Origin of the sequence: Haliscomenobacter sp. (assembly GCF_033763495.1) — a bacterium.
Lineage (GTDB): Bacteria > Bacteroidota > Bacteroidia > Chitinophagales > Saprospiraceae > Haliscomenobacter.
Window position 1 is genome coordinate 1 of sequence record NZ_JANRKL010000056.1, and the last position, 50,617, is coordinate 50,617.

39 protein-coding genes are annotated in these 50,617 nt (G+C 46.7%); 18 read left to right on the plus strand and 21 right to left on the minus strand.

The window, feature by feature from the left end:
• Positions 1–241: hypothetical protein (locus tag SFV55_RS06465; RefSeq protein WP_320028659.1), on the plus strand; the 241-nt coding region annotated here is incomplete at its 5' end.
• Between the two features lie 170 nt (positions 242–411).
• On the plus strand, positions 412–2,658 hold the full coding sequence (locus SFV55_RS06470) for a DUF5723 family protein (RefSeq protein WP_320028660.1): 2,247 nt from the start codon (positions 412–414) through the stop codon (positions 2,656–2,658).
• Between the two features lie 73 nt (positions 2,659–2,731).
• Here SFV55_RS06470 and SFV55_RS06475 read toward each other — a convergent pair whose 3' ends face one another.
• The 3 genes from SFV55_RS06475 to SFV55_RS06485 all read right to left on the minus strand — a co-directional run bounded on the left by SFV55_RS06475 (position 2,732) and on the right by SFV55_RS06485 (position 6,056).
• Complete coding sequence (locus SFV55_RS06475; RefSeq protein ID WP_320028661.1) at positions 2,732–4,123, minus strand: hypothetical protein; 1,392 nt, start codon at positions 4,121–4,123, stop codon at positions 2,732–2,734.
• Positions 4,124–4,269: 146 nt separating this feature from the next.
• Positions 4,270–4,890: an HAD family phosphatase gene (locus tag SFV55_RS06480; protein WP_320028662.1), complete on the minus strand. Its 621-nt coding sequence runs from the start codon at positions 4,888–4,890 to the stop codon at positions 4,270–4,272.
• Positions 4,891–4,910: 20 nt separating this feature from the next.
• Positions 4,911–6,056, minus strand: a complete 1,146-nt coding sequence (locus SFV55_RS06485; RefSeq protein ID WP_320028663.1) for a DUF4105 domain-containing protein — start codon at positions 6,054–6,056, stop codon at positions 4,911–4,913.
• 243 nt (positions 6,057–6,299) lie between these two features.
• On the opposite strand from SFV55_RS06485, the gene SFV55_RS06490 reads away from it, so the two are divergent.
• From SFV55_RS06490 to SFV55_RS06500, 3 genes are all read left to right on the plus strand, one after another.
• Positions 6,300–7,214, plus strand: a complete 915-nt coding sequence (locus SFV55_RS06490) for a RimK family alpha-L-glutamate ligase (RefSeq protein ID WP_320028664.1) — start codon at positions 6,300–6,302, stop codon at positions 7,212–7,214.
• Positions 7,215–7,381: 167 nt separating this feature from the next.
• Positions 7,382–8,386: a succinylglutamate desuccinylase/aspartoacylase family protein gene (locus SFV55_RS06495; RefSeq protein WP_320028665.1), complete on the plus strand. Its 1,005-nt coding sequence runs from the start codon at positions 7,382–7,384 to the stop codon at positions 8,384–8,386.
• Positions 8,387–8,493: 107 nt separating this feature from the next.
• Positions 8,494–9,417, plus strand: a complete 924-nt coding sequence (locus SFV55_RS06500) for a hypothetical protein (RefSeq protein WP_320028666.1) — start codon at positions 8,494–8,496, stop codon at positions 9,415–9,417.
• Between the two features lie 187 nt (positions 9,418–9,604).
• Here SFV55_RS06500 and SFV55_RS06505 read toward each other — a convergent pair whose 3' ends face one another.
• The 4 genes from SFV55_RS06505 to SFV55_RS06520 all read right to left on the minus strand — a co-directional run bounded on the left by SFV55_RS06505 (position 9,605) and on the right by SFV55_RS06520 (position 13,832).
• Positions 9,605–10,384 (minus strand): hypothetical protein, encoded by a 780-nt coding sequence (locus SFV55_RS06505; protein ID WP_320028667.1) that lies wholly within the window; start codon positions 10,382–10,384, stop codon positions 9,605–9,607.
• A 69-nt stretch (positions 10,385–10,453) separates the two neighbouring features.
• Complete coding sequence (locus tag SFV55_RS06510; protein ID WP_320028668.1) at positions 10,454–10,969, minus strand: hypothetical protein; 516 nt, start codon at positions 10,967–10,969, stop codon at positions 10,454–10,456.
• 73 nt (positions 10,970–11,042) lie between these two features.
• The gene (locus tag SFV55_RS06515) at positions 11,043–12,659 is read right to left on the minus strand and encodes a PepSY-like domain-containing protein (RefSeq protein ID WP_320028669.1); all 1,617 of its coding nucleotides are present in this window, start codon (positions 12,657–12,659) and stop codon (positions 11,043–11,045) included.
• A gap of 84 nt (positions 12,660–12,743) precedes the next feature.
• On the minus strand, positions 12,744–13,832 hold the full coding sequence (locus SFV55_RS06520; protein ID WP_320028670.1) for a hypothetical protein: 1,089 nt from the start codon (positions 13,830–13,832) through the stop codon (positions 12,744–12,746).
• 214 nt (positions 13,833–14,046) lie between these two features.
• Here SFV55_RS06520 and SFV55_RS06525 point away from each other — a divergent pair, with 214 nt between their 5' ends.
• Positions 14,047–15,468: a hypothetical protein gene (locus SFV55_RS06525; protein ID WP_320028671.1), complete on the plus strand. Its 1,422-nt coding sequence runs from the start codon at positions 14,047–14,049 to the stop codon at positions 15,466–15,468.
• A 118-nt stretch (positions 15,469–15,586) separates the two neighbouring features.
• Positions 15,587–16,480, plus strand: coding sequence for a CorA family divalent cation transporter (locus SFV55_RS06530; RefSeq protein ID WP_320028672.1), 894 nt, complete (start codon positions 15,587–15,589; stop codon positions 16,478–16,480).
• Positions 16,481–16,565: 85 nt separating this feature from the next.
• On the opposite strand, the gene SFV55_RS06535 is transcribed toward SFV55_RS06530, so the two are convergent.
• From SFV55_RS06535 to SFV55_RS06545, 3 genes are all read right to left on the minus strand, one after another.
• Entirely contained in the window at positions 16,566–18,206 is a 1,641-nt protein-coding gene (locus tag SFV55_RS06535) for a RagB/SusD family nutrient uptake outer membrane protein (protein ID WP_320028673.1), read from the minus strand.
• A 79-nt stretch (positions 18,207–18,285) separates the two neighbouring features.
• Positions 18,286–18,909, minus strand: coding sequence for a response regulator transcription factor (locus tag SFV55_RS06540; protein ID WP_320028674.1), 624 nt, complete (start codon positions 18,907–18,909; stop codon positions 18,286–18,288).
• 146 nt (positions 18,910–19,055) lie between these two features.
• Positions 19,056–22,016, minus strand: coding sequence for a two-component regulator propeller domain-containing protein (locus tag SFV55_RS06545; protein WP_320028675.1), 2,961 nt, complete (start codon positions 22,014–22,016; stop codon positions 19,056–19,058).
• A gap of 318 nt (positions 22,017–22,334) precedes the next feature.
• Between SFV55_RS06545 and SFV55_RS06550 the strand changes: the two genes are divergently transcribed.
• The gene (locus tag SFV55_RS06550; protein ID WP_320028676.1) at positions 22,335–23,102 is read left to right on the plus strand and encodes an Rpn family recombination-promoting nuclease/putative transposase; all 768 of its coding nucleotides are present in this window, start codon (positions 22,335–22,337) and stop codon (positions 23,100–23,102) included.
• A gap of 107 nt (positions 23,103–23,209) precedes the next feature.
• Here the strand turns inward: SFV55_RS06550 and dnaE are convergent, their stop codons facing one another.
• Entirely contained in the window at positions 23,210–26,746 is a 3,537-nt protein-coding gene (gene dnaE, locus SFV55_RS06555; RefSeq protein WP_320028677.1) for a DNA polymerase III subunit alpha, read from the minus strand.
• Between the two features lie 496 nt (positions 26,747–27,242).
• On the opposite strand from dnaE, the gene SFV55_RS06560 reads away from it, so the two are divergent.
• The 3 genes from SFV55_RS06560 to SFV55_RS06570 are packed head-to-tail and all read left to right on the plus strand — an operon-like array spanning position 27,243 to position 31,378.
• The gene (locus tag SFV55_RS06560; RefSeq protein ID WP_320028678.1) at positions 27,243–27,788 is read left to right on the plus strand and encodes a heme NO-binding domain-containing protein; all 546 of its coding nucleotides are present in this window, start codon (positions 27,243–27,245) and stop codon (positions 27,786–27,788) included.
• Between the two features lie 13 nt (positions 27,789–27,801).
• A complete protein-coding gene (locus tag SFV55_RS06565; RefSeq protein WP_320028679.1) occupies positions 27,802–30,672 on the plus strand; it encodes a PAS domain S-box protein in 2,871 nt (956 codons plus the stop codon).
• Positions 30,673–30,682: 10 nt separating this feature from the next.
• Entirely contained in the window at positions 30,683–31,378 is a 696-nt protein-coding gene (locus SFV55_RS06570; RefSeq protein WP_320028680.1) for a LytTR family DNA-binding domain-containing protein, read from the plus strand.
• Here the strand turns inward: SFV55_RS06570 and SFV55_RS06575 are convergent.
• From SFV55_RS06575 to SFV55_RS06620, 10 genes are all read right to left on the minus strand, one after another.
• Complete coding sequence (locus SFV55_RS06575) at positions 31,373–32,269, minus strand: glycosyltransferase family 2 protein (RefSeq protein ID WP_320028681.1); 897 nt, start codon at positions 32,267–32,269, stop codon at positions 31,373–31,375. The genes SFV55_RS06570 and SFV55_RS06575 overlap by 6 nt on opposite strands.
• A 37-nt stretch (positions 32,270–32,306) precedes the next feature.
• Entirely contained in the window at positions 32,307–33,122 is an 816-nt protein-coding gene (locus tag SFV55_RS06580) for a class I SAM-dependent methyltransferase (RefSeq protein ID WP_320028682.1), read from the minus strand.
• Positions 33,103–34,398, minus strand: coding sequence for an oligosaccharide flippase family protein (locus SFV55_RS06585; protein ID WP_320028683.1), 1,296 nt, complete (start codon positions 34,396–34,398; stop codon positions 33,103–33,105). The genes SFV55_RS06580 and SFV55_RS06585 overlap by 20 nt, the downstream gene beginning before the upstream one ends.
• Positions 34,395–35,513, minus strand: coding sequence for a glycosyltransferase family 4 protein (locus SFV55_RS06590; RefSeq protein WP_320028684.1), 1,119 nt, complete (start codon positions 35,511–35,513; stop codon positions 34,395–34,397). The genes SFV55_RS06585 and SFV55_RS06590 overlap by 4 nt, the downstream gene beginning before the upstream one ends.
• Positions 35,503–35,628, minus strand: a complete 126-nt coding sequence (locus SFV55_RS06595; RefSeq protein ID WP_320028685.1) for a hypothetical protein — start codon at positions 35,626–35,628, stop codon at positions 35,503–35,505. Before SFV55_RS06595 ends, SFV55_RS06590 begins: the two co-directional genes overlap by 11 nt.
• 7 nt (positions 35,629–35,635) lie before the next feature.
• Positions 35,636–36,799, minus strand: a complete 1,164-nt coding sequence (locus SFV55_RS06600) for a glycosyltransferase family 2 protein (RefSeq protein WP_320028686.1) — start codon at positions 36,797–36,799, stop codon at positions 35,636–35,638.
• Positions 36,796–38,250 (minus strand): O-antigen ligase family protein, encoded by a 1,455-nt coding sequence (locus SFV55_RS06605; RefSeq protein ID WP_320028687.1) that lies wholly within the window; start codon positions 38,248–38,250, stop codon positions 36,796–36,798. The genes SFV55_RS06600 and SFV55_RS06605 overlap by 4 nt, the downstream gene beginning before the upstream one ends.
• Positions 38,251–38,382: 132 nt before the next feature.
• On the minus strand, positions 38,383–39,564 hold the full coding sequence (locus tag SFV55_RS06610; protein ID WP_320028688.1) for a glycosyltransferase: 1,182 nt from the start codon (positions 39,562–39,564) through the stop codon (positions 38,383–38,385).
• An 8-nt stretch (positions 39,565–39,572) separates the two neighbouring features.
• Positions 39,573–41,687 (minus strand): GumC family protein, encoded by a 2,115-nt coding sequence (locus SFV55_RS06615; RefSeq protein ID WP_320028689.1) that lies wholly within the window; start codon positions 41,685–41,687, stop codon positions 39,573–39,575.
• Positions 41,684–43,582 carry an acyltransferase family protein gene (locus tag SFV55_RS06620; RefSeq protein ID WP_320028690.1) on the minus strand — a complete coding sequence of 633 codons (1,899 nt, stop codon included), beginning with the start codon at positions 43,580–43,582 and terminating at the stop codon, positions 41,684–41,686. The genes SFV55_RS06615 and SFV55_RS06620 overlap by 4 nt, the downstream gene beginning before the upstream one ends.
• Before the next feature lie 257 nt (positions 43,583–43,839).
• Between SFV55_RS06620 and SFV55_RS06625 the strand changes: the two genes are divergently transcribed.
• The 7 genes from SFV55_RS06625 to fdhD all read left to right on the plus strand — a co-directional run bounded on the left by SFV55_RS06625 (position 43,840) and on the right by fdhD (position 50,611).
• Positions 43,840–44,214: a response regulator transcription factor gene (locus tag SFV55_RS06625; RefSeq protein ID WP_320028691.1), complete on the plus strand. Its 375-nt coding sequence runs from the start codon at positions 43,840–43,842 to the stop codon at positions 44,212–44,214.
• 142 nt (positions 44,215–44,356) lie between these two features.
• Entirely contained in the window at positions 44,357–45,124 is a 768-nt protein-coding gene (locus SFV55_RS06630) for a sugar transferase (RefSeq protein ID WP_320028692.1), read from the plus strand.
• 36 nt (positions 45,125–45,160) lie between these two features.
• A complete protein-coding gene (locus SFV55_RS06635) occupies positions 45,161–46,840 on the plus strand; it encodes an RICIN domain-containing protein (RefSeq protein ID WP_320028693.1) in 1,680 nt (559 codons plus the stop codon).
• A 214-nt stretch (positions 46,841–47,054) separates the two neighbouring features.
• Positions 47,055–48,395, plus strand: coding sequence for a carcinine hydrolase/isopenicillin-N N-acyltransferase family protein (locus SFV55_RS06640; protein ID WP_320028694.1), 1,341 nt, complete (start codon positions 47,055–47,057; stop codon positions 48,393–48,395).
• A 175-nt stretch (positions 48,396–48,570) separates the two neighbouring features.
• Positions 48,571–49,299 (plus strand): metallophosphoesterase, encoded by a 729-nt coding sequence (locus SFV55_RS06645; protein ID WP_320028695.1) that lies wholly within the window; start codon positions 48,571–48,573, stop codon positions 49,297–49,299.
• Between the two features lie 9 nt (positions 49,300–49,308).
• Positions 49,309–49,749, plus strand: coding sequence for a DUF4112 domain-containing protein (locus tag SFV55_RS06650; RefSeq protein WP_320028696.1), 441 nt, complete (start codon positions 49,309–49,311; stop codon positions 49,747–49,749).
• Positions 49,750–49,759: 10 nt separating this feature from the next.
• Positions 49,760–50,611, plus strand: a complete 852-nt coding sequence (fdhD, locus tag SFV55_RS06655; protein ID WP_320028697.1) for a formate dehydrogenase accessory sulfurtransferase FdhD — start codon at positions 49,760–49,762, stop codon at positions 50,609–50,611.
• Positions 50,612–50,617 lie beyond the last annotated feature (6 nt).

Here is a 50,617-nt window from a genome sequence, read left to right on the forward strand (position 1 = left end):
TAACGCAATAAAAATCGCTCAACACAACCAAAAAACAAAAAAAAAATACAAATTTTTGGTTTGTGGGTGGTGGCGCCCCCCCTCGCTACTTACAAACGTCTTTGTAAAAAACCGCGGGCGCCGCCTCAACCTCCCTCAACCAACTTATGAGTATTTTTTATTTCTTGTTTGGTTCTTTGCAGCCTTTTTTCTACCTTTAGCAAGTTTTTTTGATACAACTATTACCCAAACTTCTCATTGAAAATCAAAGCTCAACACTGGAGAGCACCCTTCACATCCTCACGACAAACAGCCTGGGCTTGAGCTCGGAACTGGAAAACAACTCGTTAAATACCAGCTTGCTGCGCAAAGCAAGGACAGCATTGTATTTTTTCAGCGGTAGCATGCCGCACTATTTATAAATGTACTACTATGAGAAAATTTACATCCCATGACTATGCTCTTCAACGCATGAGTCGCTTCTGCTTGTTGTGCTTAACGGTATTTGCGTTTGGATTGAGCCCCTTATTTGCTCAACGCAATTTGACCCTTTACAACTTGCCCGGTTTGCCGCAGTCCCAAATGATGAATGTTGGCCGGATGCCTGACTACAATTTCCACCTGAGTTTACCTCTGATCAGCAACCTCAACTTGGGGGCAAGCAGTAGTGGGTTTTCAGCCAATGACATCAAAAACATCAATTTTGATGACCAGGGCGAAAACCCCAATGGCTCCTTTTTTGAGACGAATTTTTCTGATTTCATCAACCAAATAGGGCCTTATAACACCCTTGGCTTCGATTTTAATACGACCATTCTGGATGCGGGATTCAGATTGGGAAAGGGGTACATTGGTATCCAGGGTACCGAAACCGTGCAGTCTTCTTTGGGATATTCAAAATCCTTGTTTACCACTTTTGACGAAATTCAGGGACTTACCCCTGAAGATTTTGAAAATGGCCCCCGTCGCTACAACGTGAATGGTACTTTTTTAAATTTTAACCATCATCGCACTTTGGGCGCCAGTTATACCCACGAAATTATCCCAGGCCGGCTAAGTGCGGGGCTGCGGGCCAAAATGGCGATTGGTGTTGGTCGGGCCTGGACCCGCAACGAGAATTTTAGCATCGTTGGCGATTATCAACAGGGCATTCTCGGCCTGGAAGGAAATGTCGGTTTACTGTTGGCTGGCTTACCTGCGGCCTTTGATTCTACCCAGGGCATTGGCACCTACCTTAAAGGGACAGGGAATCAAGGCTTGGCTCTTGATTTGGGCGCGCAGTTTCGGGTCAATGACAAAATTGAAGTGTTTGCGAGCCTGGTCAATTTGGGTCAAATCGTTTGGAAAAACAACCTTACTGAATACGGCTACAGCACCAAATACCTGGATTTTTATGCCAATCAGCCCGAACAAGCTGAAGAAGCATTGGAGCAGGTCATTGATTTTGTGACCACTCCCGAAAAGACCAAATACCTTGGGAAAATCAAGTCGCCTCTGCCCATGTATGTTTATGCCGGAGGAAATTACCACTTTAATAAAACCTTTACTGCTGGAGCCATGGTCAATTTGGAACGGCTGGACGGCTTTAATTATTGGAACTTTACACTCAATGGCCGGGCTAATGTAGGCCGGGTACTACAAGTTGGGGCAACCCTGGCTCAGGTACAGGGAATCGGCTTCCAGGTGGGTGCTGGCGCTGCCATCAACCTTGGCCCGCTACAAATTTATGCTGCTTCGGATAATGTTGCTTCTGTTGTCAATCTAGGCAATGCGCGCAATGCACAGCTCAATGTGGGCATCAATCTGGTTTTTGGTCGGGGCAAAACGAAAACCGATGTAGCCATGCAAGATAGCACCCTGAGTGATGATACCCTGATTGCCTCAGTGGATTCAAGTGAGCAAAAAAAGATGAAGGCCAGGCCAGAAAAAGTGAAAAAGGAAAAAACCACGGTGGCAAAAACCAAGGAGCGGCCTGAGCCCGCTTCCAAACCCGTCAAAACAACTCCGGCACCAGTCAGTACCCCTGTTCTTGCCGCCACACCAACGCTGCGCCCTTGGGTGAATTTGCGGGCCACTACTTACAATGCAAGTAGCAAAGAGTTGGTGACGGGGGTTACCATAGAATTGTACCAAAAGCAAGCTGATCGGGAGATATTGGCCTTTGTACGGGGCAACCCGGGAGTCGACATTATGGCACCAATGGAGCGCAACCGGGAGTACCGCGTAGTGATAAAGAAAAATGGCTTTAAACCTACCGAGGCAAACATATCTTTGGACGAACTGGCAGGTGTAGCAGAACTGAAAAAAGAGTTTTTCCTCGAAATCGCGCCAGTGGAGCCGCCTACTGTAGTGAGCAAGCCGATTGAAAAACCCGTTGAAAAACCAGCCATGAATGCCGACACTACGGCCAACAACCAGCCTGATGCAACCAAAGTTGCTCCAGACGCTAAAAACGATGTCGCCGCACCACAGCCCAATAGCAACAAACTCCTGGTCTATATGCTGGTAAGCAGTGCTGATTTAAAGCCCACTGCTTCGGCAGATGGAGCGACGGTGATTAAAGTTGGTGCCGGATACCGGGTTCAAATTTTGGAAAAAACCAACTCGGATTGGTGGTTGGTGAGCTTCCGGGGCTACAATGGGTATTTGCCTGCGAAAGTACTTAGGGAAGAAAAATAAGGGGAATGACGAATCCCTCAGCACTTCGACTTTGCTCAGTGACCGGGGGATTCGTCATTTGAATCATTCGTCATTAATTCTGCGGTTTCACCGTAGCATTGAAAGTCCGCATATCGCTAAAACCCTGGTTAGAAACCGATAAGGTAATTGTCGTATTCTGAGCCGTTTCGGCATCAATCCTGAAACGTACGCGGAAACCATCTTCCAACACAGAGGGAACTGTAACGCCTTTGGTCACATTGGTACTCCCTAAAGTTAGCGTAGCAGATACGTCCAGATCATTCAGTGCCAAAGGTGCCGTTTGTGGTGTCAAGGCCGGAGCAACCGGGAAAAAAGACAAAGGTGAGTCCTTCCACCAAGTGCGGAAAGCATTAAAACGTGAGACATAAGTTCCAATCAACGCCGAGCCAATATCGGTATCCCGAATATTGCGATAGTTGAGTTTAACCGGAATGGTATCTATGATGTTGTGGGTAAACATAGCCGTAGCTGGAACCTGGGAAAAATCTACGTTCAAAATCCAGGTGCGGTTGTTGGCCCGATTGCCCAAATCCCCTACAATCATGGCCTTGGGTAATACATTGGCAAATTGCAACAACCCCGACACCAAGGAGGGATTGGCATTGAGTCTCAAACGGTATTCACCCGTTGAATTGATGTAAAAGAAAGACCCGTTCAAGGCCCGAGCGAAGGCAACCAGTAAGCGCCCGTGCGTTTCCAGACTGCTGTAGGCCAATCCCAATGCCTCAAACAAACAAGGGTAATACGTTTTGTAATCGGCCCCGGTACAGACAGCAGATGGCCCTACTGTATTGATGGGAACAGAGCGTAGATTGCGTAAAGCGGTATTAAAGTCTTTAAAGAAGTTTTTGTTGGCCAATAGGATAATGGCTACACTACGCTTTTGGTTTGCATTAAGGGTATTGAACAAAAATTGAGTGGTATCTCGAATCTTGCCCAATTGCGCTGCGGTGGTTGGCGTAGCCGGATTAAAATAATTGATGTTTGGAGTGACCTCATCCCGCAAATAATTGGAAATGATTGCATCAGCGGTTTGATTACCCAGGCCAGTCAGAGTATCTATTTTGATGCTCAATAAGGTCCGCAGTGCATTGATGCGTACCTGATGGGTTCCAACAGGCAAAGTGCTTGGCGCAATAAAATAATAGGTGAGCCCGTCTACATCTTTCACAAAACGAATGGTATCGCCATTGCCACTGATGCCCACTACGATATCTGCTAAGTAAACCGAATCCAACTTGAATTTGTCAAACTTGCCATTGGTGGTAGTCAACGTTAGGGAGTCGTACTCAGCGGGGTCAGGGTAAATGTCATCAAAACGCTCTAACTCGCAAGAGGGCAATGAAAGGACAATGATGCCTAGTAGAAGTCCCAGACTTAAGAGGATGCTCGAACTCTTAAAGGCGGTCCTTGAGCGAAGCCGAAAGATGTTAGTAGTTTTCATTCTCAAAGTATGTTTAACCATAAAAGTAGTAAAGTACACGCAGGTCTTTTACGAGGAGGGTATAAAATAGCTTAGCCTTAAGCTTTTTATAGATGGTACATTTGTGAAGGATAGCCGTAAAAATAGCAATTTTTTTCAAGCTAGAACTACAAGACGCCTTTTTCCACCAAAAATTCCCGTAACTGCTCCGAAGATTCAAAATGCACCGCTGGCAAGCCTACGTCCCAGGCGCCCACTACATTTTTGAAGTTGTCGTCGATGAACAAAGCCGTGCTGCGCTCAATGTTGTAACGATCCAAAATCAACTCATAAATCGCCGGATCGGGTTTGATTAATTTTTCATCACCAGAAACTAAAACCCCTTCAAACCAGTGCATAAATGGAAAAATTTCCAGGGCGTAAGGCCAGGTTTCATTCGACCAATTGGTGAGCGCATACACCCGGTGGCGGCCATTTTGGAGGATTTCCTCCAAAATGGCTACGGTACCTTCCACTGCACCATTGAGCATTTCGGTCCAGCGGCCATAAAAGGCCTGGATCTCACTTTCGTAATGAGGATGTTCGGCTATCAAGGTCTCAGTGGCTTCTGCCAGGGTACGCCCGGCATCTTGTTGTTCGTTCCAATGGCCGGTGGTGACTTCTGCCAAAAAACGTTCCATTTCTGCCTCATCGGCAAAAATTTTGCGGTAAAGGTAACGAGGATTCCAGTCGACCAGCACGCCGCCGAGGTCGAAGATGATGGTTTCAAAAGTAGATGGGTATTGCATTGGGTAAACTTTATTGCTACTTAATTAGGCAGTTTAAATAATGGAATTTTCAAAGCACAACGCAGCATGACTGCGAGTAGAATAGGGATGATGGCCGGGTGAAAAAGTTGTGGCGAAAAGGGGAAAAAAAGCAATGTAAATGCACACAAGCCCCCGATGATCCACAACCAGATTTTACGTTTGCCCCCCAAAGATCCCAATGCGATGAAATACAGTGGATTGGCCCATAATACATTCAGGTTGTATTTGGTCGCCAGGTGATCGGTGCCCAGCCACAAAAACAACATCAAAGTTCCCGCCAGAGCAATCAACACAAAAAACAAACGATCCAGGATGTTGACGGGTAATTTGTATTTCAAAAAGCCAAGCCCAACCCAAAGCAACATGATGATGGAAATAAGCAACAAAGGCTTCGGAGCTTTGGATGGAGGCAGCGGGGCGGCAGGTAAAAGTTGAACCTCGGGCCCGGTAATGGCTTTGCCCTGGTAACGGGCATGAGGCAGGTTTTTGCCCAAATAATCGGGTAAAAACATCTCGTAACGGAAAGTCCCCATTTGATCCGCTGGGAGCCCCAAGATCAAATCAATACCAAAGTCGGACCAGGGCATTTCTACCAGGTATTCGTCCAACAGGCGCCGCAGTGGTTTGATCGTGCGGCTGGTATCCGCATAGGCAATCGGCAGTGCGCGTTCCACTACGTCTCTGATCCGAGTGGCACAGTTGTCGAAGAAAAAATCGTACTTGTATTTGCGATTTTCGGGTAAATAATTGGTTTCGATGGTGTTCAACAACTTGCGTTTGGCCTCCAGGGGCAGCAAAACGGGAGTTTCCACCACACTGCGTTGCAGGTATTGGTATTCGGAATAAAAGTCAATGAAGCGTTGTCCACCCATTTGGTACAACAACTTCCCCCGCATGAATTTCCAGTAAAAATTGGGGGTATCGAAATCAAAAATCCCCCAGTTGAATACGGCGTCCATACCACTCATGGGATCGTATACCCGTACTGCACTGTGCCCAAAGGTACTATATAGGGCATTCCCTGGTGAACAGGTCAACAAACTGACCCGGGTACTGTCGGAAAAATTGAATTGGGTTTGCGCTGAAAGGGGCAAAGAACCAGCCCCCATAAGCAAACAGAAAAGTACGATCAGGCGAAAATACATGTACATGCGGGTTGTGGATGAATCGTGAAGCAAGGTAAGGAGAAAAGTTGAGAAGTTGAGGTTATGCAACACTTACACACCTTCACACCCACACATCACACTCACACCCTATTTTATCGACGAATGTCCGTCCAAAACAATGACCTAAAAATTGTTGGAATGCACTTTAATCGTAAATTGCTGCCCGGAGGAGGCCCTCCAGCAGTTTTGTATAATTCCATTGAATATTCCAAGTAAGCAACAATGAAAATAGGCATCCTTTCCACAGCGCAGGAGGTATACTCCACCCAGTCGCTGTTGCGCTGCGGCCTAGCTCGTGGCCACCAAATCGAGCTCATCGACTACAACCAATGCAGTTTGGTGATGGAACAAGGGCGGGCCGAAATGTATTACAAAGACTTCCCCCTCAGTCATTTAGATGCAGTTATTCCGCGCATTTCCACTTCTTTTACCCTTATGGGTGCATCGGTGCTTACCCAATTGCGCTTGATGAAGGTTTTTTCAACCCTCAAACCGGAAGGTTTATTGCTGGTGCGCGACAAACTTCGCTGTTTGCAACGCCTGCAAGAAGTGGGGGTTGATGTACCACAAACTGCTTACGTAGGAGATGGCCAGGCTATCGGGCCTCTGATATCCATGGTTGGAGGATTACCCGTAGTCATCAAGCTGCTGGAAAGCACCCATGGCCTTGGGGTCATTTTATCTGAATCCTACCGCAATGCGGAATCTACCATAGAAGCTTTTCAACGACTCAATGAAAGGGTGATCATCCAGGAATTTATCCGCGAAGCCAAAGGAGCGGACATTCGTGCCTTTGTGGTCAATGGTAAAGTAGTCGCTTCAATGAAACGCCAGGCTCGTGATGGCGAATTTCGTTCCAATTTGCACCGAGGGGCCAGTGCCCAGCAGGAGCCGCTGACTATGGAAGAGGATTTTGTGGCCCGCACTGCCGCAAAAGCCGTAGGTTTGGATATTGCCGGGGTGGATATCCTCCGTTCTGAACGAGGGCCGCTGATCATGGAAGTCAATGCCTCGCCTGGCCTGGAAGGCATTGAAACTTACACGCAGGTAGATGTAGCGGGCAAAATTTTTGATTTTGTGGAGAAAAAAGTCTTCGCTCTGCGAAACGGCAAGGTGCGAAAAAAAGTAGCTGTCTAAGCATTTCGGATTTGGGATTGTGGATTTCGGTGCTGCTTCGGTATTGAAGGTATAGGTATTTCAGTTTTTGTACCTTACTTTTGAAGCATTCAGATTCGCTTAGACCTGAAAAACCACCGAAATCCGAAATCCGCAATCCGAAATCCCAAGTCCGCAATCCGAAATCAATGAACACAGGTTATTCCCGTAGCAAAGCCACCCAAAGCAAACCGATCAAAATTTACAATACGCTCATTGAAGCGGGGCAATACGCTGTGATCAAAATTCCGGTGGGGCGGATTCCATCGGGCAACATCATCTCCATCAAGGCACACGTGTACCGAGGCCCCCGGGTTGGGCCTTGTATGCTGGTATTGGGCGGGGTGCATGGCGATGAGGTGAATGGAGTAGAAATTGTGCGCCGCTCAGTTGAACAAGGGGTATTTACTCACCTTCATGCCGGAACTGTCATTGCCATCCCATTGTTGAACGTGTATGGTTTCATCAATTTTTCACGGGATGTTCCCGATGGTAAGGACGTAAACCGGAATTTTCCTGGCAATGCGAATGGGTCTTTGGCCTCCAGGGTAGCCCGGATATTTACACGCGAAATTTTGCCAGTAATTGATTTTGGCATCGATTTTCATACGGGGGGGCGTGGACATTACAATTACCCACAAGTGCGTTATACTACTGAACACGGACCGAGTTTTGAACTGGCTCAAGCTTTTGCAGCACCATTCACCATTGCGGGTAAGTCTATCAAATCGTCATTGCGACGTACGGCGGTTGAGCTCAACAAACCCATTGTGGTATTTGAAGGAGGCGAAAACCTGCGTTTTGATGAATTTTCCATCCAGCAAGGGATTTTGGGCATGCGCCGGGTGATGATGCACAAGGGAATCCTCAACGATGCTCCCGCTGCTGAGGCGAGTAAACATTTTGCCGACACTGCCTGGTTGCGTTCTCCCCGCGCTGGTATGTTCCATTGGGTGAAGTGTTCGGGTGAACAGGTGAAAAAAGATGAGGTCATCGCCTACATCACCGACCCATTTGGAGAGGAACGGACCCAGGTCAAAGCCAAAAAAAGTGGCTTTATTATTGGCCACAACAATACACCAGTGGTGAATCAGGGCGACGCCCTTTTTCACATTGCTTTTAACCCCAAACCTAAATCAAAGTTGAAGAGTTGAAAAGTTGAGGAGTAGCTATCGCAGCGTTTTTGACCTAATTCTTGTCTAAATAGCTGCGGTAGCAACTCTTCAACTTCTCAACTTCTCAACCTTTCAACTTTTTAACCATGCCTTTTGTACTGCTGGCTTTTTCCAACAAACAGGACAACTACCTGGACTTCATCAAAAAAGAAACCTCCGAGTTGCGCAAGATTTTGTTGGGACTAAAAAATAAAATAGACTACGAGATCATCAGCAATGCGACTACTGATGACCTTTTTGAAGCCATGACGGTTTTTCATGATCAGGTTACCGTTTTTCATTATGGAGGGCATGCGGATAGTTTGCACCTGGAGTTGGAAAACCGCAATCAGGGCATTGAGCAATTCATCCAGTTGTTGAAAGGAATGTCCAATTTGCAAATCATCTTCCTCAACGGCTGTTCTACGCAAGGGATGGTAAGCAAAATACTGGATGGCATTGACCGGGATATAGCCGTAATCGCTACTGCCACCAAAGTGGATGATGAACGCGCTTTTACCTTTGCTAAGGCTTTTTACTCCGCATTCACCCAGGAGAATCAAACCCTGGAAGGCGCCTTTGAAATGGCCAAATCTTTATTGGATGCTGCCGATATTAAAGAAGCGACCTTTAGTCGGGGGATCATCCACCGGCCAGGGGATACGCCTGAATCTCCCATGCCCTGGGGCGTGTACGGCAATATTGGGTTTACCAAAAAAATTCAACTGATCAAAGGGGATACAGTTGCAGCAGTCAAGTCTCTGCCAGGCTCTTTGGCAGAATTTAAAGACAAGCTCAAAAAGTTGGTAGCAATGGGTGAAATTGAGGAAGCTTTAAATCTAGCCGAATTAAAGATAGGCCTGGATAATGATATTCTGGTTAATATTATGGGGCGTTGGAGCAGGCACAGCAAAGACATTCAGCGGGGAAACATTTTAGCTGGTTCTGACTCAGCCAGATTGGAGGAAAACCGCATTGGCAACAGCATCACTGGTTGGTTAGAAGGCCTCGATGATGATGACTGGAAATAAAAGCACCTTCGTGGTACGATGATCACGAAGTAGTGGGGCAAAAATAAGTGATCTTTTTTCCTGAGTCAGAGGATTAGATAAGGCGCTTAAAATGAAACGTTTACTTATCTAATCCTCTGGCAAAATGATCACTTATTTTTTTATCGCCCCGAAGGCGCTCCAAGAAGAACTATTATAAATACACTCACTAGTTATTTAAAGCACCCTGCCGAATCCAGTTGCGGATTTTGCGGATGTCACAATCAGGTAGTTTGCCATTTTTAGGCATGGCACTGTAACCGGGAGACTGCACCAGACTGCCCAAAAACTTACCATTGTCGACATATTTTTTGATCTCCGCATACGTACTCAACAGAATTCCACCGCCCGAAGCAGCCGTACCACTGTGGCAACCTTTGCATTGCAAAGTGACAATGGGTAAAATATTGTTTTTGAAACTGGTTTGGGTAGAATCACAGACCCCATCACAAGTCAGGTTTTTGGCACCCTGCTGTACCCATTTCAAAATACTAGCTTTATCCGCATCACTCAAGGCCGACATAGGTGGTGGCGGCATCCGTTCGCGGGTGCTGTTGAGCGAGGAATAAATTTTGCTACTGGCCGGGCTGTTGACCCGAATGCCACCCGTTTTGATGGTATTGGCGTAGGAGTCGAGGATGATGCCTTCCTCGCGGGAAGTGGCATCGTGGCAACCAGATAGCGCGCAATTGGAGCGCAAAATCGGCAATACTGACAGTTCGAAGTAGATTGAATCCGGGGAGCAGGGTTTGCCTGTGGTTACTGTACCTCCTCCGGTTCCTCCAGAGCCTCCGGTGCTGGTGGTATCCTGGGGAGTACCTGGATCGACCTCACCAATGTAGATGTATTCCTGTTTGCAGGCAAAAATCAGCAGACTCAGCACAAAGCTGATAGCTGATGCCTTAATGAAGAAGTGTTTGGATACCATGGTAGTTTTGTGTTTTTCCATAAAAAGCTTGGCCATATTGAACAAGCCAAGATTAAAGCAATTGTAATCAGCAAAGGTATGAGCGCAGGTCTAATTTCTTTGACAAAAAACAGTACCATTGGCCTGAAACATCACCCTTACGTCGGAACCACCACCGCCGCTACTTTTGCGCAAGCGTACATAATAACGCTTGCTACCATCAGCATATTGGAGTTCTTCCACATCGTTGTCGTCCTTTATTTCGTAACCTGCAAACAGTTTGCTCCTATTGCTGGATACGGCGGCTGGCAGTTGCCCTTCGGCTATACGGATCGCTTTAAACACAAATTTTTCATTAAGATCAAATACCAGGTGGAGTTCCTGACTGGCTTTCTGGATGCCCACCTTGATCGTGTACTGATCTTTGCACCAGTCTTCTTTTTCTACTTCGTAGATGCTGTAGCCTGCATAGTTTTGGGAAACGTAGGACTTGATGCCAGCGGATACATTGGTGGTATTGGTATTGCTGTCGTCTCCAGAAGGCGTTGCACCATCTTTGCTACATGATGCAAAAATCAAGACTAAGGCAAAAAGACTAGGAATGAATTGAACAAATAACTTTTTCATATTGACTGGTTTAAAAGAATCTGTGCGGCGTTAAAAATGCCGCACAGATTCAACTGTAAAAAAGGGGAACTTATTACTTCTTCTGACAGAACACTGTACCATTGGCGTTGAACATCACCCGTACATCGGAGCCACCGCCACCGCTGCTTTTGCGCAGTCGCACGTAGTAGCGCTTGCTGCCGTCGGCATAAGTGAGTTCTTCAACGTCGTTGTCGTCTTTCACCTTGTAGCCAGAGAATTGAGTCTTAATGGCGTTGGCCACTGCGCTAGGTAGCGCTGCTTCTCCAATTCGTTTGGCTTCAAAAAGGAATTTTTCATTGAGGTCAAACACCAGGTGTACTTCCTTGCTGCCGTTTTTGATGCCCACTTCAATCAAGTATTGATCGTCGCACCAGTCTTCCTTTTCCACCTCGTAAATGGTGTATCCTGCATATTTGCTGCTCACAAAATTCTTGATGGTCGTCGATACATTTACAGTAGAGTTGCTGTTGTCGTCGCTGCCACCAGAGTTGCCGCTACCATTGCTACCTGAGCCGCCATTGTTGCTGTTGTCGTCGGTGCCACCGGAGTTGCCACTGCCACTGCCTGAACCTGAACCATTGCCAGAGCCGCTACCGCCGGTGTTGTCATCACTGCTGCTGGAGCTGGTTTTTTGGCAAACCAGGCTACCATCGGCTCCCAACATCAGTCGCAAATCCTTGCCTGCACTGGAACGCAAGCGTACATAGTAGCGTTTGCTGCCATCAGGGTAACGCAGTTGTTCGATGGATTTGTCGTCTTTGAAGGTGTAAGTAGGGTATTGGGTTTTCAGGACATTGCTCACGGCTGGGGGAAGGGTAGTTGCACTAATCCGGATGGCGTCGAAGAGGAATTTGCCCTTGAGGTCAAACATCAGGTGTAGTTCGTCGCTGCCTTTTTTAACCCCAATTTTTAACACATACAAACCATCGCAGAGGTCCTCTTTTTCAGCCTCATAAGCTACATAACCAGGGTATTTACTGGTGATGAACTGCTTCAGGGAGTCGGGAATGGTGGTCAGGCTGATGCTGCCAGTACTGTTGCTGTTGTCGTCAGTGCCATTTCCATTGCTGTTGTCATCATCGTCGTCGTCATCATCGTCGTCGCCCTTGTCCTCATTCGAATCATCATCGCTGCTTTTTCCAGAGCACCACATTTCGCCAGTTTTGGAGAAAGTGATTTTGACGTCGTTGCTCAATTCAATTTTGAAGGCAGCTAAGCCGTATTCATGTTTCAATTCCACTTCTTTGATGCCCACATTGGGGAATTTTTCCTGCAGGTAAGCCTTGATGTTGGCTGGAATTTTATCAGCCAGGTAGTATTCACTGCGCTCATTGTCGTCGCCAATGCTAATCAGTTCACCTTTGGCGTTGAACAAGATTTTTTTCTCTGTGCCGACTTTTTTCAATTCTACACCATAAAACAAGGAACTATCCTGCGTAAAAACATATACATCCTGCGTCGTAAAGTCGCTGTAGTTTTTTTGCAGGTATTCCTGGGCTACGATCGGGAGTTTATTGAAAGAAGTACTCGTTTTTCCAGCACAAAAAACGTTGACACTGCCATCCAATTTGAACAGCTCTTCGGCTGATACAGTAAAGGATTCTTTGTTACAAGAAGACATGCCTACGGCAAGCGCGGTGATGAACCACGCGAAAAAGAACTTTTTCATCGTTTTGATTTTTTTGGATGTTTGACCGATATGGAAAAGGTGCCTGGCTCACGGATGAGCCAAGCTAGCCCAGTACATAATCAGTCAATATGAATGCGTTAGAATAAGCGATTTGTTGACAAAACCTGTTTCTCCACTACCTTTCAGCAGGTATATCCCCGGCGGATTGTTGCCCGAATCAATGCTCCACTGCCCGGGACGATGTTGTTGGAGTCGAATGGGAATGACCCGCCCCAGTTGATCGTACAAGGTCCAATGCTGGATTTCCAAAGGTGTTTCCACCCAAAATTTTCCATAACTCGGATTAGGGCTGATTTTAACCAACTCTGGATCCTGCTTCAGGTTTTTGACTCCCACCAGTTTGGGGTTACTGGTCACAAAAATGACCAGGGTATCGTGGGCAATAGCAGTCGATTTCAAATTTTGATCAACCAGCAGTACACTATCAATGGTGATGCGCAAGGTATCCACCGGGCGTCCCACGATGATGTCTTCGATGACCAACTTGATCTTGCCCATACGCCCAAAACCCGTGGCGGCTTTTTGGTTGGTGCGGGTGATGGCCAGTTCCGACTGCCCGTTATTGCCTGGATCAACGTAGAGGTCGATGCTCTCTTCCCCAGTACCTTCGTACCATGGTGCCACTTCGTCTTCAAAGTCAGTTGAGCGAACCAGGCGATTGGTGTAACCCATTTGTAGAGCCAGTCCGTAAAAATCAACAGGCTTGCTGGCGTCGGCCAGGTTGACATCAACCAGGATGGTGGAACCAGGAGCGACAATGTTTTGCGTGGTACTGAGTTTGAGCTGAGGTGCCTGACCTTTGATGCCTTTGGAAAAACCATCACCCCGTACAACCCCGTGGGTCAGGCCAAAATTGGGTTCAATGACATCCTTGCTGTCCTTTTCATCTATCTCCCCGTCGCCATTGCCGTCAGCAAAAGCGTAGTTCAAACCATTGGAAAAAAACTGGGACCAGGCCGTAAAGTTTTGTGCTTGCCAACTTGTGCTGGCACCGCTGCGCACAGGGCCCTTGGCATTGTAAGCCAAACCCACAAAAAGCAAATCTACAGCGTTGACTTTACCACTGTTGTTAGCATCACCCGGCCACATGACTTGTGCCTGGGTACTGAACCCGAGCGTGAGGCTGATGAAGATGCTAAAAATGTATTTCATAGACTGTTTGTTTTTTCGTCTCGTGCAATTCATAGCGTAAAGGTAGGGGCTTAAAGTATATATTGTCAAGCTTCCTTAGATTACATTTTTAATGCTTTGTCGGTGATTAAAGTCAGCGTAAATGGGCGGGTAATTTAATTTGTAGTTATATTTACAGGAGTTTTTGTTTTTAATTTAATTTTTTATTTAATTTGAAATAAAAATTTGTCAATTTTTGGAAAAGAAAAAACTCTACCTGAACCTCCAAATACTGAGTGCAGAAGAAGTAAAAAGGCTGCGCAGCCTCATTCAGTCGGGTTATTTCCGACAAAATGAAGCCTGTGAGAAGCTTTTATTGTATCTCTTGAGCTTTTGGCCCAACTACCAACAGCCAGAGCTGGAAAAAGAACGGGTATGGGCACAACTTTTTCCCGAACAAACTTTTGTAGACAAACAATGGCGCTATTGGTGCAGCGATGCGGTGGGTTTGATTGAGTCATTCTGGACCCTGGAAAAACTCTTTCAATCGGGTGCCCTGGCCGATTTACTTTTACACGAAGTGTTGTCCGAAAAAAAGCTGGATAAAAACTTCCAGGAAGTTAACCGCCGGCTGGAGGCACGGTTTGCTAGACCCCAAACCCACGATGTACCTTACCTTAAGGATCGCTTGCATTGGCTGAATACCAACGAACTGGCTTTCCAGCGCAGTCGCCAGCGCCGTTTCGACCTCACCCTGCAACATTCTTCGGATGGTCTCGACGCTTATTATTTTTTACAAAAGTTACAATATGCCTGTGTGATGCTGGACAGGCAGGCCATTTTGCAAGGGGAATACGATACCGGGATTTCGGAAGCCTGGGTGGAGCATTTGTTGTCGCGCAATTTTTTTGGCGAGCCACTCATCCAATTGCACTACGTGATTTTGAAGGCCCTCCAGGAAGAGGACAAGGAGGAGCATTTTGTGACTCTGCGGGAAAGCATCCTGGCCGAAAGAGGGGAGGGGAGCACCCTGCGCGATGTGTACTTGTTTGCCATCAATTATTGCGCCCGAAAAATTCGCCAGGGCAAAGGGCAGTACGTGCAGGAAGCCTTGAATCTGTACCACCACGGGCTGGAGCGGGGCCTGCTGCTGGAAGGCAAGGAGATTTCGCCCTGGACCTTTACCAATGTAGTGAAGCTTTCACTGCGCCTGCAACAGTTCGCCGAGATTGAACTGTTCATCGAGCGTTACGCCGAGCGTTTGCCCAGCGAGCTCCGTGCCGATGCCCTCGCCTTCAACCGCGCTGAATTGTACTACTACACCGGGCGGATTGATGAAGCGCAGAGTTTATTGAATCAGGTGAGTTACTCCGATTTGAATTATTACCTGGGTGCCAGGGTACTCCTGGCCAAACTCTACTACGAATCCGGCGCAAGCAAATCGCTGCTCTCCCTCCTGGCGGCCTTCACCATTTTTTTGAAGCGCAACCGCCAAATTTCCAGCGCGCTCAAACAGACTTACCTCAATTTTTGTGAACTGCTGTTTCAGCTCATCCGCCGCAAACCGGAACAAATGGAGGCGCTAAAGGAAAAGGTGCAGGGGGTGCAGTTGTTGACGGATCGGGGCTGGTTGTTGGAGATGCTGGGTAAAAGGTTGAGGGAGGTTGAGGGAGGTTGAGAGCTGCCCAGCGATCCGGTCACTGAGCGTAGCCGAAGTGCAAGGATCGCTGCGGCAGCTTAAACCTCCCTCAACTTTCTCAACTTTTTTCTTAGCTTGCATCAAAAATTATCGCCAAGTGGAAAAAACCATCTACCAAGGCAGTTTTACCTGGCTAGACGTTACACAGCCCACCAAAGAGCAGCTTTTGGACATTGCTGCACGCTTCAATTTGCATCCTTATACCGTGCAAGATTGTTTGGAACCGGATCATTTGCCCAAGTTTGAGATGGATGGAGAAGCGCGTTTCGTCATTGTACGCTCCTACAACCCTAAAGAACTGGAAACCCCCCATTCGGTACAGGATCTGACCAGTAAAATTGCAATGTTTTACACCAAAGACTGCATCATCAGCATCCACCGCTTGCCTCAACCGTACATTGAGGAGATTGTGAGCCGGTACTTGGGGAAAGGACATCATTTGAAGCCTTGTGATGTCGTAACTCACGTGATTTGGTACGCTGTGGCTACTTACGCAGGCCCGGCGCAATACCTGGATGATGAGGTGGACAAAATTGAAACGGCTATTTTTGCCCGGCACTCGCGAGGCAAGTTTGAGGAAAAGCTCTACCACCTGCGGCGCATGGTGAGTGTGAATAAAAAACTGCTGACTTTGACGGAAAGAGTCATCGCGGAGGTGCACCACGATACCCACTCCAATCACTTTATCCAGGACTTGAAAGACCTTACCCTGAAGTTGCACAGCAACTACGAACAAATCCACGAAGACGTCTCCAACCTCCTGAACATTTACATCTCCATCTCGGCCCACAAGACCAATGAGGTGATGAAGGTATTGACCATCTTTTCGGTCTTTTTTATGCCCCTGACTTTTATTGCGGGTATTTATGGAATGAATTTTAAGTACATGCCTGAATTGAGCCAGGTATGGGGTTATCCGGCGAGCCTGGGGCTAATGCTGGTGATTATTGTGGTGATTTACGTGTGGTTTAAAAGGAAGAAGTGGATGTGAAAAGTGAATGATAAATGATGAATGATAAGTGATGAATTCACGAACAATTCATCATTCATCACTTATAATTCATCACTTATTACGTTTAATACCCCGGATTCTGCCGTAACCCCCTTCTCCGGTTCAATTCATCCTGCGGAATAGGCCAAAGCTCGTGCTTGTTGGCGGTGTATTTGATTCCCTTATCCTGTTTTTCCCTTTTGTTGCTGGTCTCGTAAAAATCAGTGCTGCCTAAATTATAGGTCACAAATGAGCCAAGGGTGCCAAAGATTTGGTTGAGCTGTTTGGTGCGCCGCAAATCAAAGATACGATGTCCTTCAAAGGCCAATTCGGAACGGCGTTCTTTGTAGATGGCATTGAGCAGGGCGCTTCCACTTAGCCCAGGGTTGGTATTGAGTTTGGCGCGCTGGCGTACTTGCCCCAGGTATTCTATGGCAATCCCCGTATTGTTGGTATGGTAAGCTGCTTCGGCGGCGATCAGGAGTAAGTCCGCGTAGCGCATAAAGATCACGTTGTGAGGTAATTTGGTGCCTGAACCGCCAAAGCGCTGCTCCGAAGGCGTATACAGTTTGCGACTAAAACGAGCCGATTTGCTCACGTCCGGGCGGGCATTGAAACGCTTGGTCGTATCACCTGGAACTGGTTGCTGGTGTTTGATGATGGTCCATTTGAGGCGTACACTGTCCTGATCTGCCAGGTAATGTTGCTCCAGATTGGAAGTCGGGCATAAGTAACCCCAGCCTTTTTCAGCGCGGGTACCACACATAAGTGGGATAGGATTTCCAAAAGCGTTGAATGGCCATACTCCGGTGCCAATGCTAAAAATAAACTCCCGGCTGTTGACATTGCTGGGGTTCCAGAGTTGACCAAAGTCGGGCTCAAGGGCATAGTCACCAGCTTCGATTACCTTTTTGGCGGCATTTAAAGCAGTTTCCCAGTTCCCATCGTACAATTCAGCTTTCGCCAAAAAAGCCAGTGCAGCCCCCTGTGTAGCCCGACCACGGTCTTTGGCATTTTGTTCGGTCAAGGTAGGCAGTACCGCCGCGGCTTCGGTCATATCCTGTTTGATTTGGCGGTATACTTTTGCAACTGAAGCTCTGGTCATGGTATCCAGATACTCGGTGGTAACCACAGAGGTGATGACGGGCACGCCACCAAAATTTTTGACTAGTTCAAAATAATAAAAGCCCCGCAAGAATTTTGCCTCGGCAGTCAACCTGTTTTTTACATTTTCGGCAATTTTCGAAGTGCTCAACCCAGCAATGGCGCTATTGCACAAGAAAATACCTTTGAAATTGGACTGGTAAAAATCGCGCAAACGCTCACCTCGGGTGTCCAGGGTGTAATGCCCAGCTTGCATGATTTCCAGGCGGCGCTTGAAAGGGGGAGCCGCAATGGTATCGTTGCGGGCTTTATTGGAATCCAGCGGGTTGTTGGAAATACGCGGAGGGTTGATGTCGTAATTTTTGACGGTATCGCCTACCCAGGCGTCGTCGGTAGCGGCATCATTACAAAGGCGCCAGAAGTGGACTTGCCACCAATCGTCGAAGGCCAGGGCATTGTAGCACAGCCGGACTGCACCGTCGCAATCGCTTTCAGTGAGGAAACGTTGTTCTTGAGTGGAGAGTTCGATGGGGCCTTCGAGCAGGTTTTCTTCCAGTTTTTCACAGGTAACCAAACCAATCACCACCAAAAGGAAGAGCAATACGCGTAATACTAGTTTCATTCCAGTCCTTCTTTTTAATCTGCAAATCTAACGTTTATTGCTCATATAAATTTCCTGCTACTTAAGAAGCTGTTTGAATTTATATAAAGCGCTTATCTTTGGCCATTTTGATGGCATCAGCCTTGGAGTGCACGTCCAGTTTGAGGTAGATGTTTTTGATGTGGGATTTCACGGTCTCCATGTCAATGTACATTTCTTCAGCGATGCGCTTGCGACTTTTGCCGAGAGAAATTTGTTCCAGGATTTCGGTTTCGCGGCGAGTGAGGGGAGAGTTTTGATTGCGGTGAAAGGACTTGATGACCAAACGGGCTACATTGGCACTCATGGCTCCGCCACCTTCCATCACTTCTTTGATAGCATCGACCATCTTTTGTGGACTGGCATCTTTGGTGAGGTAACCATTAGCTCCATTGACCAGGGCTTCAAAAATGGTGTGCTCGTTTTCGTAAACGGTTAGCATGATCACCGGGGTATTGGGTAGGATTTTTTTGATCTTGAGAAGGGCATCAATGCCGTTGAGCCCTGGTAGCTCGATGTCGAGCAGGATGACATCGGGAGCGTCAACATGGAGCTTTTTCGCTGCGTCTTCGTATGAAGCGTAGGTGCTGATCACGGCGTAGCCCTCCATACCGCCGATGAGGTAGGCGTAGCTGTCGCGGATGGTTTCGTCGTCTTCGATGAGGGTTACGTTTATGGTGTACATGTTCTAATGTTTAGCATCGCATGGATAAAGTTATGGATGGCCTCCCTCTCCTGATTCCCACGACTAAAGTCATGGGGTGAGGCTGTATGGCGGCCTCCCACGGATAAATCCGTGGGTTGGTGGGGTATGCACCATTCCATATTTTTTCAAACAGGGGCGCTCTTTTTTTCTTTTAAGCCAAAACGGAGTTCAAGTCGCGTGCCGCCTAGGGGGAGCAGGGCAAAATCCAATTGAGCATTGATGCGTTTGGCGCGAACCTGCATGTTGTCGATGCCGTGGCCTTTTTTGATGTTTTCCAAAATAAACCCTTTACCATTGTCGCGCAGGATGATCCGCCAGGATTGGTTACCAATGGGCATGACTTCAAAAGTTACGGCTTGGGCCTGGGAGTGCTTTAGGCAATTGTTCAGCGCTTCTTTAAAAATCATGATTAGGTTGCGACTGTAGTCGATCGGGACATAAACATCGTGGTAACTGTCCTGGATGCCTTCACAGGAGAAATCAATCCCCGTATCGGCAAAAAGATCGACGCCCAAATCGCGGATGCGGGTCAGGATTTCAAAAAGATTGTCGCTGGAAGGGTTGAGCGACCAGATGATGTCGCGCGCTCCGCCGTACAATTGCACCGCATTTTCCTTGATTTGCTGGACGATGCCTTTAACATCGGGCTGTTGGGGGCCTAGTTTGTTTTGCAGGATTTCAGTCAACAGGGCGATGCGGGTCAACTTGTTGCCCAATTCATCGTGAAAATCTTCGGCAGTTCGGCGGCGTACTTTTTCCTGCTCTTCTTGCCGCAAACGATCGATTTGGCGTTTGCGCCGTAAACGCAAGCGCACCCGAATGGACTGGATTGCTACTCCAAGGAGTACTAAAAAGCCAATTGTCCCGCCCCGAAACCAGGGCATTTGGTAAAAAGGGGTGATGATTTCAAAGTGATAATTGAGGACTTTAGGGGTCCATTGACCGGCTTTGTTGCGGGCACGGGCCTGGAAAACAAACTTACCGGGGGGCAAATTTGGGTATTCTACTTTGTGGTTGTTGGAGAGCACCGACCAATTCGAATCCAATCCTTGAATGCGGTACTGGTACTGCATGCCTTGTGGGTCTCGTAAGGAAACTGTAGCAAATTCAAAGCCAAGGTGGTTTTTGCGCGGGGGTAAACGCAAATTTTGGGGCACATTGTACCAAGGATTTAGGCCTTTATTCCATTGCCCGGCTTGCAGGGGTTTGGAAAACAGTTTGACCGATTGTAAAATGACCTCGGTCGGCGGAGCTGTTGCGTTGGGGGTATAAGCATGGTAGTGGAACAGCCCTTTGGTGGTGCCAAACCACACCGAACCATCCCGATCAATTAATGTTGCATGTTGATTGCTTTCCCAGTTTGGGATTCCTGCAGTAACGCTAAAATTGTCGATTTGATAGGTTTGTGTTTTAGCATCGAGCACCAAACGGGCAAACCCCTGTCCGGTACCAGCATATAGAATACCTTTTTTGCTCACACTGAGGTTGTAAACGATATTGGAAGGCAATCCTGATTTTTGACTAAAATGTTTGAACGAATTGCTGGGCAAATCCCACAAAAACAGACCGTTGTCCGAACCAATCCATACTTTTGAACCCTGTTTTGCGGCACAGATGACGGTTGATTTGCGGAGCAAGTCCGGTTGCTTGCGCAGAATATTCTGGTCGCTTTGCAACAACAAGATACCCCTGGTACTGCCGACCAACAATGAATCCTGACCAAGGTCCAAAAAACAGGAACTAAAAAAGTTGTAGGCCTTGAGCTGTTCAAAATGGCCACTGTCGTAGCGCATTATGCCAGTAGGTGTACCAATCCAAATGCGTTGCGCCCGATCCTCGTACAAGTTCAGCACCACCCCCTGAGGTAGGCCATCTTTGGTATTGAGCAATTGGGTGAACTTGCCTTGTTGGTATCGCCAGAGTCCCATTCCTTCGGTACCAACCCACAAGTGGCCACTGTGGTCGGCAATGATGGAGTTGATGCGTTGCGCTCCGGCTGGAGGTAGCCGAACAGCTTCAAATCCCTGTTTGCCCAAGCGAGCCAAACCGCCGCCGTAGGTGCCTACCCAAATCTGCTGTGCAGAATCGCGGCAGATGCTCATTACCGAAGCGGCAGGCAGCCCGGTGGATTCATCGTACTGCTCAAACGTATCCCCTGCGTACCTGAAAACGCCATCTCCACCGGCCATCGCCAACCAGAGCTGCTGCTCGCGATCGATGAATAAATCGGTGACAACATTATGAGAGAACCCATTGCCACGGTCAAAGCGGCGGATGCCATCTGGCTTCATTTGATACAAGCCATCTTGAGTGCCCAGCCAGAGGTTTTTGTTTTGGTCAAAGGCCAAACGCCTTATCCTTCCTTTGACTGTTTCGGCAAAACCGGGTGGATTGAATTGTTCATATACGCCACGTCTGCGGCGGAACACCCCGCCACGGGTAAGCAGCCAAAGGTTGTGATCAGGATCGGAATAGAGCCGGTAGGGTGCGTTAAGCGCTTTGTCGCCAGCAGGCAGTTCAATTTCCTGCCATTGACCTTGGTGTAAGGTGTATAGTGGAGCCTCGGGGCCACAAGCCCAAATTTGTCCCTGGTGATCGGCAAAAACCTGCCGAAATTCATGGCCTTCAGGCAAATCTGCTTTGATGATTTTGCCCCGATCAATACCGTATACTTTGTCTTTGACAATGCACCAGATGCGGCCCTCTCGATCTTCCGCCATGGAGCTGACTTCGCTTTGTTCGGGTGCTTTAAAAAAATAATAGTTCTTGAACCGGGATCCATCATAACGAGATAGGCCATTCTGGGTGCCTACCCAAATTCGCCCCTTGCGGTCGGCTAAAACAGCCATGCAGATGTTGTTAGCCAAACCATCGTTCATGGAAAATCCCGTGAAATGTTGGCCATCATAGCGGGAAATGCCCCCCATTGTTGCAATCCACAGGTGTCCCTGTTGATCCTGGCACAGTGCATTGGCTTGCGACTGGATGAGGCCGTGTTCTACATTCAGATTGACGAAGTTGTACTTCTGCGCCCATACTCCCGTCAATAGTACCCAACTTATGACCCAACATATGCTTCTTTTCATCCGGTAGACAATGTGCTAGCAAGTTACAACATAGACCATAAAAATGAAACCCCTACCAAATGGGCAGGGGATCATGAGAAACTGCTCTATCGTCGGGTGAAAAAATGTCTTTACCAGCAGACTAGATGATGAGGCATCATGGTCAGTGGATAAGACAAAATTACGATGGAATGGTGGAATGGAAATCCCCCGGTTGGGGGGAAAAATAGGGTGTGGGTGTGAAAGTGTGAAAGTGTGGGTGTGTTGGCCTTTCATTCCTCCAAGGCATCCCGCCAACCCATAGATTTCGCTGCAAGAATGGGTATAAAGTGTGAAAGTGTGGGTGTGTTAGGGCAGTCCCTTGCGGCTTTTATTTTTGAACACAAAAGCAAACGCGAACCCCGCCCCCATCTACAGCTCTTGCGCTACATGCTGGATGCCTGGTCGGAGCGATTGCACCAAAACAACAAAAAACTGAATCCCATTATTCCGATCCTGGTGTATCACGGCAAACAAGGTTGGAAAAAGCGGGACTTTGACAGCTACTTTGGGAAAAAACTGCCAGAAAGCATCTTGCCATTCCTGCCCCGTTTTGACTACATCTTTACCCACGTCACGGATATGAGCGACGAACAAATTCTGGAATTGGGAAAAGGTTTGTTGATCAACACGTTCCTGATGCTCAAACACATCCATGATCCTGACTTCATCATGCACAACGCAGAGCTCATTTTCATCAATTTAACTGAACCTCATAGCCAGCAGGATTTCATTGTGTTGGTGCTTGCCTATTTTTACAAAAATTCGCAACTTGCAAAAGAAAAAATCCACAGATTTATTCAGAACCTACCAAAAACCCTAAACAAAACAGCTATGAGTACTTATGATATGATTTTGGAAGAAGGAAAAAAGATCGGAGAAAGAGAACGTCAACGACTTGAAGAAGAACTTGAAGAGGCGCGTCAACAAGTCAACAAAGTTATCCTCTACCTCTATCAAATTGACCAAAAAACTCCTGAAGAAATAGCTTTGATTGTAAGCAAAGATCAGAATTACGTCGAAACCCTGATCAGCAATTCAGAGGAAGAGAACATCGCTGACAATTAGCAGGCTATCGCCAACCCACGGATTCATCCGTGGGAGGCAACCATACAGCCTCACCCCATGGCTTTAGCCGTGGGAAAATAAGAGCAGAGAAACCCGAAACAGACCCCTTAATTTAACACATACTCCAGCCCCAATCTCCCCAACTCTCTTATAAAATCATTGTCCGCATTCACCTTCCGGTCCAGCGACACCATATTCACCCGCATTTTTGCCGCGGGATCCAGGATTTCGACCTTGAACTTGTGCGGCCCGGCATGCGTCCGACACAAACCATCCAGTTCGGCAATGATCGTTTCGGTGATCCGTTCCAGGGGGAGTTTGAGCGTAATCGACTCTGTCATACTCAGGGCGATGCCTTCCAGCAGGCGTACTTCCAGAACTTTGAAGTCCATTTCCCCATCATCTTTCCAACCCTTTTGGAAGCGGCCTTTTACGAAGATGGCGATGCCGTCGGTGAGCAGATGGCGGTGTTTTTGGTAATCCTCGCCAAAAAGTTTGATTTCGTAGGAACCTGTGTAATCACTGATTTCGAAGATGCCCCAACCATTGCCATTTTTGCTGACCCGGTGGATGGTTTTGGTCACCATGCCGCCCACCTGGACGGTTGGTTTGTTCTGCTGGTTTGGGAGCTGATCGATGGTACAGGTCATGAAGTGTTCGATCTCCACCCGGTAATCATCCAGCGGGTGGCCGGAGATGAAGATGCCGGTTACTTCTTTTTCCCGATTCAATTTTTCCAGGAGCGACCAAGGCTCCACTTGTGGCAGCGGTGGCTCGGGCAACATCACCGAATCGCTCATGTCGCCAAAGAGGGAATTGGCCGATTGAGAGTGGGTAGCCCGTACCGCACTGGCAAACTTGATGGCGTGTTCGAGTAAAGTGTCGTATTTGTCCGAAGGCGCAAAATACTGCGCCCGGTGGGTGCCTTCAAAACAATCAAAAGCGCCACCCAGAGCCAAACTTTCCAGGGCTTTTTTGTTGACGGCCTTCATGGGCAGTCGCCGCAGCATTTCAAAGAGGCTTTTGAACGGCCCGTTTTTGCGCTCCTCTACAATTTCATCTACCGGGCCTTCACCCACACCTTTGAGGGCTGACATGCCAAAACGAATTGCCCCAGCCTTGTTGACCGAGAAGTCCATTTCCGATTCATTGATGTCGGGACCCAATACAGGGATTCCGCCCCGGCGGCATTCTTCCAGGAAGAAGGTGATTTTGCCAATGTCGTTTTTGTTGTGGGTCAAAACCGAGGCCATGAACTCAGCCGGGTAATGCGCCTTGAGGTAGGCCGTTTGAAAGGCCACAAAGGCATAACAAGTTGAGTGCGACTTATTGAAGGCATAGGAGGCAAAAGCTTCCCAGTCCTTCCAGATTTTTTCCAGTTTATCCTTCGGATGACCGCGCTTTTCCCCACCTTCCAGGAATTTGGGGTACATGGCATCCAGGTCAGCTTTGAGTTTTTTACCCATTGCTTTTCGCAACTTATCCGCCTGACCTTTGGTGAAACCCGCCAGTTTTTGCGACAGCAACATCACCTGCTCCTGGTAAACGGTGATGCCGTAGGTATCCTTCAGGTATTCTTCGCAGTCGGGCACATCGTAGGTGATGGGCTCCCGGCCGTGTTTACGGGCAATGAAGTTGGGGATGTATTCCAGGGGACCTGGGCGGTAGAGGGCGTTCATTGCAATCAAGTCCTCGAAGGTGGTGGGCACCAATTCCTTCATGTACTTTTGCATCCCTGTACTTTCATATTGGAAGATACCGACCGTTTCACCGCGTTGGAACAATTTGTAGGTATCTTCGTCTTCCAGGGGTACTTCGTCTACATCCAGCTTGACACCGTGGTTTTTTTCAATCATCGCCACGGCATCCTTGATGATGCTGAGGGTTTTGAGGCCCAAAAAGTCCATCTTGAGCAAGCCTGCCGATTCGGCCACCGAGTTGTCAAACTGGGTGATGTACATGTCCGAATCCTTGTCCACCTTCACGGGGACGTACTTGGTGATGTCGTCGGGCGTAATCACCACTCCGCAGGCGTGGATACCCGTGTTGCGCACGGAACCCTCCAGTTTGCGGGCGGTTTGGATCATTTGCCCAATCTGGTCCTGGCCTTCGGCCAACTGGCGAAACTGGTTGGCTTTTTCTACGTCTTCGGAGTTGAGTTCGGACTTGAGTTTGGGATCGATGCCTTCTTTACCCAAAATTTTGCCCAAGGTAGCTTTAAGGTGGACGGGAAAGGTTTTGGCCACCCTGTCCACTTCCGCAAGGGGAATGTTCATCACCCGACCTACGTCGCGTAGCGAAGACTTGGCGGCCATGGTGCCGTAGGTCACAATTTGAGCCACCTGATTGCGCCCGTATTTGTCAATCACGTAATCAATGACCTGTTGCCGACCGTGGTCGTCAAAATCAATATCAATATCGGGCATGGAAACCCGTTCCGGATTCAAAAAGCGCTCAAAAAGCAGGTCGTACTTGATAGGGTCCACGTTGGTGATCCCGATGCAATAGGCTACCGCAGAACCTGCCGCTGAACCCCGACCAGGGCCTACCGAAACGCCCATCTGGCGGGCCGTCGTAGTAAAGTCCTGAACGATCAGGAAGTAGCCAGGATAACCAGAGTTTTGGATAACCTGCAACTCAAAATCCAAACGTTCCTTTATTTCCGGGGTAATGTCCCGATAGCGTCGCCGCGCGCCTTCATAGGTCAGGTGACGCAGGTAGGCATCCTGAGTGTCAAAACCAGGTGGTAAGGGGAAAGCGGGTAGCAATACCTCGCGTGCCAGGTCCAGAAAATCAACCTTGTCGGCGATTTCAATGGTATTTTCCAGGGCTTGGGGGACATCGGCAAAAAGCTGGCCCATTTCCGCTTTGGTCTTAAAAAAGAAGTCGGAACTGGGGAATTTAAAGCGGCCTTCTTCTTCCAGGTACGTACCTGTGTTGACACAAAGCAGGATATCGTGGGGCAACCAATCCTCCTCGTTCACATAATGGGAGTCGTTGGTGGCAATGACTTTCAGGTTGTATTTTTTGGCAAAACCCAACAAGGTCTGGTTGATGTCCTCCTGACTGATGCCCAGACCATCGATGTTTTCCAAACCTCGGTGGCGCTGGATTTCGATGTAGTAGTCTTCACCAAACAGGTCGACCCACCAACGCAGTTGTTTTTCAGCTTCCTCCAGTTTGCCGTGCATGATCAACTGCGGAACTTCCGCCCCAATGCAACAACTGCTGGCGATCAAACCCTCATGGTATTGCACCAGCAGCTCCTTGTCAATGCGGGGGTATTTGCCGTACAGACCTTCGATGAAGCCCAGGGAACACAATTTGGACAAGTTTTCGTAACCCTTGGCATTTTTGGCCAGGAGCAACTGGTGGTAGCGCTCGTCGGATTCCCCTTTGGCCCGGGAGAAGGCTTTTTGGTGCCGGTCTTTGACCAGATAAAACTCACAACCGATGATGGGTTTGAGGTTGCGTTTTTTGGCCTCCGCTACAAATTTAAATGCCCCGAACATGTTGCCGTGGTCGGTCAGGGCAACGGCTTTTTGTTCGTCCTTTACGGCCTTGTCCATCATTTGGGTAATGGAGGAAGCACCGTCCAGAAGTGAGAACTGCGTATGGCAATGGAGGTGGAGAAAATCGGGCATTTTTGTTTTGTATTTGTTGCACAGATGCTTAGGAGATGTTTGTACATCTTGCCAATAAATTGGCTGGTAAAGAGTGGAAAGATACATCCTTTTAGGCATTTTTTGCCCCCCAAAACACAAAATATTCATGCTGGAAATCAGAACACCAATTAAATATTATTTAGTAAACTTATTCATTTTCTTGATAATTATCGCAAAAAAAATTGTAGGTTTATACGCCATTTCAGCAGTTCTCGGTTTAAAAAATTATTGCCAAAAGCAGTGTGTTTAAGGTAAAATAAACCAGAAAGCTGACACATTGATGGCAAAGGTTTGATTTAGATTTAACAAATTCTAGATTTTATTTTGTTGTAAAAGCCGTCAACAAATCATTTAAAGGGATAAATCGAAAGTTTTCGGCTGTTACTTAGATTAGGTTTTAAACCGAAAATTTCTGACGCCATTTCTATCTAATCACTAATGTTTTTATTTATTTAACAGAAAAGATTCCATTATTATGAAAGGAATGGTCTTTGTTCACCTATTAGAAATGGTTGAAAATGAATTTGGCGAACTGCTTTTGGAGTCGGCCATTGAACACGCACAAACATCAACCCAAGGTGTATTCACCTCTGCAGGAACCTATCCTGCGGAGGACATGCTGAAACTCGTGGCTTCACTTTCAGAGTTAACCCAATTGCCTCCATCAGCTTTGTATCAACACTATGGGCGCTATTTGTTCAGTAAGTTGTTTGCATCCTATCCCATGTTTCCTCAGGAAGTGCTCAACAACGCATTTTCCTTCCTAGCATCAATTAACGATGTCATTCATGTAGAGGTACACAAACTATATCCCGATGCTGAATTACCCAAGTTTATAACTCATTATCACGATGAGAACAAAATGATTTTGGAATACACTTCCAGCCGCAGAATGAGTGATTTAGCGCTAGGTTTGATCGAGGGATGTCTCCAACATTTTAAAGAAGATGTAGAAATTCAAATGGTACCCTTGCTAGAAGATGGAACAAGTGTCCAGTTTACGTTGATCCGCAAACCGTAAATTCAGGAGGAGAATGGATGAGGTTACGATGTTGCGAAAGAAGTTGGAGCGAGAGCGGCTTGCGAGAAAAGAAGCAGAACGACTTTTGGAAGAGAAAGCGCTCCAACTCTATTTCAGCAATGAAAAACTTCGGCAACTGAATGCTGACCTTGAAAAACAAGTCGCTTACCAATCCAGCGAGTTAAGGGTGCAACAGGAGCGGTATCGTAGTTTGATTGAAAGTGCCGAAGATTTGATGTTCTGGATGAGCCCTGGAGGCATTTTTACTCAGGTCAACCCGGTGGTGTTGCGTATTCTTCAGAAAGAACCTTCGGAATTAATTGGTACACACTATCTTGAAATAGTACCCGAAGAGTTTAAGCACAAAGTCAATCGCTTGCACCAGCGGCAGTTTGAGCGAAAAATCCATACCACTTATCTGGAATTTCCGGTCCTTAGTTCGAGTGGGCAGCAAATTTGGTTAGGCTTACGTGTCAGTCTGGTGATCAAGAATGGTGAAATTGTGGAACTGACTGGGCTTGCGCGCAACATCACTCATCGGGTTGCAGCAGAACAGAAACTGTCTTTACTGAATACCCGTTTCATTGCCTTATTGGAAAATTTGCAGGCAGCCATTCTAGTTGAAGATGAGCATCAAAATGTAGTTTTGGTCAATCGAAAATTCAGTGACTTTTTTGATGCATATCTCTTTCAGAAACAATTTCAGTCCAAACAGGCCAGGGAGTTTATGGAAACCATCGACGCCAGTTATCTCGCTACGCCAATTCTGACTAGCTATACCCAATCCAACTCATTTACCACAAAAGTCCTTCAAAAAGAATTGGCCCTCAATGATGGCCGGATTTTGGCACTCAGTCTTATTCCAATTCAGCAAGGGGAAAAAAGCCTGGGTCGTCTTTGGTTTTTTGAAGATGTCACAGATCGTAAACACAACGAGCTTAAAATCAGAAGAAGTGAAGAGAAGTATCGAGGAATCATGGAAAACATGGAACTCGGTTTGTTGGAAGTGGACCAAAATGGCATCATCACTCGTGCATATGATCGTTTTTGTGCCATGACTGGTTATACTGAAGAGGAGTTGTTGAATCAGGATGCAACGAAGATGTTACTTCCTAAGGAATACCATGGCTTAATGCACAATCAGAACAACAATCGAGTTAAGGGAGAACCAGGTGTTTACGAAGTTGAATTGATTCAAAAATCTGGTGAAAGAAAATGGATGTTGATCAGTGGTGCACCCTTCTACGATGAAATGGGTAAAGTTGTAGGCTCCATTGGTATCCACTATGATTTATCTGACATTAAGCGACTACAAGGAGAGTTGGAAGAAGCCCGGCAGGAAGCAGAAAAGGCCCGTGATGCCGAAAAAGACTTTTTGGCCAATATGAGTCACGAAATTCGCAACCCGATCAATACCATCGTTGGGATGACTTACTTGATGATGGATACGGAACTGAGTGAAGAGCAGCTCAGGTTTCTGAATAACATCAAACATACTTCTGACATTTTAATGGCTCTGGTAAGTGACATCTTGGATATTACCAAAATCACCCAGGGCAAGATGGATTTAGCCTTGCGGGAAGTCAATCTCGCAGAGCTAATCAATGTAAATGCCCAGGCCATGGCCTTTAGAATCCAGGAAAAGGGCGTCCATTTTGAACATTACATAGACCCCGAACTCGATGAAAATCTTTATGTCGACCCAACTATCTTGAACCAGATTCTCCTCAATTTACTTGGCAACGCCAATAAGTTTACGGAGAGGGGAAATATCACGCTGAGCGCAATTTGCCAAGAAAAAGACGAAAAAAAGCTGCGGGTTATCATCAAAGTTGCGGACACAGGTATCGGCATTCCCGCAGATAAATTGCCATACATTTTTGAGCGATTCAACCAAGCAGGGAAAGCGACCAAGCACAAATACGGGGGTACGGGGCTAGGCTTGAGCATTGCCAAACAACTGGTTGAAATCCACGGCGGAGTCATCAATGTACAATCAAAAGTGCATAAAGGCAGTACGTTTTGGATAGATATCGTCTTCGAAAGAGCTGGAGTAAGGGCCGAAAACGAGTTGCCTAAACCAAGCATTGATCTTGATGCAAAAAAAGAGCAACTTCAATTGTTGATTGTGGAAGACAACACCTTGAACCAGCAGTACATCGCTGGAGTTTTGCAACGGAAGGGATTCCGGTATCAAATTGCCAATCATGGCCGAGAAGCCTTAGAAATATTAGAAAAAGATTGCTTTGATCTCATCTTGATGGACATTCGGATGCCAGAGATGGATGGATATGAAACCACGATTCGTTTGCGAAATATGTTGCACAACCCCAACCATAAAATCCCAATTGTAGCACTTACCGCTTCGGCATTGCTGGATGAAAAAGAAAAGGCACTCCAAACAGGAATGAATTATCACCTGACCAAACCCTTTACTCCCGATCAAATTGAAGCGGTGATCATTCAATCTATGAAAGATCGGGCACCAATAAATGGCCAGTTAGAAGCACAAGTTGAGCCAGGTATCCATCCCGAGTTGAATCAGGATGAAATTAACGAATACTACTTGGGAGATTTGGAGCATTTTCAAATGATGATTGGAATTTTTAACCGCCAAACACCACTTCAGATTGAAGAAATGAAGTCGGCTCTTGCTGAAAAAGATTGGAAACTAATGAAAGCCCTTGCCCACAAAATGAAACCTAGTTTTCAAATGGTCGGTTTAGGGCATATTTTTCCGATAGTGCAGGATTTGGAGCAAATGCTAGAATCGCCTCATAATCAGGTTGATATTGAACGGCAATTCGAATTACTGGGCGATCAAATTGAAAAGGGTTTGCACATCACGGTTGCTCAAGAGGCTTTATTGTGTCTAAATATTTAAAAATATTACCATGGAGTTACGCTGTATCATTGTAGACGATGATGAAATGTCAAGAGTAAGTCTGCAAAAATTTTGTGAAAAGATTGAAGACCTGGAGGTAGCCGCTGTTTGTAAAAGTGCCGCACAGCTAATTGAGGTATTGGAACAAGAATGGGCGGATTTTATCCTGCTGGATATTGAAATGCCAGGTTTGAGTGGCATGGATTTGGTCAAAACCGTGACTCATCTTCCGTACATTATCTTCACTACTTCCCGCACCGAATACGCCACTCAGGCATTTGAATTCCAGGAGCGGATTGTCGATTTTTTGGGCAAACCCGTTTCCTTCCCACGCCTGATCAAAGCAATTGACCGGGTAAGAGAAAAGGTAGAGCAAAACCATCTGCAAAAGACCACCGACGACATCTTCATCAAAACGGATGGCCGAATTGTCCGCATTCCGGTAGATGATTTGTTGTATATAGAAACCGTGGGTGACTATGTCATGTTTTTTACCAATGATGCTAAATACATGGTTCATTCAACCTTGAAGCGCATCGATGAAAAACTCAGCCACCCGCAATTGCTAAAAGTTCATCGTTCTTACATCATCAATTTAAGCAAAGTAGTAGATATTGAAGACAATACCATTGTGATCAATAAAAAAGTTATCCCGGTATCCCGGCAATACAAACCCCTATTACTGCGTAAGATCGATCCTTTATAAACCGCTTAGGTTTTGATACCCAAGATTGCCGCGACACCAATCAAACAAAGCTTTTTGAAAAGCTCTGAGGTGATGGTACTGCTTGGAGCGCCATAAGGTGAAAAGTCGCAGGGGCACCACCAACAAGAAAAAATAGCTGATAAAAAGCCAGCGCTGTACCACAGGCCTAAAACGCTGCATAAACACCAAGCGATTACGGGTTAAGTAGTACAGTTTAAGGGGTGAGTCCAGACCAGTACTCAAAGAGGCCTTGTGGTAAATACGGGCTTGAGGAACTACCAAGATTGCATATCCAGCAGCTCTAATGGCTTCGGACCAAGCTAGTTCCTCATAGTATAAAAAAAAGTCTTCGGACATGCCCCCCACTGTTTCCCAAACCTCTCTGCGGATGATCATCGCTGCACCATGCACATAAGGCGTGGGCTTTGTTTCAGGAAACTGCCCTGATTCAATTTGATGTTGGCCAATCAACTCGTTCTGCCCTCGCCAATTCAAGGGCGTGAATCCTGCATACTGGATGCGTTCTCCGGACTCATAGTAACAAATTAAGGGAGATAAAGCCCCTATTTTAGGGTCTTTGAAACCTTCCAAACAGGTTTCAAAGAATCCCTCAGTTACAATGGTATCATTGTTCAACAAAAAGAAAAAATCTCCTTCTGCGATACTCATCCCCTGGTTATTGGCGGCGGCAAAGCCGATATTATCAGGATTGATGATCAATTTTAAATTAGGGCAGGCTGCTGAAAAATCAGCAGAATGATCAATTAGCGGCGCATTATCAATCAAAACGACTTCGTAATTTTGGAATGACTGTTCTTTTAGTGATTCCAAAAATGCAATCGTAGCTTCTGGTTGGCGGTAGTTTACAGTGATGATGCTAATGTGTTCCATTGTTATTCAATTGTTGGGGAGAACGAAAATTGTTGAGTTAAAAATCAATAGGCTTTCTGCCCAATACATGAATGGCATTTCCCTTCTCTTTGGATTGGAACCAAGGATCCAGTGCAATCAAAAACTTTGCTATTACCATCGTGGGCAATTGTAAAATAACGCCACCTTTTTTGCCCAACCAGGCTAGTTCCCATGCAAAGCGGGAAAGGAGTCCATCAGTGTGTTCTGCCGCGACGACTTCAAAACCTTCTTTCTCAAATCGCTGTACCAAGCCCTGCAAATCGTAAACCTGCCCTACGTGCTCTTCTTCCAGCCAGTGGTGGTGTTCTTCGAACCAGGCTTCGGGCAACAAAGTACGTTGTTCGCGGTTGGGGATTTTTACCAAAAAGTATCCGCCCGCTTTCAGCCGATCGAATACCGCCGCAAAAGGCATCTCCGCTTCTGGGATGTGTTCAAAAACGTCCACTGAGAATACAAAATCGTACTGTGGCCAAACTACTGTTTCTTCAATTTTGTGGTTGACGACTTGAATCTGGTTCGATAAATTCGCTTGATCCAGGACCCTCTCAAAAGTTTGGCAACGCTCCTGATCTACATCCAGGGCTGTTATTTTTGCTTTTGGCAAAAGGTCGGCCATCATCACACTGTACTCGCCGTAGCCACAGCCCAAGTCCAGCACTTTCTGCCAAAACTCAAAAGGTAAATCTTTTAAAATCCGCTTAAATACTCTGGATCGGGCATAGTTTCCTACGTTGGTGTATCCAAAGATGCCTTGAAACAATTTTGCCATGAAGGGCGAAGCTTGCATACGCTCGCTGGTCAAATATTGTAGCCTACCGAAAACTAGAGACATGGTGAAAAGATTTTTGAAGGTTTTGAAACAACAATTGATAATAATACCAGGCGTTTTTGATCGCTGGCACCAATAAGGGCCCCCTACTTTGCGCCAACAAGCGTTTACTGAGGAAAATCGTAAGCCCAGTGGCCAATAAGGTGGCAAAAGTTGCTCCAGCGATTCCCCAATAGGGTATAAATAGGAGGTTGAAAACAAGATTGACCCCTACACTGATCCACATGATGCGGAAATTGAGCTGAGGTCGGCCACTGGCTTCCAATTGTAATCCCATGATTCGGCCAAAGGGTTTGACGATCGCCATTAAGGCAAAAATCCTTAAGCAAGTGCTTGCCGCCAGGTAATTGGAGCCAGCCAGAATCCAGATCATCAAGGGAGCCGTAATCAGTACCCCAATGGCTAGAGGGAGCCCGCTCGCAACCATCAGCCCGAGGCTCTTGTTGAGGTTTTCCTGAGTGAAAGATTTATCACTCATCTCCGGAAAACTAGCCTGTGCAATGGCATTCAGCGGGATTTCAAGGTAATAGCTGATTCTTGAAGCAACACTGTACAAACCTACTGCTGTAGGGCCCAGCCAATACCCGATCAACAAGGCATCCGTCTTTTGGTACAACATCGATCCTAAACTGGTGCCTGCTGAATATTTGCCAAAACGGTACAATGCGATGACCTGCTCCCAGGATGGTCGTGTGGCGGGCAAGCGTAGCCTAGCCGCCCAGGCTCCCAATAGGTAGCTCAAAGATTGAATCAGCAACAGGGTAATCAGGCCAAAGTCCATTTTTAAAGCATATAGCCCTACATACATCAGCAAGAGACTAAGGCTCATGGCTAAAGCCCCATGACCTGCGCGCTTGAACCGAAGCTCATTGATGGCCTCACTCTGGGTCAGTTGGTACAAACCAGCGGTAATGGCCAACACCGGATACCAGGCACAAAGGAGACTCAACATCGGCATGTCCAAAAAGTCCTGCACCAGCCAACCCAATACCCCGATCAGAGGGATCAGAACCAAGGTAATTCCTGCCAGGAGCGTCCAGGCGGCGGCCTTCCATTTTTCGGCTGGAACATCGAGTCTTTGCCGGGACAAATAAATCCAGGCATTGTGCACAAATGTGGCCCTCAAGCCTTCTGCCAGTGAGAAAAACAGGAGGAAATAAGACCAAGACCCCATGTCCGATAAGCTCAATACCCGATTGAGCAGGATGAAAGCCAATACTTGTGCCGCCATGGGCAACAGTTGGGTCAAAAAAGCAGCTTTTACATTATTCAGGTTCATGCCCCTAAGATTTGATGGTAAAACTGCTCAGTTTGTGCAACCACACTGGACCAGCTAAAGTGTTTTTGTACATGCTCCCGGCCATTGCGTCCCATTTGGTCCGCCCAAGCTGGATCCGCATAGAGTTTATTGACCGCTTCGGCCAAGGCTTTTGAATCTCCCATCGGAAAACGCAAACCGTTGTAAGCGTCTATAATTACTCCTTTTGTTCCGCTCAAATCACTGGTTATTGCGGGGCGACCATTGGCCGATGCTTCCAGCAGTACCAGCCCCTGTGCCTCCATAAAAGAAGGCAAGACCAAGGCCAATGCCGTTTGCATGGCTTCCAATACATACGCATTGTTTCTTTCCCCCAACAACTCAACTCGATTGCTCAACCCTTTGGATTGAATCATGGCTTCAATTTTTGGCAGCTCTGGTCCATCACCAATTATTTTGAGTTTTATAGCAGGTGAAAAATGGGGGAAGGCATCCATCAGTACTCCAATTCCTTTAATCGGATCCAATCTTCCCACAAACAACAACTCGTCCCGATTCACCATCTTATTTCCCTCCAGCCCTTCGTTTACGCCATTCGGAATTATCTTTACGGGCGAGGAAACTTGTGGAAAAACTTGTTTTAGCTTGGCCAACAAGCCATCGCTCACTACAATCAGCCCGCGTGCAAACTTGGAGGGCCTTTTTTCCAGCAACTCGGCCAGCAATCCATGCAACCATTGGTCCACGTTATTTCTGCCCATTTGTTCTGCTGCGGTTAGTCCGTGGTAAGTCACTACACTTTTTTTAAGTACAGCTTTGGTCGCCAGACCACCACTACGCCCTTGTAAATGAATCAAATCGTAGCTGTAAGCATTATTTTTTAGCCAGCGGCGTACGGCCAGGTTAAAAAACAATTCTTCTAAAGTCAATTTGAACACAGGCAACCTTCGCCCGGGTACAAATGGAAGTTTGATCAAATTCCGTCCTTCTACCGTTTCTCGCTGAAGTTTCTGCCGAAAAGACCCCGCAGTTAGGATACTGACGCTGTGCCCTGCCTTGAGCAAAGCCTCACTAAGTAACCAGATATGGGTTTGAATTCCGCCCGAGAAAGTATCGGGCAGAGATTTACAAACCATTAGAATGTTCAGATTTTTCACCGCGTTTTGGTTCTTTGTCATTAAAAACTCCCCAGATGAAGCCAATCATTGCAATCAGCAATAAAAGTCCCCAAGGCATTCCTTCTCCTAGCATAGTATGTTTAATTGTGATGTGTTGTGTGGATAAAGGTCCGATTGGCGTGTCGTATCCGCAACGTTGCTTTCAAGGTTTGCCAAATGATAGCTGGCAACTTAAGTAAACTCAGGTACTGCTTGCTCTTCCAAAATTCTAGTGGGATGGCAAGCAACATTCCGCCTACATTGAGGCCAAACAGGGTCAACCAAAACCCAGGATAAGAACCCAGAACAAGCGCAACTGCACTGATCAAGAACAAAAAAACGGGCATCAAAAGCCGTGGCGGCAAAGCCAATTGTAGTACCCGATGAAAACAATCCAGGTTGCCCAGCGTCAGCGCTTTTAATCCAGTAGGAAAAAAGCGACGTAGATTGGCGTATTGTGCGGCAATCCAGCGCCGTCTTTGATTGTGAAAATTTTGTTGACCACGCACTTTTTCATCCCACACTATGGCTTCGGGGCAATAGTAGATGTACTCACCAGCAGCGGTGTATCTGATTTCGAGCTCCTTGTCAAACCCGCCTACTGCTGTGTTTTGAGCCATTATGGCTTTAAAAAGCTGATATTCAAAAGCCATTCCTGAGCCAGACAAACGAGAGGACAAACCAAGTGCGTTGTGCCCTAAGCAGTAAATATGATTGTTCACGTCTTCGCTTAATCCGTCCAGAATGGCAGTGGGGGTGTCCGCATTTTTACCAATGCGTTGCCCCTGCACTGCTTTCCAACCTTGGGCCAGGCTGGCATTCATGAAGTTCAAAAAATCTGGAGCCATGATGTTATCGGCATCCAGCACCACCACGGCATCATAATTTGAGGGTAGCGTCACCAGAGCGACGTTGATGGCTTGCACTTTGGTGGATTTTTCAAAAGAAACTGGCAACACACGAATCGCTAATTGATTCAGGCGCTCCAAGGTAGTAGTTTGTAGTTGGTCGGCGATCACACACACATCGTACTGGGCACTTGGGTAATTTTGATCCAGCGCAGCCCGAGCGGTTTGTTCGATCACCAAATCTTCTTTATAAGCAGGGATGAGTACCAAAAAACGGCGCTTTGCATCCTGTTCTTTCCAGGTAAGCGGCCTGCGGTTCACCAAGCTGGCTGCTACCGAAAACAAGGCCACAAATCCAGCACTATATGCAAAATAAAGCGCGGCAACAAGGCCTATGAGGGTCAGTATACTATTCATAGTGAAATGGATTTATCAGTTTGTTCCAACTCTTTTTCGTACAGAGGTGAAAGGAATATAAATGGAATCAATACATTCATAATCATTCCAGTAGGCATTTGGCCAAACACCTGATTGCCGTAGCTGGACAGTAATACACCGCCAATAGAGGCGTACATCGCCATTGCTTTGTACCGGATCTGCTGGTTTTTTAGCCGCCAAATCACGCTGGCACCTTTGCCCATGATATACCCTAAGATGAACAAGTGTAGTGCAACACCTACAGTACCTGTTTCTGCCCAGATTTTGACATACCAACTATCGGTTGCCGTTTTTGCCAATAAAGTGTTTGGGCTAAATCTTGCGCCCCAAAAACCGGCTGTTCCAACCCCTCCACCCATAGGGCGGCTGCTCAGGTAGCGACCAAAAGTCTTTTGGTTGTTCAAGCGGACCATCAGCGATGGATTTTTTGGGTCAAGTGCGGTTCGCATGCGTTGTACCTGTTCAACACCTTGAAAAGCAAAGGTGAATTTGAGGATGTAAAAGGCAGTGCCCACCACAATTAGACCGGCAGCCAGGATTTTAAAGTTTTTGGAGGCAATCAAAAAAATCAATACTCCAGCGGCAGGAACGGCCAAGGCACCTCTGGTGCCCGAGATGGCAAAGCCTAAAAAGGTGATAAGTGCAGCTATTGCGAACCAAATCCGTTTGCGCATAGGGAAAGGCCCCAGGGCCAAAATACCACACATCAAAGCCACCATGGCCTGAGATGCACCAAACTGGCCTGCATCGCTGTAATAAGAAAAAACCCGTAGTTTACCGTGTAAAATATGCTCCTCATGGTGGTTTTCTGCATACAACCAATGGTGCTCAGCGGCATCGACCCCCATCAATAATTGGCGAAAACCCCATGCAGTACCCAACAAAGAAAGCCAAATGATGAACCGAATGACCCGATCTTGATCGGCATTTTTGCGGAAGTAAGTAAACACGAGCACAAAGGACATCAACTGGTAAAAACCTATTCCGCGCATTGCGTAAAACCAGGCTACTGCACTATGTGCTTCAGGGTTAACCAGTTCCAAAACAATGTACAACATCCAGATCGATGCCAGCATCATAATGTCATTGCGTACTGCACTCCAGTCTTTCAGCCGGTATTGTTTAAAAACCCAGCCTAGTGTACTCAAAAAAAGCAAAACATCCAGGGTCAATCCCCAGGGCGCATCCATGTACCGGGCCATACCTGAGGATAAAAACCCCATGATCACAGCCCAGTATATTCCTTGCTGAGGGTCGATGATCAACCAAGCGGCAAAAAACAGGAGAAAAGGCAACAAGAGCATTACTGAACTCATCAATAAATCGCCGTTTCCAAAAAACAGACTCAAACCCAAACAAAACACACTCACTCCAGCCCCGATCAGGAACTTTCTTTGTTGTAAGAGCGAAATGTGTTGAGCGATGGTCATTTTAAATTGCTTTTGCTTGATTTGATGATTCAAAATTAAGGCAGATTCGCCCTCTGATCAGAACTCTTAGGTTTTTGGAAAAAATGGGAGGGATTGTTGCGAATTGAAGCGTTTTTTGGAAATCGCCCTATTTTAGGCTGGGTTTTCCAGCTTTTCAATCAACTTATTGAGCTGTAAGGCCCGGGCTTGCCAGGTTTGTTGGGCAGCAAAGCTGCGCCGCTCATTTTGCTTATCCAGGTGATCAAGGGACAGTTCCATCCGCAGGGCCTGGATAAAACTTTCGGCCTGGTCGGCCACTGTAGCCCAAGGCTGAAGTTGATGCATGTCCCCAAAGCCGGTGCTGACTACGGGCAAGCCCAAGGCCAGGTACTCATTCACTTTCATGGGGTAAATCCCGGCAGTGAGGTCGTTGCGCAAAAAGGGGATAATCCCCGCTGAAAAATGCTTCATCCGTTGTGGCAATGCCTGATAGGCTACGGGAGGGTGGAATTGAACATTCCCAAATGCAGCGAGCCGCTGCTGAATGTGTGGCTGTTGTAGGCGACCAGTAAATGAAAAATCGTACTCCGGCAAAGCCTGTATTACTGTTTCCAACAAATCCAGATCAATCCGTTCGTCAAGGCTACCCACATAACCGATGATTGGTCTACTTTGGGGAGAAATGTCTCTTTGTGTTTGCAAAAACAAAGGGTCAACCCCATTGGGAATTTGCAGGGCAGGTTGGCCATTTTGTCGCTTTTGCGCCAACAATTGGCTGCCTGAACAGACCAGGGCATCTGCCGCTCCGATGGCTTCCTTTTCGAAGCGGGCCGCATGGCGGTCTGTCCACTGAGCTGCGGCGATTTCATCGTAGCAGTAGTAAATGTTTTTGCTGGCGGGCAATTTTTGCAGTGCGCGGTCATACAGGGCTTGGCAGGCATTGATCGTCACAAAATCATCACCATTCCAAACTCGAATTGCTTTGGTAAGACTGGATTGTACCAAAAAGCTATTGATGCAGTGAACCACCCGGAATGCAAACCCAGGAGGCAGCCCGTTGATGGGTAACAATGGCGGCAAACTCCAAACCTGCAATTGAGGGGAGATACGACGGATTCGGGATTTCAATCCGAGTACGCTTAGGATGGGCAGCCCTGGTTTCTTGCCCAGTAAAGCCATCATTACATCTTTCCAGGTATACGTGTAATCGACATATAGCACCGTACGATGTTCGCTCATGGCCTTCATCAACTCTACGGTCGATTTGGTGTAGTTGCCAGCCCATGCGGGCAGGGCCAAGCAGAGCAGCGGTTTTACATTGGTAGTTTGGTTCATGGCTTTGATCAGGAATATTGCAAGGTTACCATTCTTTTCAACCAACGGCGTGGCATGTTTCTGCGTTTGGGCACTTCACCAATGACGTCTTCCATGTGATCTAAATCCAGCGCATTTAAAAACAGATGTGCGGGCTTATCTGCACATTCCTTGATGCGACTCAAGGCGCGTTCGTCTGCTTTTGACCAAACTTTGCGGGCATAAGCTATATACACAGAGCTGTTCATTTCATTCAAATTAAGTAAGTGTTCCGATTGCTCCAGCAAGGCGGGAAATTCAACCAAAACCCAGGCGGGTTGTTCCTGCAGACCTTGCTGAATATGTTGCTTTTGAGTGACCCAATCACTAGCTTTGATTTGGTGTACCTGCTGCCCTTTTTGTTCCAGATAAGCAGCGAGGCGGGTAATGAGCCAACTTTTTCCTTCCCCACTGCGATTGGATAAAAAGGCAACAGTGGGGCTTTGCTGGCCTTGATTGCTCATTTTTAGCGTGTGGACTAGTTGCTGCATGGCCTTGTCGTTGATGGCCTGAAAGTCGATTCTTGCCTTTGGACCAATTTTAAACTTGTCGACAAAAGGCAGCGCTGAGGCCAGTTTTAAGCCAGTTTTTTCTTCTGCCCTTGCCACTGAGTTGAGGGATTGATCCAATAGGTACATGGCAATAAATAGCCCCAGTGGAATAAACAAACCTGCCAAAAATGCCATAACCACAAACAACATTTTTTTGTTGGGTTCTGGTTTTTTGGGAAACACAGGTTCGTCGATCACCTTGAGGTTTGAGCTCATCATCATGTTGATCTGGTGCAAGCGGGCCTGGTTGAAGCTGTGTAAATTTTCGAGATAGGCGCGTTCATTGACATCAATTTGCCGTTCCATTCGGCGAATGGCAGAGCCCCAAGGCGCGTATTGATCGTAAATGTGGACAAACTCGGCCTGCCGCTGACGAATGACCTGCATCCGTGCCGTGGATTCTTCTTGCTTGAGCACACTGCTCAACCATTGACTCAATACGTCTTTGACCGGCAAGCCCTCTGGCATATTGGTACTCATCCAGGTTTCATCCACGGTGTTGCGTATATTTTCTCTCACCTTTTCAGCTTGCCTTTTGAGTTTGCGCAGATCATTGCTTGAAAAATCTTCCAGGCTATCGGGCATAATCTCCATCGTACTAATCTTGGTACTCAATTCGGTTAAAGTCTTACGCTGATCCATAATGGATTGGTTCAAACGGGGCAAGTTCACCCTTTGGCGCAGTTGTCCTTCCAACTTTTGAATGGCAGAATCTGCGGAGGCAAGGTTCATCATTTCCTTGTAATACATCTCGTCAAAGTCTTCTTTTTTGCCAGAGATAAAGCGGGTTTGCTCGTAGTAATTGATGACTTTATTGCGGACTTTGAATCCCAATAACTCATCTTCTGCCGCGCGGAGTTCTGCTGCGGATTTTCGGGTAGCTTCGTCAAAAAAAGCCAGTACATCTCCAGACTGCCCTTTTTTCAGGGAGAGCTGTGTTTCCATGATGATTTCTGCCAACAATTTTAGCGTGAGCTGACAAATCCCCGGGTCACTTGTGCGGTAACTGATTTTCAACATGTCGCTATTGCCATACCGCTCCACCTGGATGGTCTGAAGTTGTTCAATCCCAAATAAAGGATGATCAGAGTAAAGCAGTTGATATACGCGACCGTGGCGGTTGCGGTCGCGGAGGTGCATCAGGCTGATTTGAAGCAGTTCGGGATCCTTGGCACGAAGTTTAGTCAATACTTTTGCTCCCAGCTTTTCCTCCAGATCCTGGCGGCTTTCGGGCAACAGCATCCCTTTTCCTGTGCGTTTATCCAAAACTTTAGCCAACAAACGCAGTCCTAATTCTTCCATCGTTTGATACGAAGTTGCGACGTTGATGATGTTTTGCAATTCGTTGTTGGTAAATGCATAGTCGATGCTAGCTCCCTCATTGCTCTCAATGGTATAGTTGGATACCAAACCTGTGTTGATGATGCTATGGGAGGAGTATTGAGGCGCTTGTTTTTTGAGGCTCCCCCAGGTCAAAATGGCCAAAGACAAAGCAGAAAACAGCAACCAATACCAATTGCGCGAGACGATCCTTAAAAAATCTAGTAAGCTCATAGTAGGTCATATATTGAAGTTCCAACAATGTTTTCCAACAGCAGCAGTGCATTTTCAACCGCTGACTTCTTTCTTTCCAGCTCCATTTTGCTTTGAAAATGTTGTTCCATCACTTGGCTAAAATCTTCTACACTCAATTGAGCCTCTTTGAAGTATTTTTCTGCTGCCGTAAGTTTGATCTCGCTGGCTTCTATGACGCCTGCTTGCAGATCGAGCAATTGGATGGATTCTTTGAATCTGGTATATCTGTTGATGACTTCCGCTCGAATCAATTGGCCTTGTTCCGCTTTTAACAGCAGTTCCTTCTCCATCATCAGGCTACGTTTTTGTATTTCTGCTTTTCGGTTTCCAAAGGAACTCAAGGGCAATTGAACATTGACTCCTACTGCAAACTGAACAGCCTTGCGGTTTAAAGAACTATTGATGGCGGTAAATGCTTCGGTATTCGTGCTAACGTAGTTGCCGTTGCCAGCGTCTACCCCTGCTACCACCGAAACATGCTGCATCCACTGGCGCTTGGTAATGTCTCGCTCCAAAGCCAGAATTTCGACCTCGCGATCATTGGCTTTTAAAGCATTGGAATTTTGTTGGGCTCTTTCGATCAGAATGGAAAGAGGAGCAAGCGCCTTCCCCTGCCATCGGATGGTATCGGTTTGTGCGCTTGCTTGGGTCCCCCAAAAAAAAGTTCCCCCTATTAACACTGTAACACTAGTCCTAATCATCAATTGCCGCGATTGCTGCAGCCAGTTCTTCAGCTGCGAAGGCCATTCGCGCTCCATGAAGGGTTTTTCCAGCAGCAAATAGGCCAACACGCTGAACAAAAAAATGGGCACCAACCACAACACCCCGTGCACAAGCATGGATAAACCATAACTATGGATCGATAACCAACCTTTACTCCAATTGCTCAACCCTTCCAAGGCTGCCAAGTGAATCAGATAAATGCTGTAACACATCCCTCCAATGCCCGCTATCCAGGGGCTGCGCAACAGGCGCTGAAAGAATGAAGGTTGAAATGCCAAGGCAAAAAAGGCGCTTAAAGCCAATAAAAAGATCAAAGTGAGCCCCAAGTTTTCAGACCAACTGTACATCATGACCAGCCAGCCTATAAGCACCCAAAGCAGCTTGTTTTTGCCAATGGGAAGTTTGAGTTTTCCTTGTTGATAAAGGTCTGCCAGCCAAATTCCCACCAAAAAATAAGGCAATTGGCCTAGTAAAGTATATTTCAACAAACCCTGCTGCCAGCCCATCACCTGCATCAGCAAAGTGTACAATACAATAATTAAGGACAAGAGCGAGGGGCGGAATCTGGTGGGCAAGTATTTTTTAAAGAACAAAACAATCCATGGTGCCAGCAAGTAGAATTGAATTTCAATCTCCAAAGACCAGGCAACTGGATTAATGACGGAAAATTCGCCGTAACTCAGCGTGTGTACATAGGCGATACTAGCCAGCCAATGTTGCCCCAGGCCATCCGTAATTCGGCCACTCAGCCACACCAATAAGGCAAATAAGCTCATCCAAATCAAATAGGGTGGCTCGATGCGCAGTAAGCGATTTTTAAGGTAAGTGGTATATTGGATTGATTTACCATTCCAGTAAGGCATACTTAGAATGAAGCCACTGATTGCAAAAAACAACAACACTCCGATACTCCCTCGTGAAGCCGCATAATGCAGACTGGAATCAAGCCACTGTGCCTGAAGGTCGCTGCTTTGAATACGGGTGAGTCTTTCGCTCAAATGCTGCACAACTACAGCTAGTATAGCGATGAATCGCAAACCGTCTAGTTCCGGTATATAGGCTCCTTTGCTTAATGGTCTCCTAAGCAAGGGGAGTATATTTAGATTGAATGCGGTACTGTAATTACCCTGAGGGCGGAGAAACAATTTCATAATGTACTGATTTACGCTACAAATGTATAGGCAGTATGTCTCCCAACTCCTCGCTCTTCGGTTAAGCTGTTTTTTTGATCGGTCAATGGCTCTTTTTGGCGGTTTTTGGTAAAGTACCTTAGGCTGGGCCTTTGCACTCAGGTAAATACCATTCATCGAACAATTTTACCAAAAACCGCCAAAACCGTCCACTTGCCCTATTTTTAATACCGCTTCCTGTTGATGCACTATACTTTTGCAGCATCAAAACTTTATTTATGGAATCGAACATACTATTGGTAGAAGACAATGAAATGATGCGCACGTTCTTAGGTCGCATCTTGAGTGCAGAATTTCGGGTGTTTACAGCGGAAACCGCAGAGGAGGCCCAAATCCGTATGGAAGCGGGCCTCCAACCTGATGCAATCGTTATGGATTTAAAACTTCCGGGCCTTAGCGGCTTAGAATGGTTGAATCAACTGAAATCAACACCGGATTTTGCGCACATTCCCTGTATCGTACTTTCCGCTTCCGAATCCGTTGAGGATCGCATCAAATGCCTGGAAGCAGGAGCTGCGGATTTTGTACTTAAACCCTTCCATCCAAGGGAATTAAGCCTGCGCATTGCGCGCCAAGTATCCATTAACGTTTAATATGACGCAAAAAATTACTTCCCGATTTTTTTGAGGCTTTTGAATAGAAAGCTCACTTGAAGTGAACCGTTCGACTTTATTCAAAACCCAAATCGTGGAGTTAATTTTTCTACGTTACTCAATCAACCTTCATTTTCCAGCCATGCAATTTTCACTCAAATACCTAATTGGTCACCCCAGCTATGCCATTCCTTTTTGGAAACGTTGTATAGATGTTCTGGCGGCCAGCATTCTGATCCTCCTCTTGTCGCCCTTGCTTTTGATCATTGCTATCTTGATCAAACTAGAATCGCCAGGCCCGATTATTTATCGCGCCAAAAGGGTTGGCCAAGGCTATCGCGCCTTTGATTTTTACAAATTTCGCTCTATGCGCCCCAATGCTGATCAATTGTTGAAAGGATTGAAACATTTGAACCAGTACGAGCAGCAACAACCAACTAAAAAAGCAGATGAAGTGGCTTACGAAGACCACATTCTGCTGCTTCAAGACGATGGATTTATAGGGGAAGAGGCTTTCTTACAACAAAAAGCACAAAAAGAAGGCAATACTTTCATCAAAATCGAGAATGATCCGCGCATTACCCGCATAGGGCATTTTATTCGCAATACCAGCATTGACGAGCTACCACAGTTGTTCAATGTCTTGCTTGGTGACATGTCTTTGGTTGGCAATCGCCCCTTACCCTTGTACGAAGCAGAGAAATTGACCCAGGATGATTGGGTAGCCCGTTTTGAAGCACCTGCCGGAATCACTGGCCTGTGGCAAGTAACCGAACGTGGAAAGGCCGGGGTCAGCGAAGATGGTCGTAAAAAACTGGATATCGAATACGCAAAACGCTACAGTCTTTGGTTGGATTTGTGGATCCTTTGGCGCACTCTACCTGCTGCTATTCAAAAAGTTCAGGTCTAAACCATTACATCTCTAGAACTATAAATTTTCGACGCGATGCCAACTTCACACACTCGTTTTTTGCATCAAAGTTGGTGCCTGCTGCTTTTTCTTTTTGCCCAATCGGCCCTTGCTCAGGAATCAGTCGCATTTTACATCGTAGCAGATCAAGATGATTGGCAGTTGTTTATGCAAAAAAATGCCTACGCTGATGTCACAAATGCCAAGCAGAAAACGGTTTTTATTACCCTTACGGCAGGTGATGCAGGACTGGGTAAAGGAGGGGATGGGACAGTTCCCTATTATCAAGCGCGAGACAATGGCTCGCGGCTTTCGATAAAGTTTCTGGCCGACATTGCCTCGGTGCCAGATCGTAGTGCCTCGGCTCAATACGTATATGCCAATGCGCACCAGATTTACCACGTGCAGTACAAAAATACCAAAAGTTATTACTTGCGCTTACCCGAGGGCAGTAGTGATGGCAATGGATACCGTGCTACTGGCAATCAATCCTTGAAGCGATTGCGCGACGGAGAAATCTCCAAAATTACTGCGGTAGACAGTTCGGCTACGTATCAAGGCTGGACCGATTTGGTACAAACCATCCAACGGATCATCATTGCGGAAACATCGGGGTTCAGCTATGCTACCTTGAACATACCTGAAACGGATACTTCGCGTAACCCAGGTGACCACAACGACCATCTTTTGGTTGGTGATCTGGCTGAGCAGGCCAGTAAAGAGTTGACTTGTTTGAAACAATATTCTTGGTTGGGCTATTCCAGTGCGGATAAGCCAATGGATTTGAGCATTGATCAGTTGATCAATTACAGTGCCGTTTTTGCCTGTAATGTAGCGGGTACTACTCAAGGCGGATATCGAAGCAATTGGGATACCATGCACAAACAATGGATAGGCAGGGGTGAAGCCAGAACGAGTTCAATCCAATTGGAGGCCTGCGCCGGGGTGACGATTAATTTATTGCAAATTCCGGTGAGGGCAACCCACATCCGCAATAAAGCAACCGGGAAGGTTCTGGAGATCGCAGAGGAAGCCTTGGGGGCTGGTGCTTTTTTGCAACAAGGCATCAGCAAGGAAGCCAATCACCAGGCTTTTTTCTTCAAAAAAACACCTGAAAATTTGTGGAATATTTTGCCCAAACACAGCAATCTGCCACTGGACGCATATGGCGGCAATATCGTTCCAGGTACTAAGGTCTGGCAATTCAGAGTGAATGGTACTTCCGCTCAAAATTGGGTGTTGGAACAAGCCGGAGACAGCAGTTTTTACCTCAAAAATCACAAGAGTAATTTATACCTGGAGGCCAATTTAAATGGAACGGATGTCAGTTTACAAACATACATCGGAAACGATGCGCAACGCTGGTACATCATCCCTGGTAGCGATCCCTTGGGCCCTCCGCAGGATACCAGTAGCACTTTGGTAGCTGTAAAGGAAATCGGAGATCAACAGAACATTTGGAAGGTGTTTCCTAACCCACTACAGTCCGCCAATGAAGTGAGTTTCAGCTTGGCCGAGGGGCATTCAGGCAATGTAACTGTAAAACTGTACACCCTTGGTGGGCAATTACTGAGTCAGGAAAAGTATCCTCAGGTAAATGCTCAAAGTACAGTCCAGTTCACTATGCCGCCGCTTGCACATGGGGTATATTTATTGGAACTTCAATGCTTTGATAAACAGCAAATTTATCGCAAGGTCATTCAATTGGTTCGGTAAAAATTTGGATGATGATTTGAGAATGAAAGGGGCTTTAGCAAACTCTTTTGATCAAGGTAGGGTTAATTATATAAAAGTGCTCGGTCATTATGGCCGGGCACTTAAACATGAGTTATTCTGGATTTTCAAAATAATTCTAAAGCGACATCATTTTCACAAAGAAAGCACAAAGAATCTGTTGCCCTTATTTCCAGGCCATTTTATCAATCTAACTATGTGTGATACCTTCGTCAAAATAACTTCCAATAAACTCATTTTTGGCAAAAACTCTGACCGTGAACCGAATGAAGCCCACGCAATAGTGCGCTTTCCCCGCCAGGAACCTACTGAAAAAAAGCTCCAATGCACTTATATCGAAATCCCTCAGGTTGCCCACACCCATGAAGTCATTTTGTCCAAACCTTTCCAGATGTGGGGTGCAGAAATGGGGGCCAACGAACATGGCCTGGTCATTGGCAATGAAGCGGTATTCACCAAGATCGGTTTCCAAAAGAAAAACCAGGGATTGACGGGGATGGACATGCTGCGTTTGGCCCTTGAACGTTGTACTTCCGCTGATGCAGCCCTCGAATTGATGATCCAACTCCTGGCCGACTACGGGCAAGATGCCTGTGGGGGCTACCGCAATCGCCGTTTTTTTTACCACAATAGTTTTTTGATCGCCGATCGCCACACCGCTTGGGTATTTGAAACTGCTGGGCCACATTGGGTCGCTAAAAAAATTCAGGGACACTATGCCATTTCCAACGGGCTTACCCTGGATTCGGATTACGATCGCATCAGCCCACAGGCGGAGGAGTACGCGAAAGCACGGGGCTGGAGCAAAAAAGGAGTACCCTTTTCTTTTGCCAAGGCTTATTCCGATTGGTTTTATACCCGCATGAGCAAATGTAAGTTGCGGCGCGCTTTTTCTAACCAGGCCATCCAAAACCATCCAGACCTGGATGCCCTCAGTGCGATGCAAATCCTACGCCAACACGGCGACGAGCCTGAAAACGAATACGACCCCTCCCACGGAGGCACCGGCAACGTGTGTATGCATTCCACAGGGCCAACCAACCCCAGCCAAACCACCGGGTCGATGGTTGTTGAATTGCCATTGGATGGCAGCACTCCAACCCTGTGGCTGACTGGAACTTCGATGCCATGCCTTTCTGTATACATGCCCTTCTTTTTTGGTGGAAAAACGCTGCTTACTCCCGAATGGCCCCAGCCAAGCAGCAAGCCCGATGCATCGCTATGGTGGCAAGCGGAACGTTTGCACCGAAAAATTGCCCTCAATTATGCTAGGGGTCGTCAATTGATCGTTACTGATTTATTAGGAATGCAAGTAGAATGGGCGAAAAATGTGGCTGGGCTGATGAGTCAAAAAGCCAATACCCAAGACCTGGATGATTACTCGGCGCAAATATTGCAGCAATATCAGAATTGGCTGAATAACACTTGGCTGAAATCAGAAATACAACAACTTCCTGCCCGTTCGCGAGCCTCCTTGTACGCCTTGTTTCAATATATCAATGATCGTAAGGTGGATTTACGGGACGGTAAAAAATAAAATGTTCATTTTGCCAAAGGATTAGATGAGAAAACGGTTCATTTCAATTGTCATATCTAATCCTTTAGCTCAAGAAAAATGAACATTTATTTTTGCCCCACTACTACGCTAAAATTTTTATTTTGCGGGGTAGATACACCTAGTACCCGCGCAAATCAGGTGCACAACCCAGGCTATGAGAGTTATTCAAATTACCGATCTGCACATCGGACAGGAAGGCGAAGACACTTACTTTGTAGATGTAAGGGAGAATTTTCGACGCATCATTGCCGCCGTGCAAGAGCGCCGACCCAATTATCTGGTGCTTTCTGGCGACCTTTGTTACAGTCAGGGAGACTTGGAAATTTATGCCTGGGTCAAAGAATGGGTAGACCAACTGAAGATTCCCTACGAGGTCATTGCGGGCAACCATGATGATTCAAAACTGTTAACCAAAGTGTTTCAGCGGCAAGTTGATTACCAGCCGGATGGCTTGTATTTTAGCCGCAATTGGGGTGGGCGGCCAATTCTCTTTATGGATACTTCAACCTATAAAGTGGAAACAGCTCAACTGGAGTGGTTGCAGGAGCAACTTCAACAATCGCAGGGCGACATCATCTTATTTATCCATCATCCACCCTTATTGGTGGGCACTCCTTTTATGGACAACAATCACCCATTGGAGGATCGTGACCCGCTGCAAGACATCCTTTGTGCCTATCCGGGCAACATCGACATTTTTTGTGGGCATTACCATGTGGAACGTACCGTGCGTTGGAAAAACCTACTGGTACATCTTACCCCTTCCTGTTTTTTTCAGATTGATTCCCATGCCGAGGATTTTAAAGTGGATCACTACCGTATCGCTTTTCGGGAAATTTCCATTTTGCCTGATTTAACCATTAGCTCAGTACATTACCTTTAGTTACAAACCATGGATGATTTACAGTTTTTGGATAAGTTGGCCGATTTTTTGGACAACCGTTTTCGGATTCCCTTCACTCGGATTCGTTTTGGGATGGATGCCCTGATTGGCCTGGTTCCTTATGTTGGAGATGTGTTTACCTTTTTGGTTTCGGGTGTTTTGGTGGTCGTGTTGGTGCGCAAAGGGGCCAGCGGGATGCTAGGCGTTAAAATGGTGGGCAACATTCTGCTTGATGGAGTAGTAGGCTCAGTACCGCTACTGGGCGACCTTTTTGACATTCGCTACAAAGCCAATTACCGCAATGTACAATTGATGAAAGAGCACTATGAACAAGGCAAACATGGTGGTAGTGCCTGGTGGGTCATCTTTTTGATTTTGGGGGCTTTGCTTTTGATGCTTTTTTTATCCATATATGTAGTAGGCAAACTCCTATGGTGGATTTTTTCATAATGAACCGGCCATGTATCAATCTTCAACCCGAGAAAGGGCAATCATCAAGTTTCGTGACAATCGTTTTGAGACATTAAATGATCATTTGGCCAGTGAAGAGCCTCTCGAAATTCAGTTGGCTTATGGCCCCGTTAGCCAACGGCAACAAATGAGTTTGGCGGTAACGATGCGAACACCGGGAGCTGATTTTGATTTGGTATACGGTTTTTTATTTACGGAAGGATTGATACAAAGCCGCAAGGATGTCCTGCAGATGCGCTATCCAGGGGTACAACTGAGCCCAGAAGCGCAGGAAAACAGCATTTTGGTAGAGCTACATCCGTCTGCGCGATTTGATGCTGCAAGACTACAACGTCATTTTTACACCAGTTCCAGTTGTGGGATTTGCGGGAAAGCCAGTTTAGAGATGGTGCAAAGCCAGTCTGCCTTTTTGTTATCCACTCATCAACCAATCATTCATCCTGACATACTGTTGGGCTTACCCGAGGCCTTACTTCCCCAACAGTCTTTGTTCAATCACACGGGAGGGATTCATGCTGCGGGATTGTTTTCGAGTAGGGGTGATTTGTTGTACTTACGGGAAGATGTTGGACGACACAATGCCCTGGATAAAGTAATTGGAGCAGTTTTACAAAAACAATCTTTGCCACTCAGTGATACCATTCTCCTGGTCAGCGGGAGGGCTGGTTTTGAACTGGTTCAAAAAGCAGTGATGGCTGGCATTCCGATTATGGCTGCGGTAGGTGCCCCCTCCAGTTTAGCAGTTGAATTGGCCGAAGCACATAACCTGACCTTGGTTGGTTTTTTGCGCGATGGAGGCTTCAACATCTATACTGGAGGGGAGCGGATTGTGCTTCAGTAGTGGGGC

What these genes read in the sequence shown, in the direction of transcription:
- SFV55_RS06470 (WP_320028660.1), top strand. Translation starts at nt 412, where the DNA reads ATGAGAAAATTTACATCCCATGACTATGCTCTTCAACGCATGAGTCGC.
- SFV55_RS06475 (WP_320028661.1), bottom strand. Translation starts at nt 4,123, where the DNA reads ATGAAAACTACTAACATCTTTCGGCTTCGCTCAAGGACCGCCTTTAAG.
- SFV55_RS06480 (WP_320028662.1), bottom strand. Translation starts at nt 4,890, where the DNA reads ATGCAATACCCATCTACTTTTGAAACCATCATCTTCGACCTCGGCGGC.
- SFV55_RS06485 (WP_320028663.1), bottom strand. Translation starts at nt 6,056, where the DNA reads ATGTATTTTCGCCTGATCGTACTTTTCTGTTTGCTTATGGGGGCTGGT.
- SFV55_RS06490 (WP_320028664.1), top strand. Translation starts at nt 6,300, where the DNA reads ATGAAAATAGGCATCCTTTCCACAGCGCAGGAGGTATACTCCACCCAG.
- SFV55_RS06495 (WP_320028665.1), top strand. Translation starts at nt 7,382, where the DNA reads ATGAACACAGGTTATTCCCGTAGCAAAGCCACCCAAAGCAAACCGATC.
- SFV55_RS06500 (WP_320028666.1), top strand. Translation starts at nt 8,494, where the DNA reads ATGCCTTTTGTACTGCTGGCTTTTTCCAACAAACAGGACAACTACCTG.
- SFV55_RS06505 (WP_320028667.1), bottom strand. Translation starts at nt 10,384, where the DNA reads ATGGAAAAACACAAAACTACCATGGTATCCAAACACTTCTTCATTAAG.
- SFV55_RS06510 (WP_320028668.1), bottom strand. Translation starts at nt 10,969, where the DNA reads ATGAAAAAGTTATTTGTTCAATTCATTCCTAGTCTTTTTGCCTTAGTC.
- SFV55_RS06515 (WP_320028669.1), bottom strand. Translation starts at nt 12,659, where the DNA reads ATGAAAAAGTTCTTTTTCGCGTGGTTCATCACCGCGCTTGCCGTAGGC.
- SFV55_RS06520 (WP_320028670.1), bottom strand. Translation starts at nt 13,832, where the DNA reads ATGAAATACATTTTTAGCATCTTCATCAGCCTCACGCTCGGGTTCAGT.
- SFV55_RS06535 (WP_320028673.1), bottom strand. Translation starts at nt 18,206, where the DNA reads ATGAAACTAGTATTACGCGTATTGCTCTTCCTTTTGGTGGTGATTGGT.
- SFV55_RS06540 (WP_320028674.1), bottom strand. Translation starts at nt 18,909, where the DNA reads ATGTACACCATAAACGTAACCCTCATCGAAGACGACGAAACCATCCGC.
- SFV55_RS06545 (WP_320028675.1), bottom strand. Translation starts at nt 22,016, where the DNA reads ATGAAAAGAAGCATATGTTGGGTCATAAGTTGGGTACTATTGACGGGA.
- dnaE (WP_320028677.1), bottom strand. Translation starts at nt 26,746, where the DNA reads ATGCCCGATTTTCTCCACCTCCATTGCCATACGCAGTTCTCACTTCTG.
- SFV55_RS06560 (WP_320028678.1), top strand. Translation starts at nt 27,243, where the DNA reads ATGAAAGGAATGGTCTTTGTTCACCTATTAGAAATGGTTGAAAATGAA.
- SFV55_RS06565 (WP_320028679.1), top strand. Translation starts at nt 27,802, where the DNA reads ATGGATGAGGTTACGATGTTGCGAAAGAAGTTGGAGCGAGAGCGGCTT.
- SFV55_RS06570 (WP_320028680.1), top strand. Translation starts at nt 30,683, where the DNA reads ATGGAGTTACGCTGTATCATTGTAGACGATGATGAAATGTCAAGAGTA.
- SFV55_RS06575 (WP_320028681.1), bottom strand. Translation starts at nt 32,269, where the DNA reads ATGGAACACATTAGCATCATCACTGTAAACTACCGCCAACCAGAAGCT.
- SFV55_RS06580 (WP_320028682.1), bottom strand. Translation starts at nt 33,122, where the DNA reads ATGTCTCTAGTTTTCGGTAGGCTACAATATTTGACCAGCGAGCGTATG.
- SFV55_RS06585 (WP_320028683.1), bottom strand. Translation starts at nt 34,398, where the DNA reads ATGAACCTGAATAATGTAAAAGCTGCTTTTTTGACCCAACTGTTGCCC.
- SFV55_RS06590 (WP_320028684.1), bottom strand. Translation starts at nt 35,513, where the DNA reads ATGGTTTGTAAATCTCTGCCCGATACTTTCTCGGGCGGAATTCAAACC.
- SFV55_RS06595 (WP_320028685.1), bottom strand. Translation starts at nt 35,628, where the DNA reads ATGCTAGGAGAAGGAATGCCTTGGGGACTTTTATTGCTGATTGCAATG.
- SFV55_RS06600 (WP_320028686.1), bottom strand. Translation starts at nt 36,799, where the DNA reads ATGAATAGTATACTGACCCTCATAGGCCTTGTTGCCGCGCTTTATTTT.
- SFV55_RS06605 (WP_320028687.1), bottom strand. Translation starts at nt 38,250, where the DNA reads ATGACCATCGCTCAACACATTTCGCTCTTACAACAAAGAAAGTTCCTG.
- SFV55_RS06610 (WP_320028688.1), bottom strand. Translation starts at nt 39,564, where the DNA reads ATGAACCAAACTACCAATGTAAAACCGCTGCTCTGCTTGGCCCTGCCC.
- SFV55_RS06615 (WP_320028689.1), bottom strand. Translation starts at nt 41,687, where the DNA reads ATGAGCTTACTAGATTTTTTAAGGATCGTCTCGCGCAATTGGTATTGG.
- SFV55_RS06620 (WP_320028690.1), bottom strand. Translation starts at nt 43,582, where the DNA reads ATGAAATTGTTTCTCCGCCCTCAGGGTAATTACAGTACCGCATTCAAT.
- SFV55_RS06625 (WP_320028691.1), top strand. Translation starts at nt 43,840, where the DNA reads ATGGAATCGAACATACTATTGGTAGAAGACAATGAAATGATGCGCACG.
- SFV55_RS06630 (WP_320028692.1), top strand. Translation starts at nt 44,357, where the DNA reads ATGCAATTTTCACTCAAATACCTAATTGGTCACCCCAGCTATGCCATT.
- SFV55_RS06635 (WP_320028693.1), top strand. Translation starts at nt 45,161, where the DNA reads ATGCCAACTTCACACACTCGTTTTTTGCATCAAAGTTGGTGCCTGCTG.
- SFV55_RS06640 (WP_320028694.1), top strand. Translation starts at nt 47,055, where the DNA reads ATGTGTGATACCTTCGTCAAAATAACTTCCAATAAACTCATTTTTGGC.
- SFV55_RS06645 (WP_320028695.1), top strand. Translation starts at nt 48,571, where the DNA reads ATGAGAGTTATTCAAATTACCGATCTGCACATCGGACAGGAAGGCGAA.
- SFV55_RS06650 (WP_320028696.1), top strand. Translation starts at nt 49,309, where the DNA reads ATGGATGATTTACAGTTTTTGGATAAGTTGGCCGATTTTTTGGACAAC.
- fdhD (WP_320028697.1), top strand. Translation starts at nt 49,760, where the DNA reads ATGTATCAATCTTCAACCCGAGAAAGGGCAATCATCAAGTTTCGTGAC.